The sequence below is a fragment of the candidate division TA06 bacterium genome (genome assembly GCA_016235665.1).
GTDB lineage: Bacteria > Edwardsbacteria > AC1 > AC1 > EtOH8 > UBA5202.
This window is the reverse complement of the sequence record JACRJI010000015.1, coordinates 57,672-112,500: the sequence shown is the minus strand read 5'-3', so window position 1 is coordinate 112,500 and position 54,829 is coordinate 57,672. Positions and strand designations below refer to the sequence as shown.

51 protein-coding genes and 4 tRNA genes (2 of these 55 only partly in view) are annotated in these 54,829 nt (G+C 52.7%); 53 read left to right on the top strand and 2 right to left on the bottom strand.

The genetic code is table 11. The features are described 5' to 3' along the window. From mtaB to HZA73_10200, 42 genes are all read left to right on the top strand, one after another. A protein-coding gene (mtaB, locus tag HZA73_10405; GenBank protein ID MBI5806441.1) for a tRNA (N(6)-L-threonylcarbamoyladenosine(37)-C(2))-methylthiotransferase MtaB crosses the window boundary here: on the top strand, positions 1 to 621 show its end. It extends 621 nt beyond the left edge of the window; only the last 621 of its 1,242 coding nucleotides appear in the window; its start codon lies off the left edge, out of view; its stop codon occupies positions 619 to 621. Between the two features lie 123 nt (positions 622 to 744). Further along, positions 745 to 2,055, top strand: coding sequence for a tRNA (N6-isopentenyl adenosine(37)-C2)-methylthiotransferase MiaB (miaB, locus tag HZA73_10400; GenBank protein ID MBI5806440.1), 1,311 nt, complete (start codon positions 745 to 747; stop codon positions 2,053 to 2,055). 124 nt (positions 2,056 to 2,179) lie between these two features. Continuing rightward, on the top strand, positions 2,180 to 3,424 hold the full coding sequence (locus tag HZA73_10395) for an asparagine synthetase B (GenBank protein MBI5806439.1): 1,245 nt from the start codon (positions 2,180 to 2,182) through the stop codon (positions 3,422 to 3,424). A 17-nt stretch (positions 3,425 to 3,441) separates the two neighbouring features. Beyond that, positions 3,442 to 5,337: a tetratricopeptide repeat protein gene (locus HZA73_10390; protein ID MBI5806438.1), complete on the top strand. Its 1,896-nt coding sequence runs from the start codon at positions 3,442 to 3,444 to the stop codon at positions 5,335 to 5,337. A gap of 320 nt (positions 5,338 to 5,657) precedes the next feature. Next, positions 5,658 to 6,869: a hypothetical protein gene (locus HZA73_10385; GenBank protein MBI5806437.1), complete on the top strand. Its 1,212-nt coding sequence runs from the start codon at positions 5,658 to 5,660 to the stop codon at positions 6,867 to 6,869. Positions 6,870 to 6,877: 8 nt separating this feature from the next. Next, the gene (locus HZA73_10380; protein ID MBI5806436.1) at positions 6,878 to 8,104 is read left to right on the top strand and encodes a hypothetical protein; all 1,227 of its coding nucleotides are present in this window, start codon (positions 6,878 to 6,880) and stop codon (positions 8,102 to 8,104) included. Positions 8,105 to 8,121: 17 nt separating this feature from the next. Next, positions 8,122 to 8,865 (top strand): class I SAM-dependent methyltransferase, encoded by a 744-nt coding sequence (locus tag HZA73_10375; protein ID MBI5806435.1) that lies wholly within the window; start codon positions 8,122 to 8,124, stop codon positions 8,863 to 8,865. Positions 8,866 to 8,929: 64 nt separating this feature from the next. Beyond that, positions 8,930 to 10,555, top strand: coding sequence for a B12-binding domain-containing radical SAM protein (locus HZA73_10370; protein MBI5806434.1), 1,626 nt, complete (start codon positions 8,930 to 8,932; stop codon positions 10,553 to 10,555). 378 nt (positions 10,556 to 10,933) lie between these two features. Beyond that, positions 10,934 to 11,692, top strand: a complete 759-nt coding sequence (locus HZA73_10365) for a GNAT family N-acetyltransferase (GenBank protein MBI5806433.1) — start codon at positions 10,934 to 10,936, stop codon at positions 11,690 to 11,692. Positions 11,693 to 11,813: 121 nt separating this feature from the next. Then, entirely contained in the window at positions 11,814 to 13,793 is a 1,980-nt protein-coding gene (locus HZA73_10360; GenBank protein MBI5806432.1) for a tetratricopeptide repeat protein, read from the top strand. A gap of 116 nt (positions 13,794 to 13,909) precedes the next feature. Next, positions 13,910 to 14,980 (top strand): GTPase HflX, encoded by a 1,071-nt coding sequence (gene hflX / locus HZA73_10355; GenBank protein ID MBI5806431.1) that lies wholly within the window; start codon positions 13,910 to 13,912, stop codon positions 14,978 to 14,980. A gap of 112 nt (positions 14,981 to 15,092) precedes the next feature. Beyond that, the gene (locus tag HZA73_10350) at positions 15,093 to 16,379 is read left to right on the top strand and encodes an MFS transporter (GenBank protein MBI5806430.1); all 1,287 of its coding nucleotides are present in this window, start codon (positions 15,093 to 15,095) and stop codon (positions 16,377 to 16,379) included. Next, positions 16,372 to 17,247 (top strand): prephenate dehydrogenase/arogenate dehydrogenase family protein, encoded by an 876-nt coding sequence (locus HZA73_10345; protein MBI5806429.1) that lies wholly within the window; start codon positions 16,372 to 16,374, stop codon positions 17,245 to 17,247. Before HZA73_10350 ends, HZA73_10345 begins: the two co-directional genes overlap by 8 nt. A 150-nt stretch (positions 17,248 to 17,397) precedes the next feature. After that, positions 17,398 to 18,327, top strand: a complete 930-nt coding sequence (locus HZA73_10340; protein MBI5806428.1) for a PstS family phosphate ABC transporter substrate-binding protein — start codon at positions 17,398 to 17,400, stop codon at positions 18,325 to 18,327. Positions 18,328 to 18,488: 161 nt separating this feature from the next. Further along, positions 18,489 to 20,006 carry a tetratricopeptide repeat protein gene (locus HZA73_10335; protein MBI5806427.1) on the top strand — a complete coding sequence of 506 codons (1,518 nt, stop codon included), beginning with the start codon at positions 18,489 to 18,491 and terminating at the stop codon, positions 20,004 to 20,006. Positions 20,007 to 20,229: 223 nt separating this feature from the next. After that, complete coding sequence (locus tag HZA73_10330) at positions 20,230 to 21,051, top strand: MotA/TolQ/ExbB proton channel family protein (GenBank protein ID MBI5806426.1); 822 nt, start codon at positions 20,230 to 20,232, stop codon at positions 21,049 to 21,051. Between the two features lies 1 nt (position 21,052). Further along, positions 21,053 to 21,826, top strand: coding sequence for a biopolymer transporter ExbD (locus HZA73_10325; protein MBI5806425.1), 774 nt, complete (start codon positions 21,053 to 21,055; stop codon positions 21,824 to 21,826). Positions 21,827 to 21,830: 4 nt separating this feature from the next. Further along, a complete protein-coding gene (locus tag HZA73_10320; protein ID MBI5806424.1) occupies positions 21,831 to 22,529 on the top strand; it encodes a biopolymer transporter ExbD in 699 nt (232 codons plus the stop codon). 2 nt (positions 22,530 to 22,531) lie between these two features. After that, positions 22,532 to 23,350, top strand: a complete 819-nt coding sequence (locus HZA73_10315; protein ID MBI5806423.1) for an energy transducer TonB — start codon at positions 22,532 to 22,534, stop codon at positions 23,348 to 23,350. Positions 23,351 to 23,533: 183 nt separating this feature from the next. Continuing rightward, positions 23,534 to 24,097, top strand: a complete 564-nt coding sequence (locus HZA73_10310; GenBank protein MBI5806422.1) for a peptidylprolyl isomerase — start codon at positions 23,534 to 23,536, stop codon at positions 24,095 to 24,097. Between the two features lie 429 nt (positions 24,098 to 24,526). Beyond that, positions 24,527 to 25,081: a bifunctional pyr operon transcriptional regulator/uracil phosphoribosyltransferase PyrR gene (pyrR, locus tag HZA73_10305; protein MBI5806421.1), complete on the top strand. Its 555-nt coding sequence runs from the start codon at positions 24,527 to 24,529 to the stop codon at positions 25,079 to 25,081. Then, on the top strand, positions 25,068 to 26,021 hold the full coding sequence (locus HZA73_10300; protein ID MBI5806420.1) for an aspartate carbamoyltransferase catalytic subunit: 954 nt from the start codon (positions 25,068 to 25,070) through the stop codon (positions 26,019 to 26,021). The genes pyrR and HZA73_10300 overlap by 14 nt, the downstream gene beginning before the upstream one ends. Before the next feature lie 2 nt (positions 26,022 to 26,023). Further along, on the top strand, positions 26,024 to 27,361 hold the full coding sequence (locus HZA73_10295) for a dihydroorotase (GenBank protein MBI5806419.1): 1,338 nt from the start codon (positions 26,024 to 26,026) through the stop codon (positions 27,359 to 27,361). A gap of 113 nt (positions 27,362 to 27,474) precedes the next feature. Further along, positions 27,475 to 28,362, top strand: coding sequence for a prohibitin family protein (locus HZA73_10290; GenBank protein MBI5806418.1), 888 nt, complete (start codon positions 27,475 to 27,477; stop codon positions 28,360 to 28,362). Between the two features lie 234 nt (positions 28,363 to 28,596). Continuing rightward, on the top strand, positions 28,597 to 28,998 hold the full coding sequence (locus HZA73_10285) for a hypothetical protein (protein MBI5806417.1): 402 nt from the start codon (positions 28,597 to 28,599) through the stop codon (positions 28,996 to 28,998). A 76-nt stretch (positions 28,999 to 29,074) separates the two neighbouring features. Next, positions 29,075 to 29,788 carry a hypothetical protein gene (locus tag HZA73_10280; GenBank protein ID MBI5806416.1) on the top strand — a complete coding sequence of 238 codons (714 nt, stop codon included), beginning with the start codon at positions 29,075 to 29,077 and terminating at the stop codon, positions 29,786 to 29,788. Positions 29,789 to 29,964: 176 nt separating this feature from the next. Further along, positions 29,965 to 30,204 (top strand): membrane protein insertion efficiency factor YidD, encoded by a 240-nt coding sequence (gene yidD, locus HZA73_10275; GenBank protein ID MBI5806415.1) that lies wholly within the window; start codon positions 29,965 to 29,967, stop codon positions 30,202 to 30,204. A 26-nt stretch (positions 30,205 to 30,230) separates the two neighbouring features. Beyond that, entirely contained in the window at positions 30,231 to 31,070 is an 840-nt protein-coding gene (locus HZA73_10270; GenBank protein ID MBI5806414.1) for a tetratricopeptide repeat protein, read from the top strand. Positions 31,071 to 31,083: 13 nt separating this feature from the next. Beyond that, complete coding sequence (locus HZA73_10265) at positions 31,084 to 31,887, top strand: tetratricopeptide repeat protein (GenBank protein MBI5806413.1); 804 nt, start codon at positions 31,084 to 31,086, stop codon at positions 31,885 to 31,887. A 211-nt stretch (positions 31,888 to 32,098) separates the two neighbouring features. Further along, the gene (locus tag HZA73_10260) at positions 32,099 to 34,183 is read left to right on the top strand and encodes a sodium-translocating pyrophosphatase (protein MBI5806412.1); all 2,085 of its coding nucleotides are present in this window, start codon (positions 32,099 to 32,101) and stop codon (positions 34,181 to 34,183) included. A gap of 78 nt (positions 34,184 to 34,261) precedes the next feature. Beyond that, positions 34,262 to 34,522 carry a hypothetical protein gene (locus HZA73_10255; GenBank protein ID MBI5806411.1) on the top strand — a complete coding sequence of 87 codons (261 nt, stop codon included), beginning with the start codon at positions 34,262 to 34,264 and terminating at the stop codon, positions 34,520 to 34,522. 39 nt (positions 34,523 to 34,561) lie between these two features. Beyond that, on the top strand, positions 34,562 to 35,317 hold the full coding sequence (locus tag HZA73_10250) for a triose-phosphate isomerase (GenBank protein MBI5806410.1): 756 nt from the start codon (positions 34,562 to 34,564) through the stop codon (positions 35,315 to 35,317). A 31-nt stretch (positions 35,318 to 35,348) separates the two neighbouring features. After that, the gene (gene secG, locus HZA73_10245) at positions 35,349 to 35,678 is read left to right on the top strand and encodes a preprotein translocase subunit SecG (protein MBI5806409.1); all 330 of its coding nucleotides are present in this window, start codon (positions 35,349 to 35,351) and stop codon (positions 35,676 to 35,678) included. A gap of 48 nt (positions 35,679 to 35,726) precedes the next feature. Continuing rightward, positions 35,727 to 36,197 (top strand): 50S ribosomal protein L21, encoded by a 471-nt coding sequence (gene rplU, locus HZA73_10240; protein MBI5806408.1) that lies wholly within the window; start codon positions 35,727 to 35,729, stop codon positions 36,195 to 36,197. After that, on the top strand, positions 36,197 to 36,472 hold the full coding sequence (gene rpmA / locus HZA73_10235) for a 50S ribosomal protein L27 (GenBank protein MBI5806407.1): 276 nt from the start codon (positions 36,197 to 36,199) through the stop codon (positions 36,470 to 36,472). The genes rplU and rpmA overlap by 1 nt, the downstream gene beginning before the upstream one ends. Before the next feature lie 124 nt (positions 36,473 to 36,596). Further along, complete coding sequence (locus HZA73_10230; protein ID MBI5806406.1) at positions 36,597 to 37,235, top strand: HAD family phosphatase; 639 nt, start codon at positions 36,597 to 36,599, stop codon at positions 37,233 to 37,235. 177 nt (positions 37,236 to 37,412) lie between these two features. Next, on the top strand, positions 37,413 to 38,993 hold the full coding sequence (pckA, locus tag HZA73_10225; protein ID MBI5806405.1) for a phosphoenolpyruvate carboxykinase (ATP): 1,581 nt from the start codon (positions 37,413 to 37,415) through the stop codon (positions 38,991 to 38,993). Positions 38,994 to 39,086: 93 nt separating this feature from the next. Next, positions 39,087 to 39,842, top strand: coding sequence for a 3-deoxy-manno-octulosonate cytidylyltransferase (gene kdsB, locus HZA73_10220; protein MBI5806404.1), 756 nt, complete (start codon positions 39,087 to 39,089; stop codon positions 39,840 to 39,842). Positions 39,843 to 39,923: 81 nt separating this feature from the next. Beyond that, the gene (locus tag HZA73_10215) at positions 39,924 to 41,078 is read left to right on the top strand and encodes a tetratricopeptide repeat protein (protein ID MBI5806403.1); all 1,155 of its coding nucleotides are present in this window, start codon (positions 39,924 to 39,926) and stop codon (positions 41,076 to 41,078) included. A gap of 120 nt (positions 41,079 to 41,198) precedes the next feature. Beyond that, positions 41,199 to 42,287, top strand: a complete 1,089-nt coding sequence (ispG, locus tag HZA73_10210; GenBank protein MBI5806402.1) for a flavodoxin-dependent (E)-4-hydroxy-3-methylbut-2-enyl-diphosphate synthase — start codon at positions 41,199 to 41,201, stop codon at positions 42,285 to 42,287. A 25-nt stretch (positions 42,288 to 42,312) separates the two neighbouring features. Further along, on the top strand, positions 42,313 to 43,197 hold the full coding sequence (gene sppA / locus HZA73_10205; protein MBI5806401.1) for a signal peptide peptidase SppA: 885 nt from the start codon (positions 42,313 to 42,315) through the stop codon (positions 43,195 to 43,197). A gap of 57 nt (positions 43,198 to 43,254) precedes the next feature. Continuing rightward, a tRNA-Gly gene (locus tag HZA73_10200) sits at positions 43,255 to 43,329 on the top strand. A gap of 121 nt (positions 43,330 to 43,450) precedes the next feature. Here HZA73_10200 and HZA73_10195 read toward each other — a convergent pair. Both HZA73_10195 and HZA73_10190 read right to left on the bottom strand, forming a co-directional pair. Beyond that, positions 43,451 to 43,537: transfer RNA gene (locus HZA73_10195), tRNA-Leu, on the bottom strand. A 67-nt stretch (positions 43,538 to 43,604) separates the two neighbouring features. Further along, positions 43,605 to 43,679: transfer RNA gene (locus HZA73_10190), tRNA-Cys, on the bottom strand. A 160-nt stretch (positions 43,680 to 43,839) separates the two neighbouring features. On the opposite strand from HZA73_10190, the gene HZA73_10185 reads away from it, so the two are divergent. From HZA73_10185 to HZA73_10135, 11 genes are all read left to right on the top strand, one after another. Then, complete coding sequence (locus tag HZA73_10185; GenBank protein ID MBI5806400.1) at positions 43,840 to 45,195, top strand: DUF4139 domain-containing protein; 1,356 nt, start codon at positions 43,840 to 43,842, stop codon at positions 45,193 to 45,195. Positions 45,196 to 45,305: 110 nt separating this feature from the next. Next, positions 45,306 to 46,667, top strand: coding sequence for a TldD/PmbA family protein (locus tag HZA73_10180; GenBank protein ID MBI5806399.1), 1,362 nt, complete (start codon positions 45,306 to 45,308; stop codon positions 46,665 to 46,667). 77 nt (positions 46,668 to 46,744) lie between these two features. Beyond that, positions 46,745 to 46,832 (top strand) — tRNA-Ser (locus HZA73_10175). Positions 46,833 to 47,053: 221 nt separating this feature from the next. Then, a complete protein-coding gene (gene gmd / locus HZA73_10170) occupies positions 47,054 to 48,019 on the top strand; it encodes a GDP-mannose 4,6-dehydratase (protein MBI5806398.1) in 966 nt (321 codons plus the stop codon). Then, positions 48,016 to 48,954 carry a GDP-mannose 4,6-dehydratase gene (locus tag HZA73_10165; protein ID MBI5806397.1) on the top strand — a complete coding sequence of 313 codons (939 nt, stop codon included), beginning with the start codon at positions 48,016 to 48,018 and terminating at the stop codon, positions 48,952 to 48,954. The genes gmd and HZA73_10165 overlap by 4 nt, the downstream gene beginning before the upstream one ends. Positions 48,955 to 48,976: 22 nt before the next feature. Continuing rightward, positions 48,977 to 49,432, top strand: coding sequence for a dTDP-4-dehydrorhamnose 3,5-epimerase family protein (locus HZA73_10160; protein ID MBI5806396.1), 456 nt, complete (start codon positions 48,977 to 48,979; stop codon positions 49,430 to 49,432). Between the two features lie 68 nt (positions 49,433 to 49,500). Then, a complete protein-coding gene (rfbB, locus tag HZA73_10155; GenBank protein ID MBI5806395.1) occupies positions 49,501 to 50,526 on the top strand; it encodes a dTDP-glucose 4,6-dehydratase in 1,026 nt (341 codons plus the stop codon). Between the two features lie 80 nt (positions 50,527 to 50,606). Continuing rightward, complete coding sequence (locus HZA73_10150) at positions 50,607 to 51,917, top strand: nucleotide sugar dehydrogenase (protein ID MBI5806394.1); 1,311 nt, start codon at positions 50,607 to 50,609, stop codon at positions 51,915 to 51,917. A 328-nt stretch (positions 51,918 to 52,245) separates the two neighbouring features. Continuing rightward, a complete protein-coding gene (locus tag HZA73_10145) occupies positions 52,246 to 53,160 on the top strand; it encodes an SLBB domain-containing protein (GenBank protein MBI5806393.1) in 915 nt (304 codons plus the stop codon). Between the two features lie 63 nt (positions 53,161 to 53,223). Next, a complete protein-coding gene (locus HZA73_10140) occupies positions 53,224 to 54,411 on the top strand; it encodes a hypothetical protein (protein MBI5806392.1) in 1,188 nt (395 codons plus the stop codon). A 115-nt stretch (positions 54,412 to 54,526) separates the two neighbouring features. Beyond that, positions 54,527 to 54,829: the start of an O-antigen ligase family protein gene (locus HZA73_10135; protein ID MBI5806391.1), read on the top strand. Its footprint extends 1,005 nt past the window's final position; only the first 303 of its 1,308 coding nucleotides appear in the window; it begins with the start codon at positions 54,527 to 54,529; the stop codon falls past the right edge of the window.

Here is a 54,829-nt window from a genome sequence, read left to right as displayed (position 1 = left end):
AGGATCCGCTTAAGCTCGCTGGAACCAGACGATGCAGGCGATGATCTGATTGAGACCATAGAGGAACTTCCCAAAGTGGCCCGGCACCTGCATCTTCCCCTGCAGAGCGGCGACGATAAAATCCTGAAACTGATGAACCGTCCCTATTCCATGAAATATTTCTCCGCCCTGCTTAATAAAATAAAAAAGACCGTTCCCGAAATGACTTTCGGAACCGACATCATCGTGGGCTTTCCCGGGGAAGGCGAGCAGGAGTTTGGGCAAAGCTACAACGCGGCCAAAGACCTTCCCTTAAGCCAGCTGCATGTCTTCAGCTATTCCAAAAGACCTCAGACCAAAGCCGCCGAAATGCCCGGCCAGATCCCCGAAGGGATAAAAAAAGAGCGGTCCCAAAGAATGCGGGAGATGTTCTCCCAAAAACAGCACCAGCACTGGGGTTCCTTGTCCGGGCAAAGTACAGCCGTCCTGTTTGAAGTCCAGGATAACGGGAAGTGGTCCGGTCTGGGGGAGCACTATTTTCGGGTCACGGTCAGGTCTGATGCTGAACTCAGGAACAAAATGCTGCCGGTGAAGCTGCTCACGGCCAATGAACAAGGCATGGACGGGGAGTTAGCGGACTGAAAAATATTTAGCCACAAAAAGCACAAAGGACACAAATCAGCCACGTTTAACGTTATTACGTAGTAACGTTATAACGATTTATGTGCCTTTTGTGGTTAATAGTGGGAAATCGTGATTGAACAAATGTCCAAGACCTTTTACATAGAGACCTACGGCTGCCAGATGAACGTTTACGATTCGGCCTGCATCTCATCGCTTTTAAGCGGAGCCGGGATGAACAAGGCTGAGTCTTCCGAACAGGCGGATGCGGTGATCATCAACAGCTGCGCGGTGCGGGGGCACGCCGAAGAGCGGGTGCTGGGCCGGGTGGGCGAGCTAAAAGGCCTTAAGTTGAAAAAGCCGGGGCTCAAGCTCATCTTCTGCGGCTGCGTGGCCCAGGAACAGGGCAAAACTCTGCTGGAGCGCTTCAAGCACCTGGATGCGGTGATCGGCACCAAGAGCTACACCGAACTACCGGCGATCCTGGACCGGTTGTTTATGGAAGACCTCCAGCTATGCCGGGATGACATCTCAGTTCCTTTTCAAGAGAACGGACTGGGTCCGGATTTCATCGGGCAGGTCACCGCCCAGCTGGCGGTGATGCGGGGCTGCAACAACCATTGCAGCTACTGCATCGTTCCCTATGTGCGGGGGCCAGAATCCTCCCGCCCGGCTCCGGTGGTGATCAGCGACATGGGGGTGCTGGCTCGGCAGGGGATCAAAGAGGTCACCCTGGTGGGGCAGAACGTCAACTCGTACCGCTGGCAGGATATCAGCTTCTCCCAGCTGCTGCTGCAGGCCTGCCGGGTGGAGGGGATCGAAAGGATAAGGTTCATCACCTCGCATCCCAAGGATCTCAGCGATGAGCTCATCGCCGTGATGGCGGAACAGCCCAAGATATGCCAGCACCTGCACCTCCCCCTGCAGGCCGGCAGCGATAGGATACTGGCCCTGATGAACCGCAGATATACCATGGGGCATTTTGCCTCACTTGCCGCCAAAGCCCGGCAGGCCATGCCCGGTCTGGTACTGACCACGGACATCATTGCGGGATTTCCCGGCGAGACCGAAAGCGAGTTTCAGGAGACCCTGGCAGCTGTGCAGGGGATCAGATTCGACGGGGCCTTTACCTATAAGTACTCCCAGCGCCCGGGGACGGCGGCGGCGGATCTCCCCGGTGAAGTATCCGAAGGTGAGAAGCTTAGAAGGTTGGACCTGTTGATCAAAATCCAACAGGCGATCACCATAGAATCCAACCGGGCCGACATCGGCGAAACTCACGAAGTGCTGGTAGAGAAAGAAAGCAAACGGGCCAAAGGCCAGTTCATGGGCCGGACGGGGGGGAACAAGACAGTGGCAGTAAATTCCGGCAGGGAGCTTAATCCCGGCCAACTGGTGAAAGTGAAGATAGAAAAGGCCACCCAGGCCACTTTGACCGGAGAGGTCGTCCAATGATTTTTTAGGCAGCAGGTTTGCTGCCTTTTTTTATTCCAAAAACACTCAAAAAACTTGACAAATCAACGATTTAGCCTTAAACTAATACGTTATGCCATCAAGCTTTGTAAAGATAACCAAAGGTCTGATTTTTTCCGCTATTTTCTGCCTGCTTTTGGCTTCCCCGGCTTTCAGTGGTGGAATTTTGATCCCCATGGACCTCAACCAGTCCGATCACCTTAAGGCCTACGGAGTGGTTTACCGCTGTTTGCAACAGGGGATCAAGGTACAGTGGCTTTTGAACTTTCGGGGCGGGTCATTTCTGACCGATCAAGATCAGATGGTGGGCCAGCTCTGCAACCTGCGCGGGGTAAGCTTCTCCATAGTTTCCGACGGCGATATCCAGTCAATATACGGACAGATGGAGCCGGCCAACATGGAACGGATCGAGCTGGAAAAAGCTCCCAAGTTGGCGGTCTATGTCCCGCCCACCTACGATCCCTGGGATGATGCGGTGCGCCTGGTGTTGGATTATGCCGAGGTGCCCTATGCCACTCTGTGGGACGAGGAGGTGCTGGCCGGGGCCCTGTCGCAATACGACTGGCTGCACCTGCACCACGAGGATTTTACCGGGCAGTACGGCAAGTTCTACCTGAACTATCAGAATACAGACTGGTACCGGAATGATGTAAAGGTCAATACCAGGACGGCCCAAAAACTGGGATATAAGAAGGTCAGCAAGTTGAAACTGGCGGTGGGACAGGAACTCAGAAAGTACCTGTTCCAGGGGGGATTCCTGTTCGCCATGTGCTCGGCCCCGGCCACCCTGGACATCGCCCTGGCGGCGGCCGCCACCGACATCGTGCCCCGGGAATTTGACGGGGACCCGGTCGATCCCGGCTATTCTTCCCGGCTGGATTTCAGCCAAACCCTGGCCTTCCGGGACTTTTCGCTGATGGTTAACCCCTATGTTTACGAGCATTCGGACCTCGACGTCACCCAGGAGGCGGCGGCCCGCGGAGCCCAAACCTACTTTACCCTGTTCGATTTTTCGGCCAAGTACGACCCCATATCCTGCATGCTGGTGCAGAGCCACGTGGCGCTGGTGCGGGAATTCATGGGACAGGACACGGGTTTCAGAAGGTCAAAGATCAAGCCGGGGATCGTGATCCTGGCCGAAGTAGCCGGCAGCGAAGAGGTAAAATACCTGCATGGGATCTACGGCCAGGGGAGCTTTGCTTACTACGGCGGGCATGATCCCGAGGACTATCAGCACATGGTGGGCGACCCGGCAACCGACCTGAGGCTTTTCCGCAATTCTCCGGGCTACCGGCTGATCCTCAACAACATCCTGTTCCCGGCAGCCAAAAAGAAGCAGCTTAAAACCTGACAGACAAGCAATCTTTCATGAAAAAAAACAAGCACCGCAGCCAAAAGACAGAAAAAATCAGTGTTGTCCCGGCTGGCAGTTATTTAAGTATTTTTCTTGACGGTCTCAAGCCCTATATCTGGCTGCTGCTGGCAGTGGCGTTGGTCTATGGGCAGACCATAAGGTTTGGCTTTGTCGGGTACGATGATGTCAGCCTGGTCTCCCGGCAGGCGGGGCAGGCACTTGACCTCGGGCGCATAAAGGCGGCCTTCAGCGAAAGCGCCTTTGGATCCGGCCCCGGGCTGTTCTTTTACCGGCCGCTGCTGGCGGTTTCCATTTTGTTTGACTCATTCCTTGCCGGTAACAAGCACTGGATATACCATTTAAACAACCTGCTATTTCATATTGCGGCAGTTTGGCTGGCCTTTGGCCTGTTTGTCATACTTAAGTACATTCGCCCAGCTGCTTTTGCCGCAGCCATGATCTTGGCTGTTCACCCGGTACTGGCCAGCGCTGTATCCTGGTTGCCTGGCCGCAACGATTCCATGCTGGCTGTCTGGGTTTTGGCAGCGATGATGTTTCACCTGCGGTTCCTTGAAACTAAAAGGATCATAAATCTGGCCGCTCAGGGAGTTTGTTTCTTGGCTGCACTGTTTACCAAGGAAACGGCCCTGGCTTTCCCGGGGGCAGCTTTGGGAGCTATATTCTTATTGACGGACAACGGAGTTGAAAAATCCAGGAAAGTGATACTATCGGTTTTAACCTGGCTGGCAGCAATTTTATTATGGTACCTGGCCAGGTCGTCGGCCATGGCGATGTATGATCCGGCCCCATTGTCTTTCTTACTCCCAAGGGAAGTTCTTATCACGCTGGTTTCCGTGTTCGGAAGGATAGGTTTGCCGTTCGATCTGACGCTGGTGCGGGACCTCAAAGACATTAATCTTGTTTACGGTCTGATATCTCTGGCGGCCCTGATTGCAGCAGCTGTTATCGGGGGAATAAGGAACAAACGAACTTTCACCTTCGGGGTAATCTGGTTCGGTTTGTTTCTTCTGCCGGGCCTGTTTTTGGCCGGAGACACCAACGCCTTTCTGGACCACAGGCTTTACCTGCCGCTGATAGGCTTTCTGATCTTATTGCTGGAACTGAAAATATTAGACCTGCCTGCCGGGGGCAAAAAAAGAGAGATAGGATGTTTCTTTCTGGCATTGTTGCTGGGAGCATTATCTTTTGCCTATAGCCGAAGCTTTAAAGACGACCTAAGCTGCTGGACCAGGGCAGTAAAAAAATCACCAAACTCGGCGCTGGCCCATAATGCGCTGGGCCTGGTATATTCCCAAAGAAACAATCCTCAGGCGGCCGAGAAGGAATACCTGAAAGCCCGGCAAATATCCCCAAAATTTGTCAAAGCCGGTTTAAACCTGGGCATCCTCTACCTGAAAAACGGCCGGCCGGAGAGCGCCGGGCAGGTTTTACAGGAAGTGCTGGCGGTCAGACCCGATCTCCCCGGGGCCAATTATAATCTGGGCGTGGCCTACCAGCAAAAAGGCCAGGAGGATAGTGCGCTGTATCACTATCAACAAGAACTAGAGAATGATCCCAGGAACGAAGGGGCTTTGGCCGGGACCGGAACGATCTACCACCAAAGAGGCGACCTGGGCCAGGCTTTGTGCTATTACCGGAAAGCTCTGGAGATCAAAGGCGATGATCCCGGCGTATTGGTGAACCTGGCCTCGGTTTACCAACAGCAGGGCAATCTGCCGGAAGCGGAAAGAACATATCTGAGGGCGATAGGGGTCAACCCGGGAAGCGCCGAGGCCCATTATAATCTGGGACGGTTATATCAAAAACAGGACCGGAGGCAGGAAGCGGAAATTGAATTGAACAAAGCATTTTCCTTAAGGCCTTCACTGAAAAGCAAAACAAATAAATGACCAGTATGTTCTTTACTTCGTCTGTAAAGCATAGCCCCCATCTCAGTACGGCGTTTCTTTTTTGTACCGCCAACTAAGAAAAAGAACCAAAAAGAAAAAACTCGTCGCAAAATACTATCCGGGCGCTGCGCTTCTCGCTGACGGCGGGCTTGTCTGAACTCGGGCTTTGGCCAGCCCTCAAACATGCAGACAAGCTTTTAACCGCCGTCAACTGCGATGCTCACTGATAGTATTTAATGCGACATCCCGGGGTTGGCACCGATTAATAACCTGTTTACTATTCTAATGGAACAAATATTAAAAAATAATCTCGGTAAGATATGGAAACTCAAATAAAATACAGCCAGAAGATCCTTGATCTGATCCGGGAGCACGGCACACCCCTGCAGATCGCCTTTGGAGCCAAGGCGGCGGAAAACCTGAAGCGAGCGGCGGAGGCGCTTTCTCCTTACGGATGGCAGGGCAATATATTCTATTCCTACAAGACAAATCCGGTGCCGGAGGTTCTGAAGGTATTGCATCAGAACGGGGCCGGGGCCGAAGTGATATCGGAGCGGGAGCTGAACCTGGCGCTCGATCTGGGAGTAAAGCCCGACAGGATAGTGTTCAATGGGATATACAAATCTCCCCAGGCCTTAAAATCTGCGGTGGAAATGAAGATCAAGTGCATAAACATTGACGCCCCGCAGGAGCTTGACACTCTCGAAGATCTGGCGAAAACCGCCAAAGAAAAGATTGCCGTAGGCCTGAGGGTCCGTCCCTCGGTAGGCTGGCAGGGGCAGTTCGGGCATGTGATCAGGGACGGCTCTGCTTATGCCATGGTCGAAAGGATCACAGTCAATAAAAAGATGGACATTAAAACGATCCATTTCCATCTGGGCAGCAGTGATTATGAAACATATCGCCGGGCGATTGACGAAGCCCTGGAATTCATAAAAGCCATCAAACTCAAACTGGGAGCTGACATAAGGGCCCTGGACATCGGCGGCGGCTTTCCCGGCAAGGACATGCGGCTGCTGACCCTGTGGGAGCAGGGCTGGCTGAGGCTTTGGGATAGGCCGTGGCCGGCCCCGGTGGCAGGGCCGGATGACGGATTTGCAATACTGTCGGAGGCAGCGGGATATTTCAAACAGGCCAGAACGAAGTACGGTTTGGAGAGCCTTGAAATGTGGACCGAGCCGGGCCGTTTGATAACTGGGGATGCTCAGATTCTGGCGGTCAGGGTAGTAGGTCTGCGAAGGTCAGGCTGGAAGCAATATGCCATTGTTGATGGCGGCAGGGTGGGCGCTGCCGGGCCACTAGTGGGCGAAACCAGGAAAGTGTCTGTTTTGGGAAAGAGCAGCGGGGCTGAAAGAACTTATGACATTGTGGGCCCCACCTGCATGCCATGGGACCGGCTGTTTGCCGGGGTTCGGCTGCCGGAGCTGGAAATGGGGGATATATTGGTGATCGAAGGCGCCGGGGCTTATTTTGTACCGATGGAAACTGAGTTTTCGTTTGCCCGGCCGAAAATAGCAACAATTGACGAATAGGCGGCATTTTGAACAAAATCAAACCATCTGTTTTTATCTTGGGAGGGGATTTTCTGGGTTTGGAAATGTCCCGAGAGCTTTATGAAGCAGGTTATACAGTTACGGTCATCGGCCATGGGAAAAATGACATCGCCCTGCATACCAGGAAAGCCCGGGGGATATCCATGCCCTTGCCCGATGTCGATCCCGCTGGTCTGCTGGAGGAATTATTAAGATTAGCCAAAAGCGAACCGGGCCTTAAAGTTCTGTTAGGTGTGAATGAAAAATGCCGCAAGTGGATCTCCGAATACCATAAAGAGCTCGCTTCCGAATTCAAAACTCTTTTTTGCGACACTGAGATACTGGAAAGTTATTTTGATAAATGGAACCAGATGCAGATGTCGGCGACGGCAGATGTCTCGGCCCCAAATTCGGCGATATTGGACAAGGATGAAACCCCCACCAGAAAGTTAAAATACCCGCTGGTGGTAAAACCCCGTTATAGCCCGAAGACGATCTCATTCAGGGATAAACTCGGTTCCAAGGTGCTGATAGCCCGTAACCAAGCCGAATTGAACGAAGCCTGCCAAAAAATAAAGGAAGCCGGGTTCTCTCCTTTGATCCAGGAAATGGTGCCGGGGGTGGACTTTAATCAGTTCTTATTCGGGGCTGCCGTTAAAGACGGGAAACCTTATGCAGTATGCATGATGCAAAAGGTTAAAACTGACCCCTGGCCTTATGGAAGCGGAGTGATCGTCCGCACTATCTACCACCAGGAGCTTTATGAGGCTGGGTGCAAAATGCTGGCCGATACCGGCTACAGCGGCATCTGCGACATAGAATTCATGCGCAACTGGGATACCGGAGAATTTGATTTCATCGAATTCAATCCCCGCTATGGTTTGGGTCAAAGGGTTTCCCAGATGGCCGGCGCCGGCATGGCGGAAATGGCGGTGAAGTTGGCCACGGGAGAGACCCCTGATGTTCAGATTATTGCCAGGCCCGGGTATTTCTGGGTTTATTTTGATGAGTGGATAAAGGGAAAAGTCATGCCCTGGCGTAATCAATTTATCAAGCAATTACTCAACAAGGACAACACTGCAAAAATACTATATCCAACAGATTGCAAACCTGAGGCAATGCATTTGGCCAATATTACAAGATATAAGCTGCGCCGCATATATGGGAAAATAAAAACAGTGTTTTCAGTTTCCCTTGTAGTCCTTTCAAATGTAATTGAAACAAATCTATATTAGGTGATAGTTTGGAAAGAATGGAAGACCTATGGAAACGCCGGTACGATTATCTGGCTTTGAAAAATATACCGGACTGGCAAAAATCTTGTTGGTGGGACCCGGAAACGATATTTGCCCAACAAAAATTCATTTTTAAGCAGGCAAAAGAACTATTCCACCAAAAAATAAAGATAGCCGATATTGGGTGCGGGCCTGGTTACTATTATCAGCTGCTCTCGGATATGGGGCATGAGGTCGTGGGAATTGATTATTCCTTGAATACACTGTTACTGGCAAAAGAAAGGAATCCGGCCCAGGCTCAAAAATTGAGCCAAGCCGACGCCAACCACCTTCCCTTGAAAAGCGGGACCTTTGACCTGGTTTTGGGAATGGGCATTTTGTTGAGCGCGGAATATCCCGTAAAATTGGTGAGGGAGCTCCACAGGGTGTTAAAACCGGACGGAAGGATACTTATTACCACACTTGTTCAGCAAGGTCTTTGGGAACTGCCTTTTTATCCGCTTTATTGTCTGCGGAACTGCGACGGATTCCCGTCAACGGATTCTTTTCCCCTTAAGCTGATCAAAAGTCAGCAGACACTTTGCCCCAGACCGGTCGATGATCCGGAAATTATTATGAAGAGATACACGGTTAGAGCAATTAGAAAATCTCTTACAGATCTGGGTTTTGGCAGCATCAAATTACGCTTCCAGGGCAGGTTCCCGTTTTTTCCCCACCTGCTGAACTCATTCGTCCTGAATGCCAGCGCAGTTAAAAAATAAAGTAGCATCCATTAAAGACTGGTGAAACAGAAAAATGGGCGCCAAACAATAAGCAAAATCAGCCATGCCGACAAAAAAAATAATGCTGGTCAACATATACGACGGGCTCTATGGGGGTGACTGGGTCGGCCTGGCACCTTATGTCTTGAAGGCTTATGCCGGGCAGTTTGAGGTCTCAAAGAGTTTTGACATTGCCACCAGTCAATTCGGCCGTCAGGATTCAGTAGGAAAAATCGTACGTAAGATCAAAAGCGAGGATCCGGACGCGGTAGGGTTTTCGCTATATGTTTACAACATCCGAAAAACACTGGATGTGATCAAGCAATTGGATTGTATTGTTATTGTTGGAGGACCGCAGGTTACCGGCGTGGAGAAAGATCTGTTGGCTGGCAACCGGAAGATCGACATAGTGGTGACCGGGGAAGGGGAGAAAGCATTTAAAGAACTTTTGGAATATTTCGCCGGGCTGAAGAAGATAGAAAACATACCGGGAACCACCACCAGAAGTTCTCAGGTTGCTCCGAGCATCGAGATGATAGACCTAAACAAGATCCCTCCGGTTCACGGTCAGATAGTTCGGGATCACCCCAGGGCGGAGAATATCTGCATTGAAACCTCTAGGGGCTGCCCCTACAGATGCGGATACTGCGCCTGGGCCATTGACAAGAAAATGAGATACTATGACATGGGACGCATTCTTGGAGATTTCGAAACTATCTGCCGGCAGCCGGGGATAAAAAACATATACCTGGCCGATGCCAGCCTTTTCTTCAATAAGGAAAGGGCAAAGACCGTACTGGCGCATATAATCAAGCTATCCCCGAAGAAGAAATTCTACTTTGAACTCAATCTTGAACATGTCGATGACGAGCTGATTGACCTGATGGCGCAGCTTCCCAATCAAGACTTCAGTTTTGGCATTCAGGCGGTGGATCCAGAGCCCAATGAGAAAGCCGGGCGAAGCTTTGATCCGATACTTTTCCGGGAACGTTTTCAAAGGATTTCCGGGAAACTTAGGAAGGCTCAGCTGCTGGTGGATATCATTTACCCCCTGCCCGGCGATACTTTGGAGGGCTGCAAACGGAGCATCGAATTCGCCCTGAGCCTGGACAAGGTGCATCTGATAAAGTTCAACCCCTTGATCCTGCTGCCGGGTTCGGAATTCTTCCGGAACAGAGAGAGATACGGGTTCAAACTCAGGGATGATGTCGTCCGTACGGTGGAGGCTTGCAACACATTTCTTCCGGAGGATGTGAAACAGGCCATAAAATACGCCAATTACACCTGCCTCATCCAGGCAAACTCCAAGTTCAAATCTGTCATCCGCTTGGCGGCAAAGAAGAAAAACATAGGGATGCTTGAATATATGGATGAGCTGGTACAGACCCTGCCCTTTGACCTGTTCGACGGCGGTGAACTGCCTGAGATGATAACCGCGGAAAGGGATGATGAAAAATATTTTCTGGGGATGGTGCCGGCCTATCTTAATTACGGCAGGCTGATAAAACATTTTAAAGAGCACACCCGCCATGAATACGATCATTTGCTGGCGGGATGGATTACTTCGTTCGGGGATCTGGGGATAGGAAAGATGGGACCGGGCTCATGGGTTAAGGTCCTGTGGGCGCTAATAAACAGGAGACTGGCCGGAGCTAGGACGTCCACCGTTACCAGACGGACCGCTTATTAAAAGCCCTGAACGCTATACAACATCACCGTTGTGGTCAAAGTGACTGAATGATAAAGCAGAGTTCAGATAAAAAATCAGATCATCATGTGTCCTGTCAATAAACCATTCTTAAGAGATTGGGCGTTGGATAGAACGGCCTATTTCACGGCGGCAGGATCACTTCCGGCTGACTGGGACAGTCTGTTCACGGGCAGTAGTTTGTTCAATTCCAGAGGATATCTGGCTCACTTGGAGCAGACCAACCCGGTATGCCAAAGGTATTTCTATCATCATTCACATTCCGGGACTGGGACCGCCGGAACGCTGTACTCAACGAGGCTGCCTTTTCGCATAGGGCCGTTGTTCTTGAGCTTGCCGGTAACCGTTTGCGGCATTCCCATGATCTACGGCAGCCAGGCAGGATTTGCCCCAGAAGAGAATCTTTCGGTGGCAGCCCAGGCATTTGATGATGGGAGATATAAGGGTTTTCAATGGATAGTGGGATTGAAACAGCGGGGCGGGGACATCACAGGTTGGAGTTGGAAACGATTTTTATTAACGGTTGACATACGGGTCAGATGGGATGATTTCGGCCAATATCTGGCATCAATGAGGTCAGATTACCGCAAACAGATCGCAGCTTCGCTGAAAAAGGGAAAGGACACAAAATTCATCCAACATACCGGAAATGAGTTTACCGATGAAGATTACAAACTCTTTATGGCTGTCCATAAGGCCGCAAAGGATGACAGCGATCCATTATTGAAGGAATTTTTCAGGTTGTTTCCCGTCAAACATCATTATATCAAAATGAGGTGTGGAGATTCAGTATTGGGTTGGGCGCTGCTGGTCCCGGACGGCAAAGACCTTCATCTGCTGTATATCGGCTACGATGTGTCTAAGAACAACAAATTTGATACGTATGTGAATTTACTGCTGGGATCGGTCAGATACGCCATTGAGAACAAGTATAGTTGCCTGAAAATGGGGCAGACCGCAGAGCTCACAAAAATGCGGTTAGGGGGAACACCCTCGGAGAGATACCTTCTTGTCAGGCATTCAAACCTTTTTGTGAATTGGATAATATCAAAAACAGATATATTTAATTTCCGTAAATATTATCCCGTACTACATGTCTTTAAAACACGTGAAAAATAAAAGCAAAACAAAAGTATTTGAAGCTGGTCACAGTTGGCATTGGCCGGCCGTTTATGCAACCATCATTGCGCTGGTCATCCTTTCTGCAGTCTATCCTGCTTCCGACCCAGACATTTACATCATGTTGGCCTCCGGCCGCTACGTGGCCCAGACCGGGCATGCACCCACGATAGATCTGTGGAGCCATACTGCCTACGGCCAGCCCTGGCCCTTTCACGAATGGCTTTCCAGCCTGCTGTTCTACGGCCTTTTTGCGCTCTGGGGAATCAATGGGATCATCTTATTCAAAGCGGCGGCCCTGGTACTGGCTTTTCTACTGGGCTTGCAGATCATGCGACTAAGAGGGGCATCGCCCTTTGCTTCTCTGCTGACCTCGGCTCTGGCTTTGTTGCTGCTGAACCATGCCTTTGCAGAGAGGATCCAGGTGATCAGCTTTGTATTTTTTGTTTTATCGCTTTACCTGTTGGAACTTTTCCGTTCCGAACGGATAAAAAAAGAGGTATTCTTTTTAAGCACCGCAGGAATGTTCGTAATCTGGGCCAATATGCATTTAGGTTATATTATCGGCCTGGGCCTTTACGGGTTAGCATTAATCGATGGATTATTTGCCGGGTTTATTAAAAAAGGCTGGACATTTTTTAAATGGTCAGTGGCCGCATTCTGTCTGGCTTTGCTGGCCACGGGACTAACCCCCTATGGTTTCAGCCTTACCGTGGACAGTTTAAAGGTTTTTGTTGAACCAGCCTCCAAGGCTTTTGATGTTTTCATTGTGCAATCTGTTTTGGAATACCAACCGCTTTTGTCTCCGGGCTTCTCCCGCGAACCATTTGTTATTTACGGCTTGATATGGATAGGGTTTTCCGGGCTAGGTTTGGCCTTCAATGTCAAGAAAACCAGGATCTCTGAATGGCTGCTGTATGTCGTTTTCATCTGGCAGACGTATCTGGCTACCAGATATCTTTGGTTCCTGGCCTGGCTGTCTTTTTCCTTCACTGCCGCCAATTGGCAGGGGGCGGGGGAGGCCATTTTGCCCAAATTTAAAATGCAAAATGCAAGATGCAAAATCATCAAGCAGGTTTCCTTTATTGGGCTGATACTGGTGATATTGACAGGCGCTCTGCTGTTCCAGCGCAGCGGTGAGCATCTGTGGCAAAGGTTCAGACTGGGCTGGCGGCCCCGGATGAATTCGGAGCGCGGGGTGCAGTTCCTGAAACAGCACCGGGGCGAATCCCGGGTCTTCAACGATTTCGACATAGGCTCATACCTGCTTTGGCATCAGGTCCCAGTCTTTGTGGACGGCAGGGTTCTTCCTTACAAGAACACCCAGGTGTTGCAGGACCAGTTCAAGATATTCGGGGGGCGGCTGGACCTGCTGGACAAGTATCAGATAGACTGGATATTCCTGCCCTACAGTCTGACCGGACAGGTGGCCCAGTTCGAGATGTTCAACAAATATCTGATCGACAGCAAAAACTGGACGCTGGTATTCTGGGACGACGCCTGCCTGATCTATGTTCGGAACAACGAAAAATACCGGGATTTGATAAAAACTTATGGAATGGTGGTCAACCCGGCTCTGCCCGACCTGAGCCTGCCGCCGGAGATCTTCCTGAGGGAAATGGAAGCCAAGGCCCAAGAGGATCCCAAGGCCAGGATGCCGTATGTAATGGCCGGGAATTATTACTTCAGCCGCAACCTGCCGGACCAGGCAGAAAAACAGTTCAAGATCGCCCTGCAGAACGACCCCACCAACGGCATTCTCTTTAACAATCTGGGCAACGTTTATCTGCGGCAGGGCAAGATAGACCAGGCCATAGCCGCCTACAAACAGGCGGTAAAATATGATGTCAACCTGGGGCTGACCTACTGCAACTGGGGCTATGTACTGGAGACTCAGGGCAAGATCAAGGAAGCGGAAAAACTTTACATCACGGCCACCAAGGTTTCGGTCGGCGACGCCTGGCCCTACAACCGGCTGGGCATAATAGAAGCAAATAGGGGCAACCGCTACAAAGCGGTGGAATACTGGCGCAAGGGAGCAGCCCTGGACCCCAGTTCCGAGGCGGCCCAGAATTTGAAAAAGGTTTCCGGCGGGTATTAAAAGCACGAGGGAAGACAGGATTTTCCTGATTTACGGTAATTATTTCTGGTAAATAATATTCAGTAGGGGCAATTCATGAATTGCCCCCTACCAAAAATCAATAATCAATAACAACCATGTCCGAAAAAGCAATATTAGTCAGCCTGGTGACCGGCCGGGCAAACCCCTACGAGGCCGAGGAATCCCTGGAAGAGCTGGGCCGGCTGGCCAACACCGCCGGTGCCCAGGTGATAGACATAGTGGTCCAGCGTCGTCAGCGCCCGGACCCGGCCTATTTCATCGGCAAGGGCAAGGTGGAGGAATTGGCCAAGGGGGTGGCCGACAGCGGGGCCACCCTGGTGGCCTTCGACCACCCGCTTTCGCCCAGCCAGGCCTTCAAGATCAAGGAAGCTGTGGGCTGCCGGGTGATAGACCGCTCGGAGCTGATCATGGACATCTTTGCCCTTCATGCCCGCACCGCCGAAGCCAAGATCCAGGTGGAGATGGCCCAGCTGCAGTACCGCTTCTCCCGCTTGGTGGGGGCCGGCCTGCAGATGTCCGACCCCGGCGGCGGCATCGGCACCAGGGGGCCGGGCGAAAAGCAGCTGGAACTGGACCGCCGGAAGATCAAGGACCGGATCTCCGCCCTGAAGAAAGAACTGAAGAAGGTGGAGGTCCAGCGCCAGACCCAGCGCAAGTCCCGGAGCCAGATATTCAAAGTGGCTCTGGTGGGATATACCAACGCCGGCAAGTCCACCCTGATGAACCTGATGTCCAAAGCCGGGGTCAAGGTGGAGGACCGGCTCTTCGCCACCCTGGACGCCACCACCCGGCAGGTGGTGCTGGCCTCGGGCCACAAATTCCTGCTGACCGACACCGTGGGCTTCATACGGCGGCTGCCCCACCAGCTGGTGGCCTCGTTCAAGGCCACGCTGGAGGAGGTGGCCGAGGCCGACCTGATGTTGCACCTGGTCGACACCCCCCACCGGGCCCGGCAGGAGGAGATGGACGCGGTCCATGCCGTGCTGAAGGATCTGAAGATAGACAAGCCGGAGATCCTGGTCTTCAACAAGATCGACAAGCTGGACGCCAAGACCCTGAGCGAACTCAAATGGAGCCATTCCAAAGCCCTGTTCATCTCGGCGCTGGAAGGCAGGGGGCGCAGGGAACTGGAGCAGGCGATAGCGGAACGGGTAACAGGGAACTGATCTCAGGGAACTGATTATTGGGTTTGGATTACAGGGGTTCAGTTCTGATTGGACAAATCCCAGGGAATAAAAGGCCATAGTCAAAAGTATATAATCATAGGTTCTGACTTTTTTGATAAAAAGATTCGTCACCAACTACATCAAGACCATCAGGGATTTTTCCCCCAACGCCCGTCTTTACCTGCAGGCCAATTTTCTGATAGGTTTGGGCTACGCCATGGTCGGGGTGATCTTCAACCTCTATCTGAAAGAGGCCGGTTTCCAGGAAGGGTTCATCGGCGGGATGCTTTCCTTAAGCGGGCTGGCTTTTGGCCTGTTCGCCATCCCGGCCGCGATGTACTCGGACAAGGCCGGCCGCAAGCGTTCGATGCTGGGGGCCAGTTTTCTGGGCAGCCTGTTCCTGCTGGTCCGGGCCCTGACGGTCAGCAAGGGCTTGCTGGTGGCTTCCAGCTTCCTGGGAGGACTGGCCGTCACCGTCTACACCATTTCCACCGCGCCGTTCATGATGGAGAACAGCCGGCCGGGCGAGCGGACCTACCTGTTCTCGCTTTCCTTTGCGGTGACCCTTTTGGCCGGGGTGCTGGGAAGCCTGGCCGGGGGCAAGCTCCCGGAGATCCTGGGGCTGCTGATCAAAAACCCGGACGGACTTTGGTTTTACCGGATAACTTTGGTGGCCGGATCGGCCATGGCCTTTGCCTCGCTGTATCCCCTGTCCCGGATGACCGAGATCCCGGCCGCCGGGAAGGACGAGGCCGGACCGATCTGGGGCGGGAACAAGAAGGACTGGGAGCTGATCGGCAAATTCTCCTGGTGCAACCTGTGGGTGGGGCTGGGGGCGGGTCTGGTGATACCTTTCTTCAACCTGTATTTCGCCCAGAGGTTCCATTCCACCAGCGGCCAGATCGGGGTCTATTTTTCGGTGGCCCAGGTGGCCACCGCCCTGGCGGTGATGGCCGGGCCCCAGCTGGCCAGGAAGATGGGCAAGGTCAAGACCGTGGTGCTGATGGAGCTGCTGTCCCTGCCGTTCTTAGTGACCCTGGGCGCGGTGGACAACAGCCTGATCCTGGCGGTACTGGCCTTCTGGATGCGGGCCAGCCTGATGCAGATGTCTTCCCCCATCGGCAACGCCTTTACCATGGAGGTGCTGCCCCAGAAAATGCGGGCCACCGCCAACAGCATCACCGCCATGGCCTGGAACCTGTCCTGGGCACTGTCCACCGCCTTCTCCGGCTGGATGATGCAGCGTTACGGTTACTCGGTGCCTTATTACCTGACGGCTTTCTGCTACGCGGTCTCGGCCGTTTCCTATTACCTGTTCTTCGTCAAAGTGGAAAGAAACATGGCCCGCAACCCGGGCCAAACACCGGCACTGGTTTTGGGAGGATTGTCCAATGGCTAAACTAACCCTGGCCCTGATCGGGGCGGGAAAGCTGGGAACCAGCCTGGCCCTGGCCCTGCACCAGAAAGGTTATCAGATAATCGCGGTGGCCGATGTCAATGAAGGGGCCGCCCGGGAAGCGGCCCAGGCGCTGGGGGCTCCGCTGGCCACCGCCGATCCGGACGCCGCCGGCAAAGAGGCTGACCTGGTGATCCTGGCCGTGCCGGACTCGGCCGTCAAAACCGTGGCCGAAAACCTGGCCGCCAAACAGGCCTTTAAAAAGGGACAGATAGTATGCCATACCTCGGGCTTTCTGCCGTCCGGGATACTGGTCTCGCTGAAGCTGTTCGGGGTCTTTACCCTGTCGCTGCACCCCTTCGTCAGCATCGCCCGGAAGATGCAGGCCGGCAGCCTGGCCGGGGCTTATTTTGCCCTGGAGGGCGACGCTGTGGCGGTGGAGCAGGCCCGGGAAATGGTGGCCGCGCTGGACGGTTTCTCCATCACCATCAAACCACAGGACAAGGCGCTTTACCACGCGGCCGGGGCCATGGCCTCGTACCTGGCGGTGGCGCTGTGGCTGGGCGCGAAACAGGCCCTGATCAAAGCCGGGGCGGACGAGGAATCGGCCGGGCAGATGATGGCCGGCATGGTGCATAGTCTGGAAGGAAACATAAAACTGAACGGCCTGACCGGGTCCCTGACCGGACCCGTCATGCGGGGGGATCTGGCCACGGTTCAGGGGCATCTGCAGGCTCTGAAAAACTGGGGCGGCCCCTATGAGCAGATCTACCGGATGCTGGGTCAGGACGTGCTGGAAAAGGCCAAAGAGCAGGGTTTAAGCGCGGAACTGACCCAGAAATTGTCAGCGGTATTAGAAGGGAAAAATTAACCGGGCCGGAGGCATTTCCCAAGCCCAAAAAACAACAATCCCGGGCAGTTCCCTTCATGCAAATGGCTTCCAGATAAATTGTAAGTTTTTCTGTTTTTACTATTGACTTTGGCAATATAACTATTTATAATTGCAAGATTAAGGTTAAAAATGAAATTTCGATTATTTATAACAGCCCTCTTGTCTGCAGCGGTGATTTTTGGCTGCGACCAAAAGCAGGAATCCACCGAAACCCAGACCGAGGGGCGGATAGTGGTGGCCGGCTCGGACGGGGCGGTAAAGATGATGCGCCGTCAGTCCCAGCGCTTCATGGCCCTTTACCCGAAGTCCGAGATAGTGGTTGTGGGCGGTGGCTCCAAGACCGGAATAGTGGCCCTGAACGAGGGACGGGCCCGGATCGCGGTTGTATCCCGCGACCTGACTGTCGAGGAAGATTCCATCATCCGGCTGAACGGGGGAAAAGCCAAAGGCTACAAGATCGCCCACGACGGCCTGGCGGTGATAGTCCATTCGCAGAACCCGGTCCGTCAGCTGACCTTTGAGCAGCTGGAAAAGATATTCACCGGAAAGGTTTCGGGCTGGTCGTTTGCCGGAGGCAGTCTGGGAATGCTGGCCGTTATTCCCGGACCCAACCTGGGGTCCTGCGAATATTTCCAGAACCTTGTGCTGAAGGGATCCCCATATTCCCAGAAGGCTTATCCCTGCAGCACCAACTCTCAGATCGTGGAAATGGTAAAGAAATATCCCGGAGCGGTCGGGCTGGTTCCAATGTCATATTTATACGGCAATTGGGATGTCTGGCCGCCGGTCAAGGAGATGGGGATCAAGGCGGTGGCAGTGGGGCTGGTCGGGGAAAGCGGATTCTTTCTACCCAACCAGAAAACGGTCAACGAAGGCAATTATCCTTTGACCCATCCCCTGTATCTCTATGTCAACGAAACTCTGGAGCGGACATACGCGGACGGCAGATACAGCCTGGCCCACGGTTTCATCACTTTTGTCTCTTCCAACGACGGACAGCAGATACTGGCCAAACAGGGCCTGGTCCCGTCCACGGTCCCGGTGCTGATCAAGCAGTAATATATTTTGAACTATTTTTTTTTAAGACAGGATTAACATGATTCACCGGACTAATTCTAAAAAATCCTGTAAATCCTGTCAAAGTCCCCCGTTTTAAGGGTTGGCCTGTCTCAGGGATTCATAGATAATCAATCTTTTTCAATTTATAACGGAGAGATAAAATGAAAAGCCAGCAACATCTTTGGCGGGTGCTGTTTTCCATCTCAATGGCCTTGGTGCTCCTGTGCGGATGTGCCACTACCGGCCAGGCTGCAAAAGTAAAGGCTGAAGACCTGTTGATCCAGGCCCAGGCCGCCGACCAAGCCGGGGAATACGACCAGGAAATGGCCCTGCTAAGGCAGGCCATCACCGTCAAGCCCAAGATGGCCGAGGCTCACTACCGGCTGGGCGCTCTGTATCTGGACCGCAGCATGTACGACGAGGCCATCGGCAGTCTTAAGGTGGCCCTGGTGCTGAAACATGACGGCGCCCAAAAAGCTCTGGCCATCGCCTATTTCAAGGCCGGCAAGCTGGACGAGGCCGAAGCACTGTACAAGGAAATGCTGGTCAAAAACACCAACGACATGGACCTGCGTTACCGGCTGGGAAACATCTACCTGGCCAAGGGCATGCTCAACGAGGCCGGGGCCGAATACCGCCAGGTGTTGCAGATGGACCCCAATAATGGCGGGGCCCACAACGGTCTGGCCAATTTGTATTACCGGCAGCGGAAGTTCGAGGACGCCATGTCCGAATACCTCCAGGCCATTCAGATGAACCCCAACCTGGCCGAGGTTAACCTGGACCTGGGGAACGCCTATTACGAAAAGAAGCAGTATGTCCAGGCGGCAAATTATTTCAAAAGATACACCGAACTGGCGCCCAAGGATGCGGTGGGATATTTTATGCTGGCCAAGGCATATCAGGTGCAGAAGGATTCATCTCTGTTCCCCCAAGCCATCGCCATGAGCGAGAAGGCGGTAAAGCTGGATCCCAATAACGACGGGGCCTGGTACCTGCTGGCCAGCCTGAACCGCGACCTGAAGAACTACGACCAATCCGCCCAGGCCTTCCGCAAGGCACTGGAGCTCTCCCCGGTGGATGCCGACCGCTGGTACGAAGCCGGCAAGGTCTACCAGAAGCTGGGGAACACCTACTGGGACGCCAAGGACACTGTTTCCGCCCAGGCGGCCTTCAATTCGGCCATAGAGTCCTACGACAAGGCCTGCGAACTCGATCCCTCCAAGGTGGAAAGCAGCTATTACGACAAGGCTACCTCCTATTACCAGGGAGGGAAATACGATCTGGCAATAGAGTGGTTCAAGCGGAGGATCAAGCAGAACCCCAAGACCGCTTACGGCGCATGGTTCAACATGGGCAACACTTACTCGGTCAAGGCCCAGTCCCTTAAGAACTCCAAAAGTCCCGAAGCCAAGGCTCTCTACCTGGAGGCCCTGAACTGCTTTGCCGAGGCCCGCAAGCTGAAGATGGAAAAGAAGACCAAGCCCGACCGTGAAGTGGTGCCGGTGATGGAATCGGTGGCCCAACACTACTACTTCATTTACAAGAATTTCAAGGAATCCAAGTACAAGGTGCTGACCAAGACGGAATGCAATGCCATTTTGAAGATCGATCCGGGCAATCAGACCGCCAAGGCCATTCTGGCCGACATGGCGCCCAAGATCGAGGTCTGGGATTAAAGCATATTTACAAACTGAATAAAAAAATAATTTTAAGGAGGACCAGAACATAAGGAGGATCATTTTAAAACAGTCATCCTAATTGGTTCGGTAGCCAGGCAGGCTTGGCAATTCTCACCACAAGTAAAGACACCGGGGGCAAGTTTGGTTGCCCCAAAATAACGGCTCTTTGAATCATAGAGTCAAAAAAACAAATACAATTTTTTAGGGAGGAAATTTTTAAATGTTAAAAGGACTTGCCGAAGCTCCTTTCATAGTCAAAATACTTGTAATGGGAGTGCTTCCAGCCGTGGTGGCCCTGGGCCTGGGTCTGGCCCTGGCCTTTTCCAAGAAGATGGGTCTGGTCACATTGTTCCTCTATCTGATCGGCGGGGCCGTGGCTTACGTGATATTCAACACCCTGCCCAAATACGTCCGGGACGGCGGACCGATAGTGATGGTGCTGATCCTGCTGCTGGTGCTGTTGATCACCTACGTAATCGAGAGATCTTTTACTCTGGCCCGGGCCCGGGGCGCCAAGCCCATTCCGGTGTTCATGCAGGAATTTAGGGAGCACCTCCGTTCGGGCAACCTTTCCCTGGCCATCGCCGCCTGCGAATCCCAAAAGGGATCCACCGCCAACGTGTTGCGGGCCGGCCTGGAAAAGCACATGGCCGTGCAGAACAGCGACCTGACCCCGGATAAGAAACACGCCGAGGTCCAGCGGTCCATAGAGGAAGCCAACATGCTGGAGACCCCGCTGCTGGAGCGCAACCTGATAATGCTGACCACCATCGCCTCCATCGGCACCATGGTCGGTCTGCTGGGAACCACCGTCGGCATGATCCGGTCCTTCCAAGCCATGTCCAACGCCGGCGCCCCTGACGCCTCACAGCTGGCCCTGGGCATCTCCGAGGCCCTGATCAACACCGCCGGCGGCCTTCTCAACGGTATCGGCGGCATCGTGGCCAACAACTTCTTCATGAACAAAGTGTCCCAGTTCCAGTTCGCCACCGATGAGGCGATCTACGAGATGCAGCAGCTTCTGACCATAGGAGAAAAATAAGATGTCGGTAAAGATGAAACGTCGGGCCAGAATCGTCATGGATATGACCCCGATGGTTGACATCGCCTTTCTGCTGGTAATCTTCTTCATGTCCACTTACAACGCCAGGCCCCCGGTCACCGTGGATGTGGTGCTGCCGGAGTCGCGGTCGCCCTTCAAGGTGCCGGAAGCTAACGTGATGATGGTGAATGTGCTGGCCCCGGAAGAAGCCAAGGCTTTAGCCGAAAGCATCGGGCCCACCACCCTGGTCACTTTGATCAACAACATCCGGGAAGCCTCATTGCAGCCTGGGGCTACGGTGGAGATGCTTAAGGGCATGAGCGGAACCCTGATGCCGCTGGCCTCCCCGGAATTGCTGATGGATATCGTAAAGTCGCCGGGCAAACCGTTAAGCCGGGGCCGGGCGGCCGAACTGGCCATCACCGAGGTGCGGCGTCACGGAAGCTTCATTACCAAACTGGCCAAGCAGGAGATAGCCTCCTTAAAGCCGGAGCAGATGAATGCTAGGATCGACAGCATGATGATCTGGTATGCCACCGGGCGCGACGCCTCACAACCCCTGCCTCTGGACCAGGTGGGCGGGACGGTGGTGGAGGAGCGCATCCGGAATCCTAAGCTGATGATGGTGATGATGGTGGACAAGAACTGTCTCTCCGGCAAAATGCTGGACCTGACCAAGATATTGCAGAAAGAGGACGTCAACATGCTGAGATTCAGCTTAGTTACTAACCTTAAAACTGACGCCAAAGATACCTTTGGCGAGGAAGGGAGGTGATGGCATGGGCGCAGTAGACATGGGGCCACAAGAAAGCGGTAAAAAGGGCCCCGGACTTCGAAAACGCAAAGGCCGGCCGGGCATAGTCATGGATATGACGCCGATGGTGGACATAGGCTTTTTGCTGGTGATCTTCTTCATGACCACCACCAGGTTCCGGGAACCCCAGGCCATCGAGATCAACCTGCCGCCGGAGATTGCCACCGAAACCGCAAAGCCGGTCAAGGAATCCAACGTAATGACCATCAATATAATGGGCGATGGCACCATTCTGCAGAACATAGCCAACGATGTGCCAGCCCCGGTAGCTTTCGATTCTCTGGATTACCTGGTCTCAAAGGTCAAGCTGGATAATCTCAATAAACAGCCGGCCCACATAGATGGCCGCACCGGAATACAGTATGAAAGCGGTTCCGAGTTTCTCCAGCGCTATAAGACCTTCATGGACAAGAATAAGGACAAGGACATTCCCCGTACGGTACTGGACAGCCTGAACAAGGTACGGGACGAGAAGATCTGCCGCCTGACTGTGCTGATCAAGGTCAGCCGCGAAAGCAGCTACAACAATGTGGTGGCTGTAATGGATGCGGTCCAGCAGAACCAGGTGGCCCGGTTCTCCATCACCGAGCAGACCCCGGAGGACCTCAAAGCCATCGAGGACGCTAAAAAGAAGGCCGGCCAAGTCAAGAAAGGAGGCAAGTAATCATGCAAGTAACAGCTGAAATACTTTTGCCTGTGATCGGGGCGCTGGTGGGCACATTGATAGCCACCTTCGTGGTAATGATTCAATCCAGGCAAACGGCGGCCATAGGATTCGGGGTGAAGCAGTCCAAGATCCTGATGCCGCTGAACCTCAAGAAATCCATGCTGCTGACCTTGTCATCGTCGCTGATCCTGATACTGGCCGGGCTTTCCTACTTTGCTGTTAACGCTTACATTGAAGCCCACAAACCGGTAGTGGAAGCCCCGATGGTCAAGATCACCTACAGCCAGCTGGGAGCGCCGCCTTCCCTGACCGGGTCCGACGTGGCCCAGGAGAAGATATCTGCGACCGCTCCGGGAGCGGCTCCCACCCAGGGCGTTCCCAAGCCGGTGCCGGATGAACAGGCTGGCGACGAGGACGCCGCCACCCAGTCTCAGATGGGCGCCATGTCGGCCGGTCTGGCCACCACCGGCGAGGCCACGGCCACCGGGGCTACGGTCGGCGAGGAGGAAGCTTACGCCGGCAAGGGTGAGTTCAAGGCAATGGAGAAGACCCCGGAGATAGTTAAAAAAGTAGCTCCGGTCTATCCCTCCATGGCCAAGCAGAGAGGTTCGTCGGGCAAGGTGATATTATACCTTCTGATTGGTACCGACGGCCATGTCCGGCAGGCTGACATTGCAAAATCCTCTGGATTTGACGATCTGGACGAGGCGGCAGTAGCAGCGGCCAAACAATTCATTTTCACCCCGGCCGTTGCTCCGGGCGGCAAGACGGTCCCAGTTTGGGTGATGTATCCAGTTACTTTTTCCCTGAATGATTAATTGAGTTCATGGTTTTTTTGCCCCGGACAGAACGTTGTTTTGTTCGGGGCATGTTGCATAAGCTTGCGGGCTTTTTAACATCACCCTGCCTTGTGGCATCCCTCCCCTCGAGGGGAGGGATAAGGGAGAGGTTAAAAATAACTAAAACATAATGTTCATTCAACCTTTAACCCAGGAGAACAAATGAAAAGAACGATCCTGCTGCTGGCTTTGGTTTTAACGATATTTAGCGGCCGGGCCCAGGCCAAGAAATTTGCCACTCTGGTCACCGAGTTCGGAGACATCAAACTGGAGCTGGCCACCAAGAGCTCGCCCAAGACCGTGGCCAACTTCATCGCCAAGGCCAAGGCCGGGGCCTTTGACGGGACCACCTTCCACCGGCTGGTGCCGGGTTTCGTGATCCAGGGCGGGGACCCGCTGTCCAAGGACGCCGACCAGACCAACGACGGTTTCGGCGGCGACAAGATGGGGGTGGAGCCCAGAAAACTTTCCAACAAGCGGGGCACGGTGTCCATGGCCTCGTCATCGCGCAAGCAGCCGATAGCCGACCAGTCCGATGCCCAGTTCTTCATCAACCTGGACGACGGATGCGCCCGGCTGGACGGCATGGGATTCATTCCGTTCGCCCGGGTGGTGAAGGGGATGGAAGTGGTGGATACCATTGCCAAGCAGCCCCGGGACGAGAATGACCGGCCGCTGAAGAATGTGGTGATCAAGAAGGTGGTCATCAGCGAGGGGAAACAATAGTCCGCAGGTTTCCGGTAAAAGGCCGAAGCATAAGCTTCGGTCTTTTATATTACGATTATTCCACTTTACCTCTTGACAAACGGCAAAAAATAGTGTATTATATGGTTGTATTAGTCAGGTAAATATTTTAACCCTTTAATCTGGTCCTGTGAGGCCAGGAAGGCTTTATTCATGAAAACCGTAATACATCGACCTCTCGGACCCACGCTGCAAAGCGCGAGACGGGAGGTTTTTTATTGCCTCCGGGGCTTAGCCGGCCACAGAGACACCTAGGCACAGTGGGGGTCATAAAACTTACTGATTAAATATTCTGGTATTAAGTAAAAGGAAACTCTGTGTCTCTGAGCCACTTCGGCAAACTCAGTGCATCGCTCTGTGGCAAAATAATCGGACCAACACTATTTTTTATAATAAATACCGGGAGGAAAGATGACCAAGCAAAAAGCCGTCATCATGGACGACCAGCAGATGGAGCGGGCCCTGGTGCGGATATCCCACGAGATCCTGGAGCGCAACAAGGGGGTGTCCGAGCTGGTGATCGTGGGGATCAAGCGGCGGGGGGCCACTTTGGGGAAATTCATCGCCAAGACGTTGAGCGAGATCGAGAAGACCACAGTGCCGTTCGGGGCGCTGGACATCACTTTTTACCGGGACGACCTGCAGACCATAGCTCACCAGCCGGTGGTCAATCCGACCGAGATCAGCTTTGACCTGACCAACAAAGTGGTGGTGCTGGTGGACGATGTGCTGTACACCGGACGCACGGTGCGGGCGGCCATCGACGAACTGCTGGATTTCGGGCGGCCCAAGCGGATAGAGCTGGCGGTGCTGATAGACCGGGGTCACCGGGAACTGCCGATCAAGGCCGATTACGTAGGCAAGAACGTGCCCACCTCGCACACCGAGATCATCGGGGTCAGGACCGTGGAAGAGGACGGACAGCAGCAGGTGATAATAAAGGAGATGGACAATGAAGTGGACTAAGAAAGACCTTTTGGACCTGGAGTCATTGAACCGGGAAGAGATCTCCATGGTCCTGGACACCGCCCGAAGTTTCAGGGAGATCCTGGACCGGCCGGTGAAAAAAGTTCCGATCTTAAGGGGCAAGACCGTGGTCAACATGTTCTTCGAGCCCTCCACCCGGACCTCGGCCAGCTTCGACATGGCGGCCAAGCGGCTGATGGCCGACACCGTCAACATCTCGCCCAAGACCTCGGCCGTCCAGAAGGGCGAGACCCTTTTGGACACCGCCCGCAATTTGGAAGCCATGAAGATAGACCTGGTGGTCATCCGCCACATGTCGTCCGGCGCGCCGCACTTTTTGGCCAGCCGGATCAAGTCCGGGGTGATCAACGCCGGGGACGGCCAGCACGCCCATCCCACCCAGGGGCTGCTGGACATGTTCACCATCCGGGAGAAGCGGGGCCAGCTGGAAGGCCTGAACGTCCTGATCGTGGGCGACGTCACTCATTCCCGGGTGGCCCGCTCCAACATCCACGGGCTGATCAAGATGGGGGCCAGGGTCTCGGTCTGCGGGCCGTCCACCCTGATCCCGATGGGCATCCAGGAACTGGGCGTCAAGGTCTGCTACGACCTGGACAAGGCTTTGGCCGAGGCCGACGTGGTCAATGTCCTGCGGCTGCAGCTGGAACGTCAGAAGAAAGGGCTGCTGCCCTCCTTGCGCGAATACTCCCAGCTGTTCTGCGTCACTGGTGAACGCCTGAAAAAGGCTAAGCCCGGCATCACTGTGATGCATCCCGGTCCCATGAACCGGGGGGTGGAGATCGAACCGGCGGTGGCCGACGGAGCAAGCTCTGTGATCCTGGATCAGGTGACCAACGGAGTGGCGGTGCGGATGGCCGTGCTTTATTTACTGAGCGGAGGCGAGGGCTCGCTTTCGGAAGCCATTAAGAAGGAGGCATAAAGATGAAAGAATTAAAGATACAGAAACTGGAAGGCACAGTCATCCTTAAGAATGGACGGGTGATAGATCCGGCCAACAAGCGGGACGAGGTCACCAATCTCGTGATCATAGACGGAAAGATAGAGAGCATCGGCAAAGCCGGGGAAATTGACCCCAAGGCCCAGGTGATAGACGCAACGGGGTTGGTCATCACCCCGGGATTGTTCGACATGCACGTTCATTTCCGGGAACCGGGCCGGGAGGATGAGGAGACCATCGAGACCGGGTCCCGGGCCGCTGCCGCCGGAGGTTTTACCGGGGTGGCCTGCATGCCCAACACCACGCCGGTGGTGGAGAATCAGGGGATAGTCCAGCTGGTTAAGTCAAGGCAGACTGCCTACTGCGGGATCTACCCCGTCGGGGCCGTCACCAAGGGGCTGGAGTGCCAGGAGCTGGCCGAGATGGGCGACATGTTCCATGCCGGGGCGGTGGCGGTCTCGGACGACGGCAAGCCGGTCACCAACTCCAACCTGATGCGCCGGGCCCTGGATTACTGCCGGATGTTCGACATCCCGGTGATCTCCCACTGCGAGGACGTTTTCCTCTCGGCCGACGGGGCCATGAACGAAGGGGCTTTGGCCACCCGGCTGGGCCTGCGGGGGATACCCAACGCCGCCGAAAGCTCCATGGCCTATCGCGACGCCCAGCTGGCGGCCCTGACCGGGGGCCGGCTGCACATAGCCCATGTCTCCTGCGCCGAGACGGTGGACGTGGTGCGCCAGGCCAAGCGCCGGGGCATTAAGATCACGGCCGAGACCTGCCCCCACTATTTCACCCTGACCGAGGAGGCGGTGAAGGGCTACAGCGAGATGACCAGGGTCAACCCGCCGCTGCGGGGAAAGGCCGATGTCCAGGCCATCCTGGAGGGCCTGAAGGACGGCACCATCGACTGCATCGTTACCGACCACGCCCCCCACTCCCACGAGGAAAAGGAGGTGGAGTTTGACCAGGCCCCCACCGGGATGATCGGGCTGGAGACCTCGCTGGGCCTGTGCTGGACCAACCTGGTGGAGACCGGCGTCCTGACCCCGTCGCAGCTGGTGGAAAAGATGTCGCTCAATCCCCGGAACATCCTCAAAATTGGAAATGGTTCGGCAGCCGGACATGGGGCCGGTCTCACCACAAGTGGTAAATTGGAAATCGGGAAAATGGCAGATCTGACGGTCTTCGATCCCAAAGCCAAGTGGACGGTAGACCCGGAGGAGTTCTTCTCCAAGAGCCGCAATACCCCTTTCAAGGGATTCAACCTGACCGGAAAGACAGTGATGACGGTGTTGGACGGCAGCATCATAAGGACATAGAAATAATCGCCACGGAGACACAGAGGCACAGAGGTTTTAACCGATACAGTTAGTAAATTCCATCACCTTTGTGTCTTTGTGCCTTTGTGGTAAATAAAAAAGGAGGAAAAACCATGTTGTTCATCTTTTCGCTGGTGGTGTTCGGGCTAGCCCTGTATTCCCTGGTCTCGGCCAACAGCAAGCTAAAGCAATACAACGAGACCTTCCGGCAGGGCCGCACCATTTCCCTGTTGCTGGCGGTGGTCTTCGGGCTGATCGCCTTCACTAGGTTCCTGACCGTGATCCCGGCCGGAAATGTAGGCGTGGTGGACTTCTTCGGCAGCGTCTCGGAAAAGACCCTGAGAGCCGGGATCAACTTCCGCAACCCCTTCGCCCGGATAACCAAGATGTCCATCAAGACCCAGCAGGCCTATGAGGACATGGAGGTGCCGTCCAAGGAGGGCCTGACCATCAAAATCTCCATCAGCTGTCTGTACCACCTGGATCCCGAAAAGGCAGCCGAGGTCTACAAGACGGTGGGGCCCAGTTACGAGGAAGTGATCCTCAGACCCCAGTTCCGCTCGGTCTGCCGGGGGGTGACCGCCGGCTACGAGGCCAAGGCCCTCTATACCTCGCAGCGCGAGGTGCTGGCTAAGACCATCTACGAGGACCTGGTGAAGCTGGTGGCGGCCAGGGGGGTTATAGTGGAAAGCACTCCGCTGCGCAACATCGACCTGCCCCGCAAGGTGACCGACGCCATAGAGGACAAGCTCAAGGCCGAGCAGGAGAGCCAGCGGATGGAGTTCATCCTTACCAAAGAGAAGCAGGAGGCCGAGCGCAAAAGGATCGAGGCCAAGGGCATCTCCGACTTCCAGAACATAGTAGCCCAGGGCATTTCCGAGCCGCTGCTCCGCTGGAAGGGGATCGAGGCCACCGAGAAACTGGCCTCTTCGCCCAACGCAAAGGTGGTGATCATCGGCTCGGGCAAGGACGGACTGCCGGTGATACTGGACACAAAGTAGGGAATTGGAATCCAGCTTAAGCAGATTAATACTTCTATTTATGTGAAATTTCCACAAAGACAATTTAGAGGAGTGAGGGCAATAATTTATTGACAAAACCGTGTTATTTTATTATAATAAAGAAAATAGTAATTATAAGACTTTATAATAATTGCATCATATGAGCAAACTTGATGAAGGAAAGAGGTATTGTAAAGGCAACCATATAACTTTATAACTTTATTTGAGGAAAAAATGTTTCAAAAATCACCGTTATTTAAAAGCATTTCGTTATTTTTGGTGGCGTGGTTATTGATTCTACCAACATTGAGTTTTGCTCAACAAAACAATGATGTTGAACTGGGAAGATCGGCGGGTGAAGCGGATGCTTTGAGTCAAAGCACAGCCACCTGGTTTCTTCTTGGTTGTCTTCTGGGTGTTGTGGGTTGGTTGATTGCCTATGTAGTTGAGCCAAGTCCCAATAGTATAAATTTATTGGGTAAAACTCCAGAATTTGTTGCCGGTTATACCGCCGGTTACAAAGAGAAGTTAAAGAGCAGAAACACTTCTTCAGCAATGACTGGTTGTTTGGTTGGTACAGTTGCATCTGTTTTATTTTATGCTTTAACCTATTCTGAAAGTTCTACAACAAATTAACGGCATCCAACAAGCAATAAAATGGGTAGGGTATTAAAGTACCCTACCCATTTTATTCATAAAAATAATAAGTATAATGAGCATTAAAACAGTTTTATTGCTGCTGGTAGCGCTATTCGTTAGCCTTTTTATGGGAAGTGATTGCATCGGTCAGAAAATTGAGTGGCTGAATTTTGATTTCAACCTCGAGAAGGTGCATAATGGCACCGAGGAAATAATCTCTGGCACTGTTTGGTATCACAAGCCGTATAATGTCGTGGTAAAAACTAAATCACCTACAATCCAATATATGATATTTGATAGTACTTCCATGTTGATTTTTTACCCGGGTGTTAAAACTGGATATAAATACATATATAAGAATTTTAAATCATTGCCATTTCTAGATATAATCTTACATACTGTCAATAATAGAATTGGCTTATCAGAAATAGGATATACAATAAAGAAAACATATAAAAGTCATGATTCACTTTATATAACTTGGGAGCCGGGAGGCAAACTGAAGGGTATATTGGGGCCGGCTCAAACAATACATGTGGATAGGCTGTTAAGTAAAGTGGAATTGCGGGAAATCAATTTTAAGAATTATTCACAATTCCATTTTGACGAATATAGAAAGATAAACGGAGTTGATTTTCCATTATCTGTAAATACTGAAACGAAAAAGAGCGGAGCCATCTATTATGAGCATATTATGATCGAAAACGTAAGTATAAACATACCTATTCCGGAAAGTGTCTTGAATGTATATCCTGAAGGTAACATTAAGATAGAGGTTGTTAAATGAAAAATGTCGTACTTGCTTTAACGATCCTCATTGTTTGCTGTCCGATTATTACTTGTGCTGGGATGCACGGAGGGGGATCATTTATCGATGACATTAATTTTATAAGCCCAGTAAATAACAAAGGGACAAATGATTCTATCATTGTGAGAAAACAAAAACCCTTCGAATATTCGGAAATGAAAATAATTAGCATAGGATTAATAAAGTACTATAAGTCATTCATCTCTAGCCAGGATAGGCCCAGTTGCGTGTTCTTTCCATCCTGTTCATCCTATGGCATGGAATGCATAGAGCGATTCGGCTTGATCAAAGGGTCAATAATTATTTCTGACAGGCTGCAGCGTTGCCATAGTTTGGGTATTAAATATTACGATATAGATTCATTGGGCAGAGCAAGTGACCCCCTTCGTAAATAACTGTATTTTTCGGGAGAATTATTCTAATGAACCAGGTAAAATTCTATTTATCGATCCTGTTTTTATTATCGTATACCGGCATATCGTTGGCGTTTGAAAATCGACCATATGATTATGTGCAGTTTGGGGACTTTCTGTGCAATGAGAAAGACTGGGAAGCCGCTATTATTGAATATCAAAAAGCAATACTATTCACCTTGGATAGTAATTCTGCATTGATTCATTATAAAATAGGTCGTTGTTATGATGAAATGGGTAATGGACAGAAGGCGATTGATTGGTATAAAAGGAGCATCGGGTATTCATCAAAAGACAGTAACTCAGATTCAGTTATATATAAGATCGGATTTATCTATTACAAAACATGCAATTACGACAGCGCAAAAGCGTTTATGGGAAAAATTGACAAAGGCAATCATAATATAAAGCAACAAAGTGCTTTACTTGACGCTAAAATGTATTTGAAGGAAAATCAAATATTTATGGCAAGCAGATACAATATCGATTACAATCTGAAGATAGATACTCTTATTAAACTGGGTGATGAGTTGCCTGCGCGAAACAGAGCAGTATCTGGCATAATGTCTGCAATTATCCCTGGGACTGGGCGTATCTATTCCGGAAGGCTTTACGACGGCGTATCCTCTATGATAATGTGCGGAACTCTTGGGTTTCAGGCCTACCGCTACTTTGAGGAAGAAGGTTCAAATTCAGCAAAGGGGTGGGTTATGGGATTGATAGGGGGTGTATTTTATCTTGGCAATATTTATGGTTCCATAAAAGCAGCAGATGAATATAATAACCGACAAAGATTGAAATATAATCAAGCAATTGATGATTACAACGGTGTTTATGATGACAACTAGAAGAGTATTGATAATGTCACTCCTATTGTCTCTATTGCAAGGCATATGTCTATCAAATGAACATGATGCAGATAAGCTTATTTCTTGCGAAATATACAGGGAAGCTATCACTGAATATAAACGAATGATATATTTAGGCGATACGACAAAAGGTTCAGATTATATCCATTATAAAATTGCGATATGTTACTCCTACTTGGGTAAATATGATGAGGCAATGAGTCATATGAATAACGCTTTGAGCATTTGTAATAAAGACAGTTTGAAAGATGCAATATATTTTACGATGGGTTTAATATATTTAAAATCCGACAAACCTGTAAATGCTGAGTTTGAATTTATTAATTTGGCCAATTTTACAGACAATGACTCCTTAGCATTTAAAGCAAAAGTATTCCAGAGCATTTGCTTGTTAAAGCAAAATAAATTTGACAAGGCTATGGGTATATTGAAATCATTGGGTAATGACAGCCTTTCAATGATGATCGATTCGATAACGCCTCCCCAACTGGGGAACAGTGCTAAAAATAAATATCTATCCGCATTGATCCCTGGATTTGGGCAAATCCTCGGCGGAAGTTACGGAAAAGGAGTGAATGCGTTTGCGTTAAACGCATTTTTCATGGGCACTGTATATCATTCATTATATCACAAAGACTATTGGGAGTTAGTATTAACAACATTGCCTTGGGCCTATAGGTATTACAGTGGGAATATTTATCAGGCTGGCAAGATATTCGATGACAACAACATTAGAACAATGGAAAAATATCAAAGTGAAATACTGAATATAATAGCGACCATGCCTTTATACTAAAAGAAAAGAAGGGCGTTGCTGTCGTAACATGGTATTGCGTCTTATGAACGGCTTTAACCAGGCCGCTTTTTTCATTAAGGGATCTTTTGTCAAATAAGTGTTAATAAACGAAAAAGCATTGAAATATGTGTTCATCTCTGGTAAAATCCAAGTTAGATAATAAACCACGGTCTTATTATAAGACCGTATAAAAGATGAACTCAACCAGATTATGAACAATTATCTGATCATTGCATTGGCTGGCGGGGCAGCCGCTCTGGTATTTGCTTATTTCAAGGCCTCCTGGGTGAACCGGCAGGACCCGGGCGACGCCAAGATGAACGTCATCGCCGGGCACATCCGGGACGGGGCCATGGCCTTCCTGAAGCGGGAGTACCGGGTGCTGGTCCTTTTCGTGGTTGTAGTGGCGGCCTTGCTGGGATGGATGAACTTCAGCCAGACAGGCTCAAGCCCTCTGGTGGCGTTGTCCTTCGCCTTCGGAGCCTTCTGCAGCGGACTGTCCGGCTATTTCGGGATGAAGGTGGCCACCAAGGCCAATGTCCGGACCACCCAGGCCGCCAAGACCGGATTGCCCAAGGCCCTGATGGTGGCCTTTTCCGGCGGCACGGTGATGGGAATGTCGGTGGTGGGACTGGGGCTGGCCGGTCTGGCACTGTTGTTCCTGCTGTATACCAAGGTCCTGGGCTTCGGCACAGGGGATGAGTTCCAGATGTCCCGCCTGCTGTCGGTGATCTCCGGCTTCTCTCTGGGCGCCTCCTCCATAGCCCTGTTTGCCCGGGTGGGCGGCGGCATCTACACCAAGGCCGCCGACGTGGGGGCCGATCTGGTGGGCAAGGTCGAGGCCGGGATCCCCGAGGATGACCCTCGCAACCCGGCGGTGATCGCCGACAACGTGGGCGACAACGTGGGGGACGTGGCCGGGATGGGGGCCGACCTCTTCGAGTCATACGTGGGGGCGATAGTTGGGGCCATGGTGTTGGGGGTTTTCTACGGCATCAACCTGGTGATGCTGCCTTTGGTGCTGGCCGCCCTGGGGATCATCGTTTCCATCCTGGGAACCTTTGCGGTCCGGATGAAGGGCAACGGCGACCCACAGCAGGCTCTGAATCTTGGAACCTTCGGAGCCGGAGGCCTGGCTATAGTTCTGATGTACCCAGTGACCAAATGGCTGGTGCCCCAGGCCGTCAATTTCAGCAGCAACCCCACCGGCACCCTGAAGGCACTTACTGCTGGGGGGATCTTCGGCGCAGTGGTGGTGGGCTTGCTGGCCGGGATCGCCATCGGCCTGCTGACCGAACACTACACTTCTGAATCAAAACATCCGGCCCGCAGCATAGCCAAGCATGCCCTGACCGGGCCGGCCACTGCCATCATCGGCGGGCTATCCCTGGGAATGATGTCCACCGCCCTGCCGGTGACCTGCCTGGCTGTGGCCATAGTGGCGGCCTACAAGTTCGCCGGGTTATACGGCATCGCCATTGCCGCACTGGGGATGCTTTCCACCACCGGGATCCAGCTGGCGGTGGACGCCTACGGCCCCATCGCCGACAACGCCGGGGGCATAGCCCAGATGAGCCGCCAGGGGCCAGAGGTCCGGGAGCGTACCGACAGGCTGGACGCGGTGGGCAACACCACCGCCGCCATCGGAAAGGGTTTTGCCATCGGTTCGGCCGCCCTGACGGCCCTGGCGCTGTTCTCGGCCTTTCAGGCCGAGGCCGGCATCAAAACCATTGACATCTCCCGGCCCGAGGTCATCGCCGGGCTTTTCATGGGGGCCATGCTGCCATTCCTTTTCAGCTCCATGGCCCTAAAAGCAGTGGGGGCTGCCGCCTTTGACATGGTGGCCGAGGTGCGCCGCCAGTTCAAGGAGATCCCCGGATTGCTGGAAGGGAAAGAAGGAGTGGAGGCCGATTACGCCAAGTGCGTGGATATTTCAACAGCGGCGGCCATCAAAAAAATGATCCTGCCCGGCCTGCTGGCCGTGGTTTCGCCGGTGGTCTTCGGCCTGTGGAATATAGAAGCCCTGGGCGGGCTGCTGGCAGGGGTCACGGTCAGCGGGGTGCTGCTGGCCATCTTTATGTCCAACTCCGGCGGAGCCTGGGACAACGCCAAGAAGCACATTGAAGGCGGGGCCCACGGCGGCAAGGGGTCCAACGCCCACATGGCCGCGGTGGTGGGCGACACGGTGGGAGACCCCTTCAAGGACACGGCCGGCCCGTCGCTGAACATCCTGATCAAGCTGATGAGCGTGGTGGCGCTGGTGATAGCCCCGTTCCTGAGATCCCTGGGGAAGTGAATCACGACTTTTCACGGGCCCAGACAGGATAAACATGATTAACGGATTTAATTTTTGTTGAAGAGATCAAGGTAAATTTTGATAAACGAAGTTGAGATAAAAAGGCGGATGATCCGCTGGTGGTTCAACGTGACCTCCAGCGTGGTGGTGATTCTGTTTGGACTTTCCCTGCTGGTCCTGCGCTACCTGCTCCACAAAAACCCAGCGGGGGAGCAGTTTTGGCCTTTGGTAGGCTTGGTCCTTGGTTATGGGGTCATTCGGCTGGGGTTTCACCTGTGGCGCAAGAGGCATTTGTTTGATGATTTGGAGGATGAAGAAACAATTAACAATGAACGGTAAACAGCAAGCAGTGTCTCAACTCAGCACAAGGAGTGTCAAATGCGTACGCCCATTATCGCCGGAAATTGGAAAATGTATAAAACTTTGGACGAAGCCAGGTTATTGGCAGCGGGCATCGTTGAAAAAGTTAAAGGCTCTCAAGATGTTCAAATGGTTTTATGTCCGCCTTTTACCGCCCTGCCGGAGGTATCGGAGATCGTCAAAAATACAAGAATAGAACTGGGTGCCCAGAACTGCCATTATCAGGAAAAGGGGGCCTTTACAGGCGAGGTTTCTCCCAAGTTTTTGCTTGACTTTGGATGCAAATATGTTATAATTGGCCATTCTGAGCGCCGTCAATATTTCGGTGAAGACGACGCTCTAATCAATAGGAAGCTCAAAGCCGTCATGGGCTTTGGGTTGTGTCCGATTTTCTGCATTGGCGAAACCCTGGATCAGCGCAATCAGAAACAGACCTTCGATGTCTTAAAGGGCCAGGTGTTAAAGGGTCTGGAAGGCATTAGCCTGTCCGACCCGCTTAAAATGGTGCTGGCCTACGAACCGGTTTGGGCCATCGGTACCGGGGTCACCGCCACCAAGGAACAGGCCCAGGAGGTCCACCAGTACCTGCGGAAGCTTCTCTCAGAAATATGGGGGAGAGAGACCGCGGACGGCGTCAGGATCCAGTACGGCGGCAGCGTCAAGCCGGAGAACATTGCCGAGCTGATGGACCAGCCCGATATCGACGGAGCGCTGGTGGGCGGGGCCAGCCTTGATCCGGAATCGTTTTCCAGGATAATAAAGTTCAAGCGATAAAGCATCCTCCATTTTGAAAGGCAAGACAAAAGTGTACAATCTGCTACTCATCATTCACGTGATAGGCTGCCTGCTTTTGATCGGAATAGTATTGATGCAGACCGGCAAGGGCGGACTGGGTTCGGCCATGGGTGGAGACACCGAGCAAATGTTCGGAGGCCGGGGCGCCGCCCCGTTCCTGACCAGGGCCACCACCGTGCTGGCTGTGATGTTCATGCTGACCTCGCTTTCCCTGTCCTTCATGTCCGGGCGCCAGGCCAAGGCCCGCTCCGCCATCGAAAAATCCCTGCAACAGGGCCAAACGGCCCCGGCCCAGCCGCAGGAACAGCCCGCCCAGCCGCTGCCGGGCGGCACCAAGTAAAAACAATTCAGGCCATCATAAAGAAGCATTAGGAGAAATTAAAACACCATGTATGCAGTAATAGAATGCGGCGGGACCCAGGTCCGGGTCTTCCAGAACGCCAAGGTCAGGATCCCCCGGATCGACGCCAAGGAAGGCGAAAAATATAAGATAGAAAAGATACTGCTGGTCTCCAACGGCCAGGATATCGTGGTGGGTTCTCCCACCGTCAAGGACGCCGTGGTGGAAGCCACCGTGGTCGGACACCCCCGTTCAGCCAAGATAGTGGGCATGATTTACAAACCCAAAAAGGACTACCGGCGCCACTGGGGCGCCCGGACCCATTTTACCGAACTGTTCATCGAAAAGGTAAGCCATCCTACGGTCAAACCGCTGGAGAAACTGGCCCGGCCCGGATCCGCTAAAAAGAAGGCCGTAAAAAAAGCCCTGCCTAAAAAGGCGGCGGCCGAAAAAATAGAAACCAAATCAGCCAAGACCGAACCGGCCAAGCCGGCCGCGGTTAAGGGAGGAAAGAAATAATGGCACATAAAAAAGGTTTAGGCTCTTCCAAGAACGGCCGTGACAGTAATTCCCAGCGATTGGGAATAAAGGTCTTCGGCAACCAGAAGGTCCTGTCCGGTGCGGTGCTGGTCCGGCAGCGGGGCACCAAGTTCTATCCCGGCACCAACGTGATGCGGGGTACAGATGACACACTGTTCGCAGTGGCCGAAGGATATGTCCATTTTGAGCCCAAAGGAAGACAGCATAAACAAATAAGCGTCCATCCCGAACTAAAACTTCCGGCGAGCAAATAGCTCGCCTTTTTTTTACTCCGGGGAAAAGTCCGTACTTTTCCGCCATGGTCAGGCTTTTCCTTCGCCAGCGGTTCCGGCCTTAAAGGCGGATGTTAATCAAACGATCCTGACAATTATTGGATTTATGATAGATACCATCATCTTTGACGCCGACGGCGTGATCCTGGACAGCGAAAAGCTGTGGGACAGGGGGCAGGAGGAGTTCCTGAAACGTCGGGGATTCAAATACGAACGGGACAAGTTGAAGCACCTGATGACCTCCACCTCGCCGGTCGAGGGCGTGCTGGTGATGCAGAAACACTATGGTTTTACCGGGGATCCCGGCCTCCTGGCCCTGGAGAGGATAGAGATAGTGAGAAATCTGTTCCAGGATGAACTGACCCTGATGGCCGGTTTTCTGGAATATTTCAATTCCATAAAAAACACCCACAAGACCTGCATCGCCACTTCTTTAGACAACGAACTTTTGACCATTGCCGACCGCCGGCTTGGCCTGGCCGGGCTGTTCGGCCCCAATATCTATACCATCGCCCAGGTGGGGCACAAGGGAAAACCCGATCCGGCCATTTTTCTATATGCCTCTCAACAATTGGGCTCCCGGCCGGAGCAGTGCCTGGTGATAGAGGATTCGCCCTACGGCATCACCGCGGCCAAACGGGCCGGGATGCGGTGCATCGGCCTGGCCACCACCTACGGGCAAGAGATGCTTTCCCAGGCGGACGTTGTGGTCCAGAGGTTCGATCAGATAAAGAACCAGTACTAATAAACGGCCGGGGCCGGTTTCCCTCTTGCAAAAACAGGACAAAAGATTTATAATGAAAAATCCTGGTCTCAAGCCAGATGGATATTTATCGCTTCAGAAAAATTCTGGGGAACAGAGGCGGAGCCATATTGAGCAGTAAAATCAATATCCAATAAATTAAAAGGAGTTTCAGGCACTATGGACATCAGAAAAGAGCTGGAGGTGGCGGGCATCAAGACCACCCAAAACATCTACCGCAACCTGCCGGCTTCGGTTTTGATAGAGAGATCGCTGGCTGCCGGAGACGGCATGCTGGCCTCCAACGGAACCCTGGTGGTCAAGACCGGGGAACGGACCGGGCGCTCGCCCAACGACAAGTTCATAGCCGAGGAACCGTCCATCAAGGACCAGATTGCCTGGGGCAAGGTCAACGTCAAATGTCCGCCGGAGCAGTTTGACAGGCTTTTGAAAAAATCCCACGACCACCTGAAGGACAGGGATATATATGTTTTTGACGGCTTTGCCGGCGGCGATCCCAAGTACCGGCTGGCGGTGCGGGTGATTACCGACACCATCTGGCACGCCCTGTTCGCCAACACACTGTTCATCCGTCCCACCGCCCAGGAACTGGAAAACTTTGTGCCCGGTTTTACCGTGATGGGCTGCGGCAGCCTTAAGGCCGACCCCAAGGCAGACGGCACAAAATCAAATGTTTTCGTGGGGGTCAGTTTCGAAAAGAAGGTCAACCTGGTGATCGGCTCGATGTACGGTGGCGAGATCAAGAAAAGCATCTTCACCATCATGAACTATTTGATGCCCCAGCACAACGTATTCCCCATGCACTGCTCGGCCAATGTGGGCAAAGACGGGGAAACCGCATTGTTCTTCGGCCTCTCCGGCACCGGCAAGACCACCCTTTCGGCCGATCCCAATCGCCGGCTGATCGGCGATGACGAGCACGGCTGGTCGGATCAGGGGATATTCAACTTCGAGGGAGGTTGTTACGCCAAGGTCATCAAGCTCTCGGCCGAAGCCGAGCCCCAGATATTCAATGCCATCCGGTTCGGATCACTGCTGGAGAATGTGGTGGTGGACCCGGATACCCGGCTGATAGATTACAACTCCGATGCCATCACCGAGAACACCCGGGCCACTTATCCGGTGGAGCACATACCAAACTGCGTGATCCCGGGAGTTGGCGGGCATCCCAAGAATGTGTTCTTTTTGACCTGCGATGCCTTTGGAGTGCTGCCTCCCATAGCCAAGCTGACCCCGGCTATGGCCAGCTACCACTTCCTTTCTGGCTTTACCGCCAAATTGGCCGGAACCGAAAGCGGCGTCACCGAGCCCCAGCCCACTTTCTCCACTTGCTTTGGTGCGCCCTTCATGCCCCTGCAACCGACAAAATATGCCGGGATGCTGGCCCAGTGCCTTTCCCAGCATAAGGCTAACTGCTGGCTGGTGAACACCGGCTGGTCCGGCGGCCCGGTGGGAACCGGAAAAAGAATGAAGATCGCCATAACCCGGGCTTTGCTGACCGCAGCCTTGGATGGCAATTTGGAGAAATCAAAGTTCACCGCCGATCCGATCTTCAACATTCTGGTTCCCGACTCCTGTCCCGGGGTCCCATCCGAGGTACTTGCCCCAAAGAATACCTGGGCCGATAAGGCAGCCTACGACAAAAAAGCCAGGGAGCTGGCCGCTATGTTCGCCAAGAATTTTGAGCAGTACATAAGCTACGCTTCCAAAGAAATTCAGGAGGCCGGCCCCAGAGCCTGATCCAAAATCATTCGGCCGGGAAGATGGAAAACGGTTTTCCGTCTTCCCGTTTTCGTAACCCCGCAAAAAAACATATAACCGTAAGCGCGACCAATGAGGACTATCGGAATAATTCCGGCCCGTTACGGGTCCACCAGGTTTCCCGGTAAACCACTGGCCAATATCCAGGGACGGCCCATGATCTGGCATGTATACCAGCGCTGTCTTAAAGCAAAATCCCTAGATCAACTGCTGGTGGCCACCGATGACAGAAGAATATATGACTGCGTCACAGATTTCGGCGGCATGGCGGTGATGACATCCAAAAAACACAAGTCGGGCACCGATAGGATAGCCGAGGCCTTGAAGAAACACGAGGCTCGAAGCTCAAAGTTCGAAATCATCATTAACATCCAGGGCGACGAACCCTTGATGGACCCCAAAGCCATTGATCTTCTGGCCAGGGCGATGAAGGTCAATAGAAAACCGGAGATGGCCACATTGGTTGGCAGTTTCAGGGATGAAAAGGACCTGTTGAGTCCCAACACCGCCAAGGTGGTGGCGGATGAGCTAGGTAATGCCATGTATTTTTCCCGGTCGGTCATCCCAGTAAGCCGGGAAGGTTCTCTCAGGCTAACTAATTACCTGAAACATATTGGTATTTATGCCTACCGCCGCGATATCCTTTTCAAACTGATATCCTGGTCCCAATCTGCCCTGGAAAAAACCGAGAAACTTGAACAGTTGCGGGCTCTGGAACACGGGGTGAAGATAAAGTTGATAAACACCAGTTATCGTCCCACAGCGGTTGATGTTCCGGCAGATCTGACCCGGATAAACAAAACATTAAGATGGCAATCTTTTACTTGACATTGAGGTTTTTTAGAGTTAAAATGAAAGTCTTGGCACTAAAGGTCAACAAAATATTTCATAAATTAAAAGGAATCCGAAATGATCAAGAAGTGGTTATCCCTGGCCGCAATGATTGTAACCTTTGCAGGTATGAGTTTGATGCTGATGGGTTGCGATCCGGTGCTTAGCGGGGCCCTGGTCCACATGCAGCAGGATGATTATGATGGAGCTATTAAGGTGCTCAATGACGGGATCGCCCAAGCTCCGGGCAATGGGCAGTATCATGCCTTGCTGGCTCAATGTTATGTCAGCACCCGTAAGTTCAAGGAAGCCGGACCAGCCTATGAAATGGCCATCAAGAACTGGCCAGATAAGAGGGATTCTCTGATCAAGGTCCGGGATCATGAATGGGGATTATTGCTCGGAAGCGCTCAGAAGAACATGAAGCAGATGACTGTTGTGGCCCCGGAATCGGTAAAAGCCTATTCCGATAACGCCATTAAATATCTGAATCAGGCAGTGGATTTTGCACCGGATAAAGCCGACAACTACGCGGTTTACGGGTCATATTACAGCATCAGCGGCAATAACGAGGAAGCCAGGAAGATGTTTGAAAAGGCTGTTAAAATGGACCCCAACAATGTCAAACTGAATCTGACCATAGCCAAAAATCTTGCCCAAGCGGGGAATGCTGATGAGGCCATCAAATATTACAAAAAATATGTGGAGTTGAAGAAAGACGATTTTGAGGGATTTTTGGAACTGGGAAAAATCCATATGCAGAAAAAAATGTATGCTGAAGCAGTTGAAGCTTTTGTAAAAGCTTCAACTTTAAAGAAAGACGATTTTTTAAGTTTTTATTTCCTGGGCAGTGCCTACCTGCAGGTCGGTAAATTTCAGGACGCAATTCAGGCGTTTACAGCTTCTTCTGTGATCGATCCCAACAACAAGAACGTATGGTATAATCTGGGGCAGGCATATTATAGTGCCAAGGATTATCCAAAAGCAGCCGAAAATTTTGACAAAGTAGTGAAGATAGACAATAAAGACCTGGAGGCTTGGGTGTTTGTGGGCTACTTGTCTGAAAAAATGAAGGATTATCAGAAAGCGCTGGATGCCTACAAAACCCTGGTAACACTAAAACCAGAATCGGTAGAGTACTGGGGAAGCCTTTCCCAGGTATACGGCAAGATGGGCCGCAAGGCAGAGGCAGAAGATGCCGCCAAGAAAGCCAAAGCCCTGGAAAAGAAATAAGCTTTTGTTTTGTTTCCCAAAGATGGCAGCTTGATCAGGCTGCCATCTTTTTTTAAAAGTGCCTGAATGTATTCTCATTTTTAAGTTGAATTCAAACCCGCAAACATATATAATTTCTCCATGAGCAAGAATCTTAATTCCCGATCGGGGCCAAGCACCAAGACCAAAGCTGTAAGTATCGGCGGGCTGCACATCGGCGGTGGGCACCCCGTTTCCATCCAGTCCATGACCAATACCGACACCGCTGACCAGAGGGCAACTTTGACGCAGATCAAGCGGCTGGAGAAAGCCGGCTGCCAGATCGTACGTTTGGCCGTGCCTGACCAGGAAGCGGCCCGGGCCTTAAAACAGATCCGGCAGGGGACTAAAATGCCGCTGGTGGCCGACATCCATTTTGACCACCGCCTGGCCCTGCTGGCTCTGGAGGCCGGGGTGGACAAACTGCGGATAAACCCCGGCAACATAGGCTCCAGGGACAAGATCAAACAGGTGGTCAAAGCCGCCGCCCTGAGGGGCGTTCCCATCAGGATCGGGGTCAATGCCGGGTCGCTGGAAAAGGACATCCTGGCCAGGCACGGCCGCCCCACCGCGTCAGGGCTGGTGGAAAGCGCTTTGCGGCATGTTGCAATCCTGGAAGACCTGGGCTTTACCGATATAGTGATCTCGCTCAAAGGCTCGGAAGTGCCCATGACCATCGAGGCATATCGCATAATGTCCCGAAGATCCAAATATCCCCTGCATCTGGGGATCACCGAGGCCGGTACGGCCTATGCCGGGGCCATTCGTTCAGCGGTGGGGATCGGGTCGCTTTTGTCACAGGGAATCGGGGACACAGTCCGGGTCTCTCTCTCCGGCGACCCAGTCAAGGAAGTGGAGGCGGCCCGGATCATCCTGCAGTCCCTGGACCTGGGAAGCTTCGGGCCGGTGGTGCTGGCCTGTCCCACCTGCGGCCGGGCCAGGATAGATGTGGCTGGGATAGCTAGCCTGGTGGAGAGAAAAATCAAGAACTTCAAAACCCCGTTAAAGATCGCAGTGATGGGATGCGCCGTAAACGGACCGGGCGAGGCCCGCCAGGCCGACATCGGCATCGCAGGCGGAAACAAAGGCCGGGGGCTGCTGTTCAAAAAGGGGAAGGTAGCGGAGATGGTGGATGAAAAAATGATGGTGGAAAGACTGCTGGCTGAGATCAGTATAATATCACAACAATAAAACCCCGGAAAATTAAGGAGGGATCATGGCTTCGGGTAAAAAAATATTCTTCATAGTCCTGATAGCGGCCGGAGTGCTGTTGTTCGGGCTGACCATGGCGGCCATCGTCTGGTCATCATTCTCCCAGAGCAGGGGGATGGATGTCAGTTACGGCAAGTACGTGGGCATTATAGAGGTGAACGGGGCCATAATCTCTTCCGATGAAACAGTCAACCTCATAAAAAAATACCGGGACAACAATGCCATCAAAGCCGTTGTGCTGAGGGTTCAAAGTCCGGGCGGCGGGGTGGCGGCCTCCCAGGAGATATACCAGGCCCTGAAAAACACCGCGGAAACCAAGCCGGTGGTCTGCTCAATGGGTGAGGTGGCGGCCTCGGGCGGCTATTACATAGCCTGCGCCTGCGATACCATCGTAGCCAATCCCGGCACCCTGACCGGCTCCATCGGGGTGATAATGGAGTTCATGGTGGCCGAGGAACTGATCAAAAAAGTGGGGTTGAAATTTGAGGTGCTGAAGGCCGGGCAGAACAAGGATCTGGGCACGCCCTTCCGCCAGATGACACCGGAGGAGCGGGCGCTGCTCCAAAGCATGATAGATGACGTTCACGGCCAGTTCATAGAGGCCGTGGCCGAGGGCCGAAAGATTTCACCCGATTCGGTCAGGGTGTACGCTGACGGCAGGGTCTTCAGCGGCCGCCAGGCTTTGGCCCTGCGGCTGGTGGATAAGATGGGGACACTGGAGGATGCCATTACCCTGGCGGCCGGGATGGCTGGGTTAAAAGAAAAACCGAAGATCTTCCGGGAACGCAAAAAAAAGCCCACCCTATTCGACCTGCTGGTGAAAGGGGTGGACGAGATCTCAAACCTGGACAACAGCGGGGTGCGACTGCAATACCGGATGGTCCGTTAAAAAAAGCATTTTATAATCTTGACATATTTTGTTTCTTTGAGTATAATTACCAATAATGCGGGCGTAGCTCAGTGATAGAGTGCTACCTTGCCAAGGTAGACGTCGAGGGTTTAAATCCCTTCGCCCGCTCCATAAAAATCAAGCGAATCCCTCCCCGTTTGGGGAGGGATTTTTTTGAAAATAGCCCAACTTTACAACAATGAAAACAAACAGCCCCTTCCCGATCAATCGGGAAGGGGCTGGACTTGATGGCTGGTGCCGAGGGTCGGAGTCGAACCGACACGATCTGTAGATCGAGGGATTTTAAGTCCCTTGCGTCTGCCAGTTCCGCCACCCCGGCATTTTTTTGTCACCAGTACTATAGCAAAATGTCAAGGCATACTGATGATCTGTGAGCCTTTGATGACTGGAGGCGGCTAGCGGGTTCGAACCGCTGAATAACGGTTTTGCAGACCGTCGCCTTACCACTTGGCTAAGCCGCCTGAACACATATGGCAATTTTAGCAGTTTTCTAGAGATAAGTCAAGAAAATCAAGCTTAAGCGGTCGGCTGACTAAGTCTTTATTTACTTGACTGAAAGCCCAATTTGAAATATACTTGAACGGCAATAGTAACGCCAATAAACCACGGGAGGTTAACGCCATGAATAACATAATGCGGATCATTCTGCCAATATTTGTGTTAGCTTCATCGGCCGCTGCGGGCCAGGATGACCGGGAGATCAGCCTGACCGTATACAACAACAATCTGGGGCTGGTAAGCGAGGTCAGGCAGCTCAGCCTTAAAAAAGGGACATCTGAGATCAAGATCACCGATGTTCCATCCCAGATCGACGCGACCTCGGTCTTTTTCCAGTCTCTGTCAGATCCCGACAAGGTGGCAGTGCTGGAGCAGAATTACCAGTATGACCTGGTGGGGGCCGCCAAACTTCTGGAGCGTTACATAGACCAGAATATCAAAGCTTACGGAGCCGGAGGGAAGGTCTATGAAGGAAAACTTTTGGCCTACGACGGGGCCAGCATCGTATTGAACACCGGCAGCAACATCATCACCCTGAGGCTGACCGATAACCTCCAGAACTTTGAGTTTCCCAACCTGCCCCAGGGCCTGATCACCAGGCCCACCCTGATGTGGCTGGTGGACAACCAGGGTCCGGCCTCCCAAAAATGCCGGATATCATACCTGACCGCCGGGATATCCTGGCACGCCGAATATGTGGCGCTACTGGCGGAGGATGAGAAGACGCTGGACCTGGGAGCCTGGATCTCGCTGGAGAACAACTCCGGAGCGTCTTTTCAGCAGGCCCGGCTTAAGCTGGTGGCGGGGGACGTCAACCGGGCCCAGGGGCCGCAGCGGCGCTATCCCTCGGCCAAGGCCGATCTCCAGTCGGCCTCTCCCCAGTTTGAAGAGGAGAGCTTTTTCGAATACCATCTTTACACCCTGCAGCGCAAAGCCACCGTGGCCAATAATGAGGTCAAGCAGATCTCCCTTTTCCCCAATACCCGGGCCGGCTGTAAAAAATTGTTCACCTATGACGGAGCCAGCAGCGGGAAAAAGGTCACGGTCCAATTGGAATTCAAAAACGAAAAAAGCTCAGGGCTGGGAATGCCCCTGCCGGCCGGGAAGATCCGGGTCTATAAAAAGGACGACGGCCAAAGCCAGCAGTTCGTGGGCGAGGACCGGATCGAGCACACCCCCAAGGACGAAAAGGTGCGGATCACTTTGGGCAGCGCTTTTGACATAGTAGGAGAAAGGACGCCCAAGGAATACAAGCGGATCAGCGACAGGACCCAGGAGCAGACGGTGGAAGTGAAACTGCGGAACCACAAGAATGAGGGGGTCGAGATCATCGTGGTGGAGCACCTTTCCGGGGACTGGGAGATCAGGTCCAAGACCCACGAATTTAAAAAAAGGGACGCCCAAACCGTGGAATTCAAAATCCCGGTGGCCAAAGACGGGGAAACCGTCCTCAGCTACACCGTCAGATACAAATGGTGATGTTGCAAACTTGGCGGCCGTCCAATTATTTGGGGCTTTTAATTGCAAAACATCTTGACGCGCCATTTAAATACTGCTATAATTAAAATCTATTTTGCGGAGAAACCAAAATGTACGGCGAAGGTAAGATCAAGGGATACTTAAAGCTGGCCTTGTCCGCTTCCCGGGCCGATCAGCTGGAGGCGGTGATCATGGCGGAGGACTCCCGCCTGACCCGTTTCGCCAATTCATATATCCACCAGAACGTTTCCGAGAGCAATGTCCTGCTTTCCATCCGGGCGGTGACAGGCAAGAAGATTGGGGTGGCCTCCACCAACATTCTGATCCCCGAGGCCATCAAACAGACCGTCAGCCAGGCCTGCCAGATAGCCTCCATCCAGAAGGAGAATTCCGATTTTATCTCCCTGCCGGAACCAGCCGGGGTCCAGTCCGGAAACTGGAACCTGCTGGTTCCCCGCACCGAAAAATACACGGCCCGGGAAAGGGCATTGGCGGTAAAGGTGATCTGCGACCGGGCCAACAAATTCGGGGCCAAGGCCTACGGGGCTTTTTCCACCGGGGTGGCGGAACTGGGTGTCGCCAACTCGCTGGGGATAATGCAGTACAACTGTTCCAGCGACGCCAACATCAATACCGTGGTGATGACCGAAACCGGTTCCGGCTACGGCCAGGGAGCCTCCCGGGATGTGGCGAAGATCAACATCAAACAGATTGCCGAAAGCGCGGTCAAAAAGGCGGTGGAGAGCCAGCATCCGACGAAGCTAAAGCCAGGGGCCTATCCGGTGGTGATGGAGGGCATGGCCGTGATCACCCTGCTGGAATTCCTCAATTACACCGGTTTCTCGGCCATGGCGGTCCAGGAGGGGCGCAGTTTCATGGGACTGAACATGGGAAAAAAGATCGTCAGCCCCAAGGTCACCATAGTCGATGATCCCCGCAATGGCCGCGGTTTTGCCTTTCCCTTCGACTTTGAAGGCGTGCCCAAGCAAAAGGTGACCCTGATCGAAAAAGGCGTGGCCCGCAATGTGGTCTATGACTCCTTCACCGCCAACAAGGCCGGGCAGAAGAACACCGGGCATGCCCTGCCGGCCCCGGCATACTATCCGATGGCAGGCAACCTGGAAATGAAGGGCGGGGATTCCTCTCTGGAAAAGATGATCTCCTCCACCGGACGGGGGGTATACATTACCCGTTTTCACTACTGCAACCTGATAGATCCTATGCAGGTCTCCATAACCGGAATGACCAGGGACGGCACCTTTCTGATAGAGAACGGAAAGATCACCAAGCCGGTAAAGAACCTGCGTTTTACCGAAAGCGTACTGAGGGCCCTTTCCAATGTTTCGGCCGTTTCCCGCCAGACCACTTTGGTCACCGAAGGCGGAGGCTACGGGCACCGCTTTGCCGCGGGAACATTGGTGCCGGCCCTGAAGATAGACAAGTTCAACTTCACCGGCAAAACAGATTTTTAGCACGGTATCCCGGAACCAGTCATGGCTGATATTTCTACCCCTGCCAGCTGTTATCCATTTTCCATAATTTAATAAACGGAGAGATGTCCGAGTGGTCGAAGGAGCACGTCTGGAAAGCGTGTATACCGCAAGGTATCCTGGGTTCAAATCCCAGTCTCTCCGCCATACTTCGCCATAAATAAGGCAGGCAGGTAGAGGCTTCCTCTGGCAGGCCAGACTAAATCGTTAAAAACACGAATGGTATTATCCTCTGGGCTCCTGTTCCATTTCGGCAGAGGTTACAATGAGCCTAGTCGAAGTGCTTAGTACAAGCTTTTTGTGGCAAGGACGGCTATTATCTGCTTCCAAACAAAAACGAAAACAATAACCCAACCGAAGCGGGAAATATGAAAGCATTGATCACCGGCATTACCGGGCAGGACGGATCGTACCTGGCCGATTTTCTTTTAGCCAAGGGCTATCAGGTTCACGGCATGGTGCGGCGGGCCTCCACCGAAAGCTTTGACCGGATAGAGCACATCAAGGACAAGATCATTTTCCACCAGGCCGACCTGCTGGACCAGCTCTCCATCATCACCGCCATCAAAGAGGCCCAGCCCGACGAGATCTACAACCTGGCCGCCCAAAGCTTCGTGCCCACTTCATGGGACCAGCCGGTGCTGACCGGGGAGTTCACCGCCCTGGGGGTCACCAGGATGTTGGAGGCGGTCCGGCTGGTCAACCCCAAGATCAAGTTCTACCAGGCTTCCAGCTCCGAGATGTTCGGCAAGGTGCGGGAGACCCCCCAGACCGAGCTGACCCCGTTTCATCCCCGCAGCCCCTACGGAGTAGCCAAGGTCTACGGCCACTGGATCACCATCAACTACCGGGAATCATACGACATCTTCGCCTGCTCCGGTATCCTGTTCAATCACGAGTCGCCGCGCCGGGGCAAGGAGTTCGTAACCAAGAAGATCACTGATCACGTGGCCCGGATAAAGCTGGGGTTGACCGATGAGCTGCGGCTGGGCAATCTGGACGCCAAGCGGGACTGGGGATTTGCCGGTGACTATGTAAGGGCCATGTGGCTGATGCTGCAGCAGGACCAGCCGGACGATTTTGTGATCGCCACCGGCCACACCCATTCGGTCAAGGATTTCTGCCAAATTGCCTTTGACCACCTGGGGTTGGATTACAAAAAATACGTCAAGATCGATCCCAAATTCGTCCGCCCGGCCGAGGTGGATTTGCTGCTGGGTGACCCGGCCAAGGCCCAGAAAAAGCTGGGCTGGAAACTGGAAGTATCCTTCGAACAATTGGTGAAGATGATGGTGGACCACGACCTGGAATACTACAAAAAGCTGGCCAAGTGAAATTCTTCATCACCGGCATAGAGGGATTCGTCGGTCACTACCTGGCCCAAGATCTTTTAGATAACGGGCATCAAGTGGGGGGGAGCTATATTGATGACCAGGCCGCCTCCGACCTGACCGGAAAATTTAAGCTGTATCAGGTTGATCTCCGCCGGCCAGAACAAATAGATAAAGCCCTAAAAGACTTCTGTCCCCAGGTGATATTCCATCTGGCCGCCCAGAGTTCCCCGGCCCTTTCCTTTAAAATCCCCCAGCTTACCTTTGAAGTGAACCTGATCGGTACGGTCAATCTGCTGGAGGCCGTAAGAGGTTTAAAGGAAAAATGCCGCCTGCTGCTCATCAGTTCCTGCGAAGTGTACGGTCCGACGGTAGGTGATAAACCGCTCTCCGAAACCGGGCCCTATAATCCCATCAGTCCCTATGCCTCCAGCAAAGTTTTTCAGGAAATGACCTGTCTGCAGTATTTCAGAACCTACAGTTTGGAGACCATCGTGGCCAGGCCCTTTCCCCATACCGGACCGGGCCAGCCACACAGTTTTGCCCTGCCTTCATTTGCCCGGCAGATAGCCGGAATCGAAAAAGGGAATAGGGATGCGGTGATCAGGGTCGGCAATCTTTCGGCCCGGCGCGATATCTCCGATGTCCGTGATGTGGTCCAGGCCTACCGGCTGCTGGCTGAAAAGGGGCGCCCGGGAGAGGTTTACAACGTCAGCTCCGGCCAGGCGGTCTCCATGGAGGAAGCTCTGAAGCAGATGCTGAAGATGAGCACAGTATCCATAAAGACCGAGACCGATCCATCATTGCTGCGTCCGGCGGATGTTCCGCTGCTGTGGGGCGATCCTTCCAAACTCAAGACCGAAACCGGCTGGATCCCTTCGTTCCTGCTTAAGGATACCCTGGAGAGCCTGTTGGATTACTGGCGGAAGCAAGACTAAACTCAAAAATTTGAGGTGATAGATGATAGAGGGGGTAAAAGTCAAGAAGCTCAAGGTCATCCCCGACGAGCGGGGACGGCTGATGGAAATGCTCCGCTGCGATGATGATCTATTCACCAAATTCGGCCAGGTCTACTTAAGCACCACCTACCCCGGAGTGGTCAAGGGCTGGCATTATCACAAACTCCAGGCCGACAACATCGTCTGTGTAAAAGGGATGCTGAAGCTGGTGCTGTATGACGAACGGGAGAACTCGGCCACCAAAGGCGAGGTCAACGAATATTTTTTGGGTGAGCACAACCCCCTGCTGGTGCAGGTTCCCAAAGGGGTCTATCACGGCTGGAAGTGCATCTCGGAATCGGAAGCCTTCGTCATCAATTGTCCCACCGAGCCATACAACTACAACCAGCCCGATGAATACCGGGTGGATCCCCACAGCAGCGACATTTCCTACCAGTGGGAGCGCAAGGACGGCTGACCCATGGAACAGGGAACGGATGTTGGGAACGGAAAACACTAATCTGCGAACAGACAACTTTATCAAGTATGAATAAAACAATTATGGTCACCGGCGGGGCCGGTTTCATTGGCAGCCATTTTGTGGATCATATGCTGGCCAAGTATCCGGAATGCCGCATCGTGGTATACGACAAACTGAACTATCGCGGCAATATGGACAACCTCAAGGAAGCCGGAAAAAATCCCCGCTATGCCTTTGTCAAAGCTGACATCTGCGATGCTCAGGCGGTGGGCGAGACGGTTGAAAAGCACAAGATCGACGTAATTGCAAATTTCGCGGCCGAGACCCACGTCGACAGGTCCATCATGGACCCCGATGCCTTCATCAAGACCGATGTCTACGGCACTTATGTGCTCCTGGAGGCGGTCAACAAATACAAGCTGGAGCGGTTCCACCACGTTTCAACCGACGAGGTCTACGGCCAGGTGATGACCGGAGCCTCCAAGGAAACAGATCCTTTTGAAGCGCGCAGCCCGTATGCCGCCAGCAAGGCCGGCGCCGAACTGCTGGTGTTTGCCTATTTCACCACCTACGGCACCCCGGTAACCATCACCCGCGGGGCCAACAACATCGGGCCGCGCCAGTATCCGGAGAACGCGGTGCCGCTTTTCTGCACCAACGCCATAGACGATCAGCCCCTGCCGATGTACGGCGACGGCAAACAGGTGCGCCAGTACCAGTATGTGATGGACCATGTGGAGGGGATCGAGACGGTGCTGCTGAAAGGCCAGGTGGGCCAAGCCTACAACTGCGGGCCGGACAGCGAAACCCCCAACATAGTGATGGCGACCCGGATGCTGGAATTACTGGGCAAGCCGGCCAGCCTGATAAAATACGTAGCCGACCGTCCGGGGCACGACCGGCGCTATTGCATAGATTCATCCAAACTGAAGGCCCTGGGCTGGAAGCCGGGCCACAACTTTGAACAGGCGCTCAAGCTGACCGTCGATTGGTACCGGGACAATGAATGGTGGTGGCGTAAGCTGAAGAGCGGCGAGTACAAAGAATATTACCGTAAATGGTATGGCCAGCGGCTGGCTGATGCCAAGTGATATGGCCGCCGAATCAAGGGTTATCGAACCGGTTCGGGTATCATTGAAAAAGGGAAATCTTTACGAAAGGCTTTAAGGTAATGGACCTGAAGACCAAGATAGAAGCGCATAAGGCCACGGTGGGCGTGATCGGCCTGGGATACGTGGGCCTGCCGCTGGCAGTGGAGTTTGGCCGGGTGGGCTTTAACGTGATCGGCATTGACGTTGACCAGAAGAAAGTGTCCTCCATCAACTCCGGCAGGAATTACATCGCCGACGTGGACGACCAGTTGCTGAAAAAGCTGGTCAGCACGAAAAAGCTCAAGGCCACCGGGGATTACCAGGCGCTTAAAAGCTGTGATGCGGTGTTGATCTGCGTCCCCACCCCGTTTACCGCCACCAAGGACCCCGACATCAGCTACATAATTTCCTCTACTAAGGATATAGCCCGGTATCTTCACAAAGAAATGCTGGTGGTGCTGATCAGCACTACTTATCCCGAGACCACCACCAAAGTGGTCAAGCCGATCCTGGAGAAGACCGGCTTGAAGGCCGGGAAGGATTTTTACCTGGCCTTCTCCCCGGAGCGGATCGATCCCGGCAACAAGAAATTCGGCATCGCCAACACCCCCACCGTGGTGGGGGGCCTGACCCCAAAATGCGGGGAGCTGGCCGGCCTGCTTTACCGGCAGATCATCAGCCAGGTGGTGATGGTCTCCTCGCCCTCGGCCGCCGAGATGACCAAGCTGCTGGAGAACATCTTCCGCAGCGTCAACATAGCCCTGGTGAACGAGCTGGCCTGCCTGTGCGAGCGGATGGAGGGGGTGGACATCTGGGAGGTGGTGGACGCCGCAGCCACCAAGCCCTACGGCTACATGCCGTTCTATCCCGGCCCCGGTCTGGGCGGCCACTGCATCCCCATCGATCCCTATTATCTGGCCTGGAAGGCCAAGGAATATGACTTTCATACCGACTTCATAGAGCTGGCGGCCGAGACCAACGAGAACATGCCCTATCACGTGGTGGACAAGGTGATCAGCGCCCTTTCCGACATCGGGCTGGCGGCCTCCCGGTCCAAGGTGCTGGTGCTGGGAGTGGCCTTTAAAAAGGACATCGACGACACCCGCAGCAGCCCGGCCATCAAGGTGATAGAGCTTTTGCGGCCCAAGGTAAAGTCGCTGATCTACAACGATCCCTGGGTGCCGAAATTCTCGGAACATGGGATGTCCTTGACCTCGGTTCCATTGACCCAGAAGCTGTTAAGGTCGGTGGATTGCGTCCTGATCACCACCAACCATTCCGAATATGACCTGAAGATGATAGTAAAGAATTCCAAATTGGTGGTGGATACCAGGAATGCCACCAAGGGAATAAAAAGCCCCAAAATCGTCAAGATCGGGCGGAAACAATAAACCCGGGTCGTTTTAAGGCTTACCCTTTGTAATTCATCGGTTTAATGTCTTGACAAATCAAAGTATTTGAGGTAAAATTAGCTATCTGAAAAAACGATAATAACCCAGCAAGGAGCTAAATTAGGGCGCCATTAAAGTTTGAGGTTTCTAAAAAACAGAGAATTTACGGCCAAACAGCCATTGGTTGTTTTGTTTTTTAGCCTTGGCTTTATAACTAAACAGGCGCCCTGTTTTTATACCTTAGTCACATTTCAACGGCAATAGTAAGGTATTAAATATCCGGACGCCTAAAATATCGGGCATCCGGATTTTTATTTGGAGGAAATCAATGGGAAGATCATTGCAGAAGGCGGCAGCATTTGTTTTGGCTTTGCTTTTAAGCGGCGTTCCCCAGGCCATTGGCCAGCAGGTTATGCCGGTGGAGGCCAAGGAGAAACCGGTCATCAAGGTACAGGTGCTGGGGCAGGTAAAGAATCCCGGAATTTATGCAGTGCCACCTTATGAGAGGGTTTCCACCGCCTTTGCCATGGCCGGGGGGGCCAGCGAGCAGGGCTCGCTAAGGACCATAGTACTGACCCGCCACGGCCAGGCCATAGACACTCTGGACCTTTACAGCTATCTGGCCTTCAACCAGCAGTCGGAGAATCCCAAGGTGGAGGACGGGGACATCATCTTCGTTCCGGTGGTCCAGAACGCGGTGCGTGTGGCCGGCCAGGTCTGGAAACCCGGCAGCTACGAGGTAAAGCCGGGCGAAAGGCTTTTGGATGTGATAACCATGGCCGGCGGATTTACACCGGTGGCCACCAAGGAGGACATCAAGATCGAGAACATCGCCCGGCCCGGGGAAGTGGCCAGCATCAGTTATACCAAGTTGGTGATAGACAACGATCAGGCCGTTAATGTCCTGCTGAAGGAAGGAGACGTGGTGACAGTGCCCACCGCTCCGACCACGGTAACGGTGGTCGGCCAGGTGCAGAAGGGCGGAACCTTTGTCTTTGAACCGGGAACGGTCATCAGCTATTACCTGGGGATGGCCGGAGGCTACGGGGACAGGGCCAGTACCAGCAACATAAAGATCAACCGCTGGGGCGGAAGGTCACTGAGCGCCAAGGAATCCACACCGGTGGAGCCGGGCGACGTGGTGATAGTGGGTGAGATGCAGATCAAGGGCTGGCGGGATTATATCTCGGTGACCGGGCAGCTGCTGACCATGTTCTTCATAGTCTGGTCGGTGACCAAGTAGAACACAAGCCACAGAGACTCAGAGACACGGAGGAAAATTCAAACTTTTGGAGATATCGATATCATGATAAACAGCTTTTATGATCTGCTTTACCTGTTGGTCAAAGAACGCAGGAAGATCATTTACATTACCCTGGCTTTTACAGTATTTGCGGCCGGGCTAAGCCTGGTGATCCCGGTAAAATACAAGGCTACAGCCACATTGATGCCGCCGGTTAATCAGGGCGTGAATTTGATGAGCCTGGCCCTAAAAGGGAGTTTTACCAGCGACCCGGAGATCGGCGGGGTGGGATTCATGCCGGGTATGGTCACTCCTTCTGATGTTTTCGCTTACATGCTTAAAAGCGGTACCATAGCTGGAATTGTCATTGACGAGTGCGGTCTGGTGGAGCATTACAAGAAGGATAAGGTCTTCGCCAAGGATCCCCAAAAGGCCATGTACAATGTAAGTTTAAAACTTTCCAAGGCCACCGCCGTAAAAGTGGGGGAAGAGAGATTCATCACTATTACGGTGGAAGATAAAGACAAGAATAAGGCGGCCGAGATAGCCAACTGCTACGGCACAGCATTGGACCGGGTATACACCGGTCTGACCATGAACCAGGGCCGCAAGGCCAGGGAGTTCATAGAGAAAAGGCTGGACCAGGAAGAAGCATTGTTGAAAAAACTGGAAGACTCGTTGAATGTCTTTCAAAAGCGATTTCGCACGGTTTCGTTGAATGATGAAATGAAGGCGGTGATAGAGATGTCGGCGGCCTTGGAGGGCAAGATCGTAGGACAGAGGATTGAGATGGAGGCCATGAAATCCTACGGCACGGCCGAAAACCCCCAGATCATGAGTTTGGAAAACCAGATAAGCAAGGCCGAACAGCAGTTGAATGAATTGATGAAGGGAAGCAAGAACAAGAACCTTTTTGTTCCTTTTGCCAGCGCCCCAGACATAGGGATGGAACTGGGCCGCCGGATGCGGGATGTGAAGATACACCAGGAGGTATATGGGCTTTTGGTCCAGCAGTTGGAGCAGGCCAAGATAATGGAAGCCAAGGATACGCCTAAGATTCAGTTTTTGGAAAGGGCTACTCCGCCGTATAAAAAGAGCTGGCCGAAACGGTCAATCATTACTATAATGGGTATGATGATAGGTTTAATTATGGGCGTTTGTGCAATTATTGTAAATTATGCCTTTGATTATTATTCACATGATCCAATTTACAAAGAACGATTTATGGCATTAAAGAGCATTTTAAAATAGAAAAAGGCAGTAGACCCTCGCAATCACCAATAATCTGATAAAAATATTGTTAAAAATGTGTATTTCCAATAAAATACTAACTATATTTATTTGTATAGGGTTGGGAATTTTGTTAATGGTTGTATTCCAAATGTGGGTTCCAATTATTGTTCTTTTTGGAATAGCCATGTTAGTGTTAATATTGTTATTGTTTAGGAAACGACCTGAAGTCATTATTTTCATAAGTATACTACTTAATTTTGCACCAGCCCCTTCAATTATGAAAGCAAGTTATGTGCTAATGTGTATAACGTTTTTCTACTTACTTCTCAATAGAATGTATAGGAAGCAACAAATTATTAGTTTTGATATTGTAACCGTTTCATGGTTGATAATTATTCTGTTAGGACTATTTACCGTTGCAAAATGGCATTTTTTA

What these genes read in the sequence shown, in the direction of transcription:
- HZA73_10315 (MBI5806423.1), top strand. Translation starts at nt 22,532, where the DNA reads ATGCAAGTAACAGCTGAAATACTTTTGCCTGTGATCGGGGCGCTGGTG.
- kdsB (MBI5806404.1), top strand. Translation starts at nt 39,087, where the DNA reads ATGAGGACTATCGGAATAATTCCGGCCCGTTACGGGTCCACCAGGTTT.
- HZA73_10260 (MBI5806412.1), top strand. Translation starts at nt 32,099, where the DNA reads ATGAACAATTATCTGATCATTGCATTGGCTGGCGGGGCAGCCGCTCTG.
- HZA73_10345 (MBI5806429.1), top strand. Translation starts at nt 16,372, where the DNA reads ATGGCTAAACTAACCCTGGCCCTGATCGGGGCGGGAAAGCTGGGAACC.
- HZA73_10145 (MBI5806393.1), top strand. Translation starts at nt 52,246, where the DNA reads ATGGGAAGATCATTGCAGAAGGCGGCAGCATTTGTTTTGGCTTTGCTT.
- HZA73_10185 (MBI5806400.1), top strand. Translation starts at nt 43,840, where the DNA reads ATGAATAACATAATGCGGATCATTCTGCCAATATTTGTGTTAGCTTCA.
- HZA73_10320 (MBI5806424.1), top strand. Translation starts at nt 21,831, where the DNA reads ATGGGCGCAGTAGACATGGGGCCACAAGAAAGCGGTAAAAAGGGCCCC.
- HZA73_10375 (MBI5806435.1), top strand. Translation starts at nt 8,122, where the DNA reads ATGGAAGACCTATGGAAACGCCGGTACGATTATCTGGCTTTGAAAAAT.
- HZA73_10290 (MBI5806418.1), top strand. Translation starts at nt 27,475, where the DNA reads ATGTTGTTCATCTTTTCGCTGGTGGTGTTCGGGCTAGCCCTGTATTCC.
- HZA73_10360 (MBI5806432.1), top strand. Translation starts at nt 11,814, where the DNA reads ATGTTGGCCTCCGGCCGCTACGTGGCCCAGACCGGGCATGCACCCACG.
- HZA73_10365 (MBI5806433.1), top strand. Translation starts at nt 10,934, where the DNA reads ATGATCTACGGCAGCCAGGCAGGATTTGCCCCAGAAGAGAATCTTTCG.
- gmd (MBI5806398.1), top strand. Translation starts at nt 47,054, where the DNA reads ATGAAAGCATTGATCACCGGCATTACCGGGCAGGACGGATCGTACCTG.
- sppA (MBI5806401.1), top strand. Translation starts at nt 42,313, where the DNA reads ATGGCTTCGGGTAAAAAAATATTCTTCATAGTCCTGATAGCGGCCGGA.
- HZA73_10335 (MBI5806427.1), top strand. Translation starts at nt 18,489, where the DNA reads ATGAAAAGCCAGCAACATCTTTGGCGGGTGCTGTTTTCCATCTCAATG.
- pckA (MBI5806405.1), top strand. Translation starts at nt 37,413, where the DNA reads ATGGACATCAGAAAAGAGCTGGAGGTGGCGGGCATCAAGACCACCCAA.
- HZA73_10390 (MBI5806438.1), top strand. Translation starts at nt 3,442, where the DNA reads ATGAAAAAAAACAAGCACCGCAGCCAAAAGACAGAAAAAATCAGTGTT.
- HZA73_10340 (MBI5806428.1), top strand. Translation starts at nt 17,398, where the DNA reads ATGAAATTTCGATTATTTATAACAGCCCTCTTGTCTGCAGCGGTGATT.
- HZA73_10330 (MBI5806426.1), top strand. Translation starts at nt 20,230, where the DNA reads ATGTTAAAAGGACTTGCCGAAGCTCCTTTCATAGTCAAAATACTTGTA.
- miaB (MBI5806440.1), top strand. Translation starts at nt 745, where the DNA reads ATGTCCAAGACCTTTTACATAGAGACCTACGGCTGCCAGATGAACGTT.
- HZA73_10300 (MBI5806420.1), top strand. Translation starts at nt 25,068, where the DNA reads ATGAAGTGGACTAAGAAAGACCTTTTGGACCTGGAGTCATTGAACCGG.
- pyrR (MBI5806421.1), top strand. Translation starts at nt 24,527, where the DNA reads ATGACCAAGCAAAAAGCCGTCATCATGGACGACCAGCAGATGGAGCGG.
- HZA73_10150 (MBI5806394.1), top strand. Translation starts at nt 50,607, where the DNA reads ATGGACCTGAAGACCAAGATAGAAGCGCATAAGGCCACGGTGGGCGTG.
- HZA73_10310 (MBI5806422.1), top strand. Translation starts at nt 23,534, where the DNA reads ATGAAAAGAACGATCCTGCTGCTGGCTTTGGTTTTAACGATATTTAGC.
- rplU (MBI5806408.1), top strand. Translation starts at nt 35,727, where the DNA reads ATGTATGCAGTAATAGAATGCGGCGGGACCCAGGTCCGGGTCTTCCAG.
- HZA73_10250 (MBI5806410.1), top strand. Translation starts at nt 34,562, where the DNA reads ATGCGTACGCCCATTATCGCCGGAAATTGGAAAATGTATAAAACTTTG.
- HZA73_10285 (MBI5806417.1), top strand. Translation starts at nt 28,597, where the DNA reads ATGTTTCAAAAATCACCGTTATTTAAAAGCATTTCGTTATTTTTGGTG.
- HZA73_10280 (MBI5806416.1), top strand. Translation starts at nt 29,075, where the DNA reads ATGAGCATTAAAACAGTTTTATTGCTGCTGGTAGCGCTATTCGTTAGC.
- rfbB (MBI5806395.1), top strand. Translation starts at nt 49,501, where the DNA reads ATGAATAAAACAATTATGGTCACCGGCGGGGCCGGTTTCATTGGCAGC.
- ispG (MBI5806402.1), top strand. Translation starts at nt 41,199, where the DNA reads ATGAGCAAGAATCTTAATTCCCGATCGGGGCCAAGCACCAAGACCAAA.
- HZA73_10385 (MBI5806437.1), top strand. Translation starts at nt 5,658, where the DNA reads ATGGAAACTCAAATAAAATACAGCCAGAAGATCCTTGATCTGATCCGG.
- HZA73_10370 (MBI5806434.1), top strand. Translation starts at nt 8,930, where the DNA reads ATGCCGACAAAAAAAATAATGCTGGTCAACATATACGACGGGCTCTAT.
- rpmA (MBI5806407.1), top strand. Translation starts at nt 36,197, where the DNA reads ATGGCACATAAAAAAGGTTTAGGCTCTTCCAAGAACGGCCGTGACAGT.
- HZA73_10215 (MBI5806403.1), top strand. Translation starts at nt 39,924, where the DNA reads ATGATCAAGAAGTGGTTATCCCTGGCCGCAATGATTGTAACCTTTGCA.
- HZA73_10325 (MBI5806425.1), top strand. Translation starts at nt 21,053, where the DNA reads ATGTCGGTAAAGATGAAACGTCGGGCCAGAATCGTCATGGATATGACC.
- hflX (MBI5806431.1), top strand. Translation starts at nt 13,910, where the DNA reads ATGTCCGAAAAAGCAATATTAGTCAGCCTGGTGACCGGCCGGGCAAAC.
- HZA73_10140 (MBI5806392.1), top strand. Translation starts at nt 53,224, where the DNA reads ATGATAAACAGCTTTTATGATCTGCTTTACCTGTTGGTCAAAGAACGC.
- HZA73_10265 (MBI5806413.1), top strand. Translation starts at nt 31,084, where the DNA reads ATGTCACTCCTATTGTCTCTATTGCAAGGCATATGTCTATCAAATGAA.
- yidD (MBI5806415.1), top strand. Translation starts at nt 29,965, where the DNA reads ATGAAAATAATTAGCATAGGATTAATAAAGTACTATAAGTCATTCATC.
- HZA73_10230 (MBI5806406.1), top strand. Translation starts at nt 36,597, where the DNA reads ATGATAGATACCATCATCTTTGACGCCGACGGCGTGATCCTGGACAGC.
- HZA73_10270 (MBI5806414.1), top strand. Translation starts at nt 30,231, where the DNA reads ATGAACCAGGTAAAATTCTATTTATCGATCCTGTTTTTATTATCGTAT.
- HZA73_10180 (MBI5806399.1), top strand. Translation starts at nt 45,306, where the DNA reads ATGTACGGCGAAGGTAAGATCAAGGGATACTTAAAGCTGGCCTTGTCC.
- HZA73_10160 (MBI5806396.1), top strand. Translation starts at nt 48,977, where the DNA reads ATGATAGAGGGGGTAAAAGTCAAGAAGCTCAAGGTCATCCCCGACGAG.
- HZA73_10295 (MBI5806419.1), top strand. Translation starts at nt 26,024, where the DNA reads ATGAAAGAATTAAAGATACAGAAACTGGAAGGCACAGTCATCCTTAAG.